Below are 55218 nucleotides of genomic sequence, written 5' to 3'. Positions count from 1 at the left end.
AAACAAAGCGTTGCTGACCATGACCATTGGCCAGGCACTCGATCAGACCGTAGCGCAATTCCCCGGCGGCGAAGCGCTGGTGGTTCGCCATCAGCAGTTACGTTATACCTGGCAGCAATTGGGCGACGCAGTAGACCTTTACGCCAGAGCACTGCTGGCCCTGGGTTTGAAAACCGGCGACCGGCTCGGCGTTTGGGCGCCCAATTGCGCGCAGTGGTGCATTGCGCAATTCGCCACGGCGAAGATCGGCGTGGTGCTGGTCTGTATCAACCCCGCCTACCGAACTACCGAACTCGAATACGCACTCAAGCTGTCCGGTTGCCAGTGGTTGTTGTGCGCCGGTGCGTTCAAGACCTCCGACTACCATGCAATGCTGCAAAGCTTGCTGCCTGAGTTAGCGGCACAACCGACCGGCCAACTACGAAGTGAACGCCTACCGGAGTTGCGCGGCTTAATTAGCCTGCAAGCCCAGCCCCCGGCGGGCTTCCTATCGTGGTCGAAACTGGGGGAGTTGGCAGCCAGCGTGCCGAGCGAACAACTGAGCGAGCGTCAGAACAGCCTGCACTTCGATCAAGCGGTCAATATCCAGTTCACCTCCGGAACGACCGGGTTCCCCAAGGGCGCCACCCTCAGCCATTACAACATTCTGAACAACGGCTACATGGTTGGCGAAAGCCTGGGGCTGGCCGCAGAGGACCGTTTGGTGATCCCGGTGCCCCTTTATCACTGCTTTGGCATGGTGGTTGGCAACCTCGCCTGCCTGACCCATGGCACCACCATGATTTATCCCAGTGACGGCTTCGACCCACTCATCACACTCACCACGGTCGCCGAAGAAAAGGCCACGGCCCTGTACGGTGTGCCGACCATGTTTATCGCCATGCTCGATCAGCCGGGCCGCGCTGAGCTCGATCTGTCGAGCCTGCGCACCGGCATCATGGCCGGGGCGATTTGCCCGATTGAAATCATGCGCCGGGTCATCGACGAGATGCACATGCACGAAGTACAGATTGCCTATGGCATGACCGAAACCAGCCCGGTGTCGCTTCAGACAGGGCCGCACGACAATCTGGACATGCGCGTCACCACCGTGGGCAGAACCCAGCCGCACCTCGAAAGCAAGATCATCGACGACGCCGGCAACCTGGTGCCGCGCGGCACCATTGGTGAGCTGTGCACCCGCGGTTATAGCGTGATGGTTGGTTACTGGCACAACCCGCAGGGCACCGCAGAAGCCATTGACCGTGCTGGCTGGATGCACACCGGTGACTTGGCAAGCATGGATGACGAGGGCTATGTGCGCATCGCCGGGCGCAACAAGGACATGATCATCCGAGGAGGTGAGAATGTTTACCCCCGTGAGTTGGAGGAATTCTTTATCACCCACCCTGCGGTTGCAGACGTGCAGGTGATTGGCATTCCCTGCACCCGATTCGGCGAAAAAATCGTCGCGTGGATCAAGCTCCACCCCGGTCACAGCGCCACCGAGCAGGAGCTGCAAGCCTGGTGCAAGGAGCGCATCGCAAACTTCAAGACCCCTCGGCATTTCAAGTTCGTCGACGAGTTTCCGATGACCGTGACCGGCAAGGTCCAGAAATTCATCATGCGTGATATCAGCATTGCGCAGATGGGTAACGAGCCGTAAGAATTGGGATTAGCCGCGATGGCTGATAGGCGATAAACGCGCATCTGCCATCGCAAACAATCTATGTTGCGCTGGGACGCCCGAGGCTTACGGCTTTGCGATCAGACGCGATTCACGCGCGTTGCGAAAGGTCAGGCTGGCGATGCCCTGACAGGCGTGTTATTTCCCCAACCATTCATGCAAGCTTTCGGGCGCTCTTCGTAATAGTCCGGCGTTACAAAGATCAGCTTGCAGGGATGGCCTTGGGCTTCGAGTTTGGCGCGGTAGTCGTCGGTGATGCGCTCGTCGCGCACCGGTTGCGTTTTGATCGCTGACAGGCCGACGCGATTTAGCTCGGCCCAGCCGTAGAACTGGCAGGTGGCAAGCTCTACGAAGTCGGCTTCCAGGGCGACGCACAGTCCGATGATGCGGTCGATGTTGTACCGATGGGGAGGAAGTTCAGCACCATCGGGTAGCCTTGGGCTTTCACCGCGCGGGCCATCGCTAATTTCTGGGCAAAAGCCTTCTTGGAGCCGGCCAGCATTGCGGTGCGCTTGGCCCAGGCGTTGGCGGAAATAGGCGCAGCCGGCGAGGTCGATCCAAGGGTAGTGCTGCGGCCAACTGTCCAGGCGTGATTGATGAGTCCAGTGCACACCATCGTCGGAAAGCGCGATGCAAGACTGGGGACGTGGCTGCGCGTGCAAGGTGCCCTCGCGCACGCCGCGGCAATGGCGGCAGTTGCAGCTCCACTAAGGACAGCCGCCGCCTGCGGCTGAGCCAAGAATCCGGATGAACATGGTCGGTTCCTGTAGGCAACCCTCGCTGGCGCGCGACCGGGGCAAAAAAAAGCCCGTGTTAACGGGCCAAAAATAACGTGGCGCGTCGCTCGAGGAAGCGTAGCGCCACGCGGAGCGTCAACGGTTGGCGAAGTACATGGTGACTTCAAAGCCGATACGCAGATCGGTGTAAGCAGGTTTGGTCCACATGATTGAGTTCCTTATTACGTTGGAGTGACTAGCTTCAAATGTTTAGTGCACATTCTTACCGTACATGACGGCGAGTCTCGGTCATGCTAACTCGCCGTCAACGCGTTACCGTTCCGTCATTACGGTGTGGCTTTGGCCGCTGCTGGTTCTTGCGACTTCAGGTACGCGGCGTATTCCTGGCTAATGACGTAGTCCTTGATCTTTTGGACATCTGCCGGTTTCAGGCTGTCCTTGAAGGAGGGCATGCCCAGAGGACGCAGCACGCCATCGAGGACGATCTGCTGGAACATGGCGCGGCGCGCGTCGTCCGACTTGCGCAGGTCCGGTATCAAACCGCCGCTGACCACGCCCACACCGTGGCATACGGTGCAGTAAGTGCCGTATAGCTGCTTGCCGGCGGTGATATCCGCAGCAGACGCTTGGACCGGTCCGGGTATGCGTGTTACCGCAGTTGCCACTTTCTCTGGCAGCGGTGGGAGGGCGGCCTTGCCGTTGAGTTTGAAGACCAACAGACGGCTGATGTTGCCGACCCCGGGTGCCAAGGAAGCATCGCCACCGATAAGCGGGGCTACACCACCCCAGCCAGCCATCAATGCGACGTACTGTTCACCTTCAAGGCTGTAGGTCATTGGCGCGGCGACGATGCCGGTCTGTGCGGCGAACGACCAGAGCCTCTTCCCTTTGTCAGCAGAGTAAGCAATGAGGTCACCGTCCGCGGTGCCCTGAAACACCAGGTTGCCGGCAGTGGTCAGGGTGCCGCCATTCCAATAGTGGGTGTACGGAACGCGCCAGGCTTCTTTCTGTTTGACGGGGTCCCACGCCACCAGCGCACCGGAGACGGCCTCGCGAGGAATCTCCGTGGTGTCATAGAACGCAGCGCCGGTGTTGAAGGCGTTGCGCTTGACGAAGTTTTTGCCTTCGTTGCGATAGACGCCGGGAATCTCCTGGTAAGGGAAATAGACCAAACCGGTTTGCGGGTTGAACGACATTGAGTGCCAGTTGTGTGCGCCAAAGGGGCTCGGCCACATCACAATTGTCTCTTTCTCGTAACGCGAACCGGGTACCTCTACCGGCTTGCCGCTGGCCAGATCGACTTTCTCGGCCCAGGTGACCTTGCCGAACTTCTCGGCAGAGAGCAGTTCGCCGGTCTGGCGGTCGAGCACATAGAAGAACCCGTTTTTTGGCGCCTGCATGAGTACCTTGCGCGGTTTACCGGCAATTTCCAGGGTTGCCAAGGTGATCTGCTGCGTGGCAGTGAAGTCCCAGGAGTCGCCCGGTGTCACTTGATAGTGCCACGCCAGTCGCCCGGTCTCCGGGTTGATGGCGAGGATCGAGGACAGGTACAGGTTGTCGCCGCCGCCCGGGCTGCGCAGCTCGCGGTTCCACGGAGAGCCGTTACCGGTACCGACGTACAGCAGGTTCATTTCCGGGTCGTAGGCCATGCTGTCCCACGCGGTACCGCCGCCGCCGAACTTCCAGTACTGGTCGCCCTTCCAGGTCTTAGCGGCTTCAACCAACTCCGGGTTTTCGTATGGCTTGCTTGGGTCGCCGGGCACCGTGTAGAAGCGCCAAGCCATTTTGCCGGTCTCGGCGTCGTAGGCGGAGAAGTAGCCGCGCACGCCGTACTCGGCGCCGCCGTTACCAATGATCACCTTGCCTTTCACCACGCGCGGCGCGCCGGTGATGGTGTATGGCTTGCTGATGTCAGTGGTCTGCTGACTCCAGACTTGCTTGCCGGTTTTGGCGTCAAGGGCGATGAGTCGGCCGTCCAGCGTGCCTATAAACACCTTGCCGTTCCACAACGCCACGCCGCGGTTTACCGCGTCGCAGCAAGCATCACGGGCCTTGTCGCGGGCAACCTGCGGGTCGAAGCTCCAGAGTGTTTTGCCGGTGCGCGCATCGACGGCAATCGCGCGGCTCCATGACAGCGAGGCGAAGAGCACGCCGTCGACGAACAGCGGCGTTGCCTCCAGACCACGGTGGTTATCAAGGTCCAGAGACCAGGCCAGACCGAGCTTGTCGGCGTTTTGTTCAGTGATCTGGTCCAGTGGGCTGAAGCGTTGTTCTTCATAGGTTCGGCCATTGCTGAGCCATTGGCTGCCGTCTTTCTTGCTGGCGATAATGGCGGCCTCGTCGACCTGGGTCGCGACGGCCAATGGCATCATCAGGGCGAGAGCTAAGCCCGCGAATAGTTGCGATGCAGACTGCGTATTCATAAACGCAGGACTCCTGTCTTGTAATTGGAATGAGACCTTTGCTGGCAAGTAGCACTAGAATATTTGAAGGATCCGCAAGTTGATGCGGCTGTCCTCCTTGAAGCCGTTTTCAACTGCCATGTCACGGCCGTAATTGACCATCAGTTGGGTGCTAGGGGTAACGAAGTACGCCGCGCCTACTGTGTATTTGCTGGTATTAGGTTTGTCGTGCATGTCCTGGCTGTCGATATTGCTTTCACCGCCCCAAAACTTCGATACCCCAACACGCACATCAAACTTGTCGGTGAAGTTGTAGCGAAGGAATGCTTGGCCTTGATACAGGGCGTTCTGTTTCTGCGTGACGCTCTGGGCGCCGTAGTCATTGTTGTTGCCGAAGAGCGTCACGTCGCCGATCAGGTCGAGGGTCAGCTTGTCGCTCAGCCCGGTGATGTATCCAGCCTGCAGGGCGAACTTCCAGCGGTTCTCACCGAGGTTGATCGCGTGGTTGTTGTCATAGCTGCCGATGGGTATATATAGGAACGGCGTGATGCCGAAGTAACGCCGCTTGTCAGGTTCATTTATCAGCCAGACGGTGGCGGCCAGGGTCAAGTCGCCGGTGCCGCTGGCGCTGCCCAAATCTTTGACATCGTCCTTAGCTTGCACGTTGCCGAATGGGAGGAGGAACTGTGGGTCGACGATGTAATCGCCAATCTTGGTGAAGTGCACGCCACGCACAATGCCGATATTGGAGTTCAGACCAGCGTCGATTGGCGCTTTGTGGCCGTTTGCATACAGTGAGTTGCGTTCGGCATGTTGGCCGTAGAGCATGCCCAGGTTGGTGCCTTCGGGAAATGCGGTGTAATCGCCGGCATCCACGTCCACAGCTGAAGCGCCGTAGGATAGGCTACCTAGCAAGCCGAACAACGCAGCTTGCAACAGATGCACCATGCCGCGTCGGGTTGACGGGCAGATGGGACGGCGCAGAGCCAGCTCTGAGCTCATTTTCATAACATCACCTTTATTGTTTTTGTTTATGTTAGAACGTAGTGACGGGTGCTTATCCGACCTCACAGCAAGTCATTAAGCAGAGCCTGTGCCACTTTTGAGTTCTAAAAAAATATCTGTAGGTGGATGATTATTATATGGATAATATTTTTCGAGGAAAGCGTATGACTGCCCCACCTGTACGACTGACTCAAATTGAGACATCGCAACAGGGGCGGACTGGCCTATTTTGAGACATTAGCTTGCGAGGCGCATTTCATGCATAACGTCACCGACTCCGCAGTCCCCCCCGCGCGCAAGTATTTCGTCGACTCGTTGATGGTCGAGAGGTCCTGGGAACGTTCGCAAAGCTACGGTCTGAGTCATCGCGACCGTCTGAATGCGCCTGTAGTCGCCAGCCGTGCCCAAATTATCGAAAGCAATCGCCTGTTGCTGACCTGTGCCACGCCCGAGATGGAGCAACTACACGCCTCCCTGTCACGCAAGGACTGGGTGCTAGTCTGCCTCGACTTGCAAGGTGTGGTGCTCAACAGCCTGGGCAGCCGCAGCTCAGACAACCAGGAGTTGAATCAGGTGTTTCGGGTTGGCGCGCAGATTTCCGAGCAAAACGTCGGTACCACCGCGCCGAGTTGCGCTCTGACCGAGCGTGACTCCGTGCTCTTCGTGGGCGGGGAACACTACCTGGAGGAAGCGCGCGACTTTTGCTGTTTTGCCACGCCGATTTTCGGCCCGGACGGCGCCATCGTCGGGGTGCTGGACGCGAGCAGCAAACACCGCGCGCCCTTGATTAACGCGCGGGAGTCCTTGTTGCTAACCGCCAGTGCGATTGAAAATCGTATGTTTAGCCAGCTCAGTGACTTACTGCTGGTGCACCTGCACCTGCGGATAGATATTCTCGGCACCCCGTTGGAAGGCCTTATGGGTTTCGACCAGGCCGGTAAGCTGCGCTGCGCTAACCGCGCTGCTGGTCAGCTGTTGCAGTTAAGCGAGGTTCCGGTCGGTCTGGATTTTGCTGAGCTGTTCGACATGCCCTTCGCTCACGCCGCCTGCTACCGCCGCCACGATCTCAGTGCACCGCTGCGGCTGCGCACGCATCACGGTGGCGAACTGCACGCGTGCATTACCCTAGGCCCCGTTCTTAAAACGGAGCGGGCGTTGAGGCAGGAACCTTTGCCTGCGCCTATCGCCAAACCGCCGCTACTGCCGCAAGCGGCGCCGTATTTGCAGGACCCAGCGCTGCAGAGTGCCCTTGCCCGCGCTCGCCAGGCCTTCGCCCGGGATATTCCCGTGCTGATCAACGGCGAGACCGGCACGGGTAAAGAGGTTTTCGCCCGCCTGTTGCACGAAGGTAGCAGCCGCGCCGGAGAAGCCTTCGTGGCTATCAACTGCTCGTCTATTCCGGCCAGCCTGATCGAGTCGGAACTGTTCGGCCACGTCGAAGGTGCCTTTACCGGCAGCCGCAAAGGTGGCGCGATCGGCAAAGTTGAACAGGCGCACAAAGGCACCCTCTTCCTCGACGAGATCGGCGACATGCCGATGGAGCTGCAAGGTCGTCTGCTGCGGGTGTTGCAGGAGCGCAGCTTTACCCGCTTGGGCAGCAGCCAAGTGATTCACGTGGATTGCGCGCTTATCTGCGCCACTCACCGAGACCTCAAGCAGCTCAGCGCCAGCCACGGCTTTCGCGAAGACCTCTACTACCGTATAAACGGCCTGCGTGTGACGCTACCGGCGCTGCGCGAGCGTCAGGACTTGGTGGAGCTGATTCAGCATCTGCTGCGCGCCGAAAGCGCCACGCGCCAGCCGCTCACGCTGAGTGACGCGGCGCTGCAAGCGCTGTTGAATTACCGCTGGCCGGGCAATGTCCGTCAGCTCTACCAGACGCTCCGCCTGGCTGTCGTGTTGGCCGAGGATGGCGGTGAGATCGGCCTGGAGCATCTGTCGGAAGACGTTCTTGAAATCATTGAAAAGGTCGCCGACTCAGCCTCAATGACAGACTCGGCGCAACAGGCAGCACATACACTGCAGGCCGCAAAACTGCTTGCAATCAAGACGGCCGTGGCAGCGAGCGGTGGCAACCTTTCGGCGGCTGCGCGCAGCCTGGGGATCGGGCGAGCAACCCTCTACCGGAAGTTAAAGGGACTTGAGGAAAACTGAGGACGCTGCGTTGCACCGCCGTAGGTTTTCCTCTCATACCTTACCGCTGTTGAAGCAACTCGAAAGCGCTTGTCAGCCAGTTGGTCGTTGGGCAGGGTTGAATCGCCCCGGATTCTCTAAATACCTTGCAAGCTCAAGGCGCGCGGCATCGTCGAACAGCAGGGTTAAACCAAGGTGCTGGCGTCGATCTGATCGATTGAGGTGACGCCGGTCAAGGTCATGGCCACGCGCATTTCCTTAGCGAAAATATCCAGCAGGTTCTCCACCCCGCGCTGGCCATCGGCAGCCAGTGCATAGGCGTTGGCGCGGCCCAGCAGGCAGCCCTTGGCACCCAGGGCAAGCATGCGCACCACGTCGAGCCCGGAGCGAATGCCGGAGTCCACCAGCACCGTGAGGTCATCGCCCACCACCTCGGCAATCGGTGGCAGCGCTTTGGCGGTGGACAGCACGCCGTCCAACTGACGGCCGCCGTGGTTGGAGACGACGATACCGTCGGCGCCGAAACTCACGGCATCCTTTGCGTCCTGGGGGTCGAGTATGCCTTTGATGATCATCGGGCCTTTCCAGAACTCGCGGATCCACTCCAGGTCTTTCCAGCTGATCGAGGGGTCGAAATTGTTCGCCAGCCAGCCGATGTAATCTTCCAGGTGGGTCGGCTTGCCGAGGTATTTGGAGATATTGCCCAAGTCGTGCGGGCGGCCCATCAACCCTACATCGAAGGCCCATTGCGGCTTGGTGATGGCCTGCAGCATGCGTCGCGAAGCCGCGAACGGCCCGGACATGCCCGAGTGCGCATCGCGGTAACGCGCACCCGGCGTGGGCATGTCGACGGTGAACACCAGCGTGGTCACCCCGGCGGCCTGTGCCCGCTCCAGGGCGTTGCGCATAAAACCGCGGTCCTTGAGCACATACAGCTGGAACCAGATCGACTGCGGGCTTTGCGACGCCACTTCTTCAATCGAACACACCGACACCGTCGACAGACAGAACGGGATGCCCTTGTTCGCCGCGGCCTTGGCCGCCTGCACTTCACCGCGCCGCGCGTACATGCCGGTCAGGCCGACCGGGCTGAGGATCACCGGCATGGCCAACTCCTGGCCGAACAGGGTGGTTTTCAGGCTCAGGTTGTCGACATTGCGCAGGACGCGCTGGCGCAGGCTGATCTCGGCCAGGTCCGAACTGTTGGCACGCAGCGTGTGCTCGGCGTACGCGCCACCGTCGATGTAATCGAACAGAAAGCGCGGCAGCTTGCGCTTGGCGGCGGCACGGTAGTCGGAGGCGGACGAGATGATCATGAACGGGTTCTCCACAGAGCAAGGTTGCTCCACGATAAGCAAAAAGCTGGCATGATAAAAACAACTTTTATTACTAGCATCCAGTCGCTAAGGGAATACCGATGAACCTGCGAACATTGCGTGCCTTTGTTGAGGTGGTGCGCCAGGGCGGCTTCTCCCAAGCGGCTGACGTAGTGGCGTTGACCCAATCCACGGTGAGCAAGGCGGTCAAGACGCTGGAAGATGAATTGGGCACGCCGCTGCTCAATCGCCTCGGCCACAAGAATGAACTGACCGCCGCCGGCGAAATTGCCTACCGCCGCGCACTGGTGTTGCTCGCCGAGCACAACGACCTGGTGGCCGAGATCAACGACCTGCGCGGCCTCAAGCGCGGCGTGCTGCGCATCGGCTTGCCACCGGTCGGCTGCGGCGTATTGTTTGCGGCGATGTTCGCCGCCTATCGCACGCGCTACCCCAACATCGACATCGAACTCACCGAATACGGCAGCAAACGCCTGCGCGAATGCCTCGAGGCCGGGGAGGTCGACCTGGCGGCCTTGCTACTGCCAGCGGACGAAGGCTTCGACTACCAACCCGTGCGCAATGAACCGCTGATGGCCGTGTTGCCCATGAGCCACCCACTGGCCCGACGCAAACGCATCGACTTCACTGACCTGGCCGATTCACCGTTCATCTTGTTCGAAGCCGGTTTTGCCCTGAACGCCAAAATCCTCGCCGCCTGCGAGCGCAAAGGCGTCACGCCACGGGTCACCGCCCGCAGTGGGCAAATCGACTTTATCGTCGACCTGGTTTCCGCAGGATTGGGCGTCGCCTTCCTGCCACGCATGCTCGCGCACAAACACCAACACCCCGGCATCGCCCTGATCCCCTTGGACGAACCCCACACCGATTGGCACATCGCCCTGGTCTGGCGCGCCAGCGCCCACCTGCCGCCGGCGGCCCGCGCCTGGCTGGATCTGGCCAAGGAAATGGCCAGCCCGGTGTAGAAGGTTGCAGCGGTCATTTGTAGGAATTCTTCCAAATGCACCTCAGTGCTTGACTTCTTCTTTTTAATCAGTAACATACGGCGCATTCCGCGATAGCTCAGTTGGTAGAGCAAATGACTGTTAATCATTGGGTCCCTGGTTCGAGTCCAGGTCGTGGAGCCAGATAGAGAAAAGCCTGCAGAGATGCAGGCTTTTTTTTGCCTTGGATTTGGCCCATGGCAGCGATCCCAGCCCCTATACAACGCCCACCATAAAGCCATAAAATGAGAAGCATTATCATTTAATGCGGATCTGACATGCACGACGACAGCATCGCCTCGCCGGTCGCCCAGTTGTATGCGAATCACCATGGCTGGCTTCGGGGCTGGCTGCATCGGCGTTTGGGGCACAGTGCCGATGCCGAAGACCTGGCACACGACACCTTTATCCGCGTGTTGCGCTCCAAGGAAGATGTACACGAGCTGCGCCAGCCCATGGCGTTTCTGGCCACCATCGCCAATGGTTTGCTGATCAATCGCTGGCGTCGCCAGGCGATCGAGCGGGCGTATCTGGAAGCGTTGGCGGCGCGGCCGGTGGGCGAGGAGCCGTCGCCGGAGGAGCGGCACTTGATGATCGAGACGTTGTTGCAGCTCGATTCGCTGCTGGTCGGGTTGTCGGCGCGGGTGCGGCAGATTTTCTTTTTGTCCCAGCTCGATGGCCTGACCTATCCGCAGATCGCCGCGCAGTTGAGCCTGACGGTGGCGCAGGTGCAGCGCGCCATGGGCAAGGCGTTCAGTGTTTGCTACGCGAGCCGGTTCGAATGAGTGGCGCCGCGGTTGATCCTCGCGTGCGCGACATTGCCATTGATTGGCTGGTGCAGCTGCAGTCCGGCTTGATGAGTGCCAGTGATCACGAGGCCTTGCAGGTGTGGCGCCAGGCCAGTGCCGAGCATGAGTACGCGTGGCAGCGGGTCAGTGGCTTGCCTCTGTTGCTTCAGCCGGGCGCCAACTTGTTAGCCGATGCTACGGCGCGTCGGGCGTTGCAGTTGGCGGGGGCCGATCCACAGCGCCGTCGTCAGGTGCTCAAGTGCCTGCTGGCGTTGGGGCTGCTCGGTGGAATGTCCTGGCAAGCGGCGGATTCCACGTTGGTACGTTCGGCATTGGCCAGCTATCGCACCCGTGTGGGTGAGCGGCGGCGCTGGGCCTTGGCCGATGGCTATTCGCTGTGGCTGAACACCGCCAGTGCGGTAAACCTGGACTTGAGCGCCGGGCGGCGCAGTGTGCAGTTGGTCGAGGGCGAGTTGGCCCTGGATACCCCGGCAGGTTCCGCGTCGCTGGAACTGCTGACCCCCAACGCGGTGCTCTACAGCCATGGCGCCCACCTGTTGGTGCGCCATGATCACCAAGGCACGCAGGTCACGGTTTTGCGCGGGCTGGCGCAGGTGAGCACGCGGCATCAGCCGACACCGGTGCCGTTGCAGGCGGGCTGGCAACTCAAGGTTGATGAGCGTGGAGCAGGGCGCCCGAGCCCTATCGATGTGTTGCTGGCCCAGGCCTGGATGCGCGGCATCCTGCCCGCCGAACGCATGCGCCTGGACCAATTGCTGGCCGAACTTTCGCGCTATCGCCAAGGCTTCTTGCGTTGCAGCGAAGCGGTGGCGGGCCTGCGCATCACCGGCAGTTTCCAGCTGGACGATACCGATGCAGCGCTGGCGTTGGTCGCCAATACCTTGCCGGTGCGTATCGAACAAAGAACGCGTTATTGGGTGACCGTGGTGCCCGCGTGAAATTTTTTTTCGGCGACGCGATAGTTTTTTCGATCTGGCTTGGCCTTTAGGTATTACCCACCGGCACAGGTGGGTGTCGACCCTTAGGAGCCTTGTATGATTTCCCCCGCTCGTGTCTTGCGTACCCATACATTCAGCTTGTTGTTTCTCAGCCTCCAGCCGCTCTACGGCGAGTTGGTTTTTGCGGCCGGCGAGCGCGCCTTTAGCATCAGTGCCGGCCCGTTGGACAAAGTGCTCTCGCGCTTTGGTGCCGAGGCCGGGATCAGCATGGCGGGCAGTTCGCTGCTTACCGCCGGCAAGACCAGTCAGGGCCTGCAGGGCGATTTCAATACCGAGGCGGGTTTGACTCAGCTGCTGTCGGGCACTGGCCTGGGCTATCAGCGCCAGGCGGACGGTGGCTATGTTTTGCGCCCACACCAACAGGCAATTTCCCTGCCGACGCAAAAGGTGATTGGCGAAAATCTCGATGAGGAGGAGGTCTACCGGGCGCCGCGCTCATCGGTGTATATCTCCGGCGAAGACATGCAGCGCTTTGGTGTGGTCTCGGTGGGCGATGTGCTCAAGGGCCAGCCTGGTGTGCAGGTCGGCGACAGCCGTAATGGCGGCGGCCTGGATGTGAATATCCGTGGCATCCAGGGCCAGAGCCGGGTGGCTGTCACGGTGGACGGTTCGCAGCAGGCATTGGATGTCTATCGCGGTTACGCCGGTACCCAGCAGCGCAGTTACATCGACCCGGACATGATCAGCGACATCACGATCGACAAGGGCCCCAGCCTGACCTCCAGCGCTATCGGCGGCACGGTGAAGATGCGCACGCTCACCGTCGACGACATCATCAAGGACGGCCAGAGCATCGGCCTGCGCCTCAAAGGCGACCTGTGGAACAACGGCGTCGCCCCAGCCTCCCGTGACCCGCATTCCAAGACCGAGGCCCTGTACTCTGAGCCACATCAGAGCCGCGGTGGGCTGTTCGGCTCAGAGGCGCAGGCTGGCAGTGCCGCGTTTGCCTATACCCATGAGTTTTTCGACGTGGTGGCGGCCTATGCCAAGCGCGATCAAGGCAACTATTTTGCCGGCAAGAAGGGGCAGGATCGCTATCGTACTTACAACCGCTGGGGTGATGAAGAAACCAGCGTGGCCACCACCTACAACGCCGGCGAAGAAGTGCTGAATTCCTCGTCGAGCACCGAATCGTTCCTGCTCAAGACCACCTTGCGCCCGGCGGACGGGCATACCTTCGACCTGGGTTATCGCCGCTACGACGGGCGCATCGGCGAGATCATGCCTTCGGATATCTTCCGCTTCGGCACCGGCGGCATCTATCAGTACCCGCTGGGTCACACCAAGATCGACACCTACACGGCGCGTTACAACTACTTGCCTTCGGGTAACCCGTTGGTGGACCTGACTGCCGACTTGTGGCTGACCGATGCGCAAACCAGCCAGCTCACCTCGGTGGCGGCGCCAGCGTCCCAGGCGTATCGCTCGGACCGCGCCTGGAGCCGACAAGCTGACCAGCGCATTGGCGGCGGCTTGGCCAATACCTCGCGCTGGGCGACCGACTACGGCGACTTGAAGCTGGACCTGGGCGGCTCGTTCCAGCTCGAAGAACTGCGCCCGCAAAAAGGCGTGGTCACCAACCAGGACGATATCAACGCCAACCGTATGTTGCGCGAAGGGTCGCGGCAGGAGTTCAGCTTCAATGGCAAGTTGGAATACAAGCCAGTGGACAGCCTCACGTTATGGGGCGGCGGGCGTTACACCCACTATCGCAGCAAAGACCACATCGCCAATGCCACGGCACGGCGTGAGGAACGTGACCTGCGCTACCTGCGCGTCTACAACGGCGACAATTCCGGCAACATGATGTGGTTCCCTGACCAGAATGGCGATTACACCGACGCCACCGATCCACGCCTGAACAATGGCATTGTCTTCCAGAACACTAACTTTCCTTTCGAGGGCGTTCGGTACAACACCTTTGGCGCGGTTGATTCCACGGTCTATCCGTCCCAGGTCGGGGAAGTGGTTACCGGTTATGACTATTCCGCCAAGGCGAGCAACAGCGGCGGCGCCTTTGCCCCAGCGGTGGGCATCAATATCGAGGTGCTGCCGGACACCTTCGTGTATGCCTCTTACACCCAAGGCTTTCGTATGCCTTCGCTGTTTGAAACCAGCCAGGGTGTGTTGCAGACCATGCCCGGTAAAGGCCTGAAGCCCGAGCGTTCGAGCAATTGGGAGATCGGCGCCAGCACGCTGCACAAGGGGTTGTTGTTCGATGGCGACTCGGCGGCGATCAAGCTGGCCTACTTCAACAACACCATCAAAAACTACATCACCCGCTACTACGACCCCAGCCCTGGCCTGTGGGGCTTGATGCGCTTCAGCAATACCGACAGCTACAAAACCAGCGGCCTGGAGTTCCAAACCCGCTACGATGCCGGGCGCGTCTTTGCCGACCTGTCGTCCACCTACTACCTGAAGACCGAAACCTGCGATTCAGCCTTCGCCGCCACACTGCGCGCCACCAGCAACCGTTATCAGCAAACCAGTAATACGCCGAACTGCACGCCGGGCAGCTTCATGGGTTCCTACACCAACACCCAGAACCCACCACGGTTCGCGGGCAATCTGACCACAGGCCTGCGCTTTTTCGACCAGAGCCTTACGCTCGGCACACGCATCACCTACACCTCAGGCCCCACCGTCACCGCCGATAAACCCTGGCAGACCGGCGCCACCACGCCGCAATTGAATTACCGCGAGGTGGCCTTGGTCGATCTGTTCCTTAACTACAAGTTGCAGGAAGATGCCAGCCTCAACGTGTCGCTGCAGAACCTGACCGATCGCTACTACTTGGATCCGCTGGCGCAGAGTTTCATGCCTGCGCCGGGGCGCACGCTGCGGGTGGGAGTGCAGGCTAAGTTCTAAAGGGGAAGGTGGTGATCCTCGCGCGGCGGTGCAACCGCCCGTCACGCGAGAATCGGCAAGGCGGGGTTACAGCGTCTGCACAATAATCTGGCTTTTCAGATCGTTGACCATACCTTCAATCGCCGGCTTCATCGCGACGAAATCTTGCGGGCTGCACACCACGTCAGGGTGGTTAAACGCGTAGCTGCGAGTAATCAGTACGCTATTGCCTTTCTTGACGTAAGTGGTCTGGTAGGTGAAACCGCCGATGTTCAGGGCTACGGCCTTGGGCACCGCCAGGATGTTCACTTCTTTGGGGAAATCGAAGCGTGCCTTTTCTTTGATCGTGCCGGAAGTACAGGTGAAGTTCTGAGTACGGTCCTGTTCCGACAGGAAGCTGAACACGTTCTGGCCGATACCGCCCGCCAGGCTGCTCAGCGCAGGCACGCCGGTAGGGCCGGGCAGGTTGACCAGGTTGTCGGTGCGCCCCTTGGCCGTGGACTTGAAGGTGACGGCGTTGCTTTCCAATGGGTCGGTTTCGATCTTGCCGCTGCCGGTTTGCCCATACATGTTGAGGATCTGTTGGGTCAGTTGATCGCGGTCAGCAGGCATCATGGACTTGAACAGGAAACGGGTGAGTTCCGTGCCCCAGCCTTCCACCGTGGTGCCGTTAGTGAAGTCCGCCGCGCCGCTCTGCTCGATCTTGAAATGCAGCGTGCTGTCTACCTTGCCCAACTGGCTTGTGGGCGTACGCGCCAGTTCGCCGCTCTGGGTCAACAACGCGGTTTTGCCCAATTCCGGAAGCGGCAAGTAGCCGGCGGCGATGGGGGTGGCGGTGGAGTCCAGATAAAGATCGAGGGCCGGGATGTAAGTGATCGCATGGTTAAGCAAACCCAAGGTCGGCACCTTTGGCAGTACGTAGGCGTCGCCCAGGTTGATCAGTGCGGGTGAGCTTTCAATGGCCACGGCCTTGAGCAGTGCTTCAAGCAAGGCCGCATGGTCCTTGCAGTCGCCATAACGGTTATCCAGCACGGCCTGCGCCGAGTGCGGCACCACGCCGCCATTGCCGATGTAAACCGCGACGTAGCGAATGTTCTTGCGCACCCAGTCACTCAATACCAACGCTTTGCTGCGTGGTGTGTCCAGGTTGGCGGTGAGTTTCTTGGCCAGTTGGGTAATGGCCGGTGTTACCTCGACCTGCGCCCTGGCAGCGTACGCCTGGGCAAACTGTTTGTAGTCGGTGAACGTCGACACCGCCAGACGCTGACCGTAATCCGTGTAGGCAACAGAGCCGACTTCAACGCGATTTTTCTCGGTGGGCTCCAGGTCCCAACGGTAGATTTTGCGCCCGTTGGCGATGGTCGGTTCGGTGGCTTTGAAGCCCCTCACGTCAGCGAACAAGGGCATGTCAGCCGGCATGTCGTAGGTCAAGTGGCTCTGCTGGTTCTCGTAGAAGTCCGGTGCATATAGGTCTTCGAATTGCCCAGGGAACATCGGTTTGGTGCGCTGGCGCTGGTAGTGCAACACCATGCGGTCACCCACAGCCACATCCGGAAAGATCACCACTTTGATCCGCGAGTCCTGGAACATCGGCGCTTCGGCGGAGGCTTGCTCCTGCTGCTCCTTGATCTGATCAGCAGCGACCGGCACTTTGCGCCCATCGGCTTTCAGCGTGTAGGCGTCCACGATGTCCACGGTTTCCAGCGTGCGGTTAAAACTTACCGAGCGCTCGGCGTTAGGCTTGATCGCGCGCTCTTCATTGATGCGCCGGACCAGCTCGACGTCGAGCACAAAACTGCCGTCGGCCTTCACTATGTAGGACTGGTTATTTTTTTCGACAGTCAGCGAGCGGTCGGTGTAATCGGCACTTGCCTGCGCGCTGAACAGCCCGCAGATGACCACCGCCAGTGCACCGAACAGGCGCGTCGGGGAGAGAGTAACGCTTTGCATAGAGATCCTTCTAAACGATGACGCGCACCGTCTGGAGGAGGGCGCGCGTTCCTTGGTAAACCGATAAATGCGAAGCATTACTATATATAGGTGGCAATGAGCCTGCAGCTTTTTGTTGCTTAAAACCGTGTGGGAAGGTTCTGTGTGTCCGCCTCTAACGCAGTCTCGCCTCACGCCGCTCCCACTTCGCAATCCTTAGACGTGGAGATTTTCGACCGCCGCACGGTGCTGGCCCAGGGCGCGTTGCGTGCGCTGATGACGCAACCGGAACAGCCGAGCGTGCGGTATGTGGCGCGGCACCGGGTGGGTCGCCAGTTTGGCTTGAACCAGGACATGGCGCAGGCGTGCTGTGACTTCTCGACGTTGTTGCTTTAAGCCGAACCTGAAGCGTGCAGGATCTTCTGTGAAGAGTAGGCTTGTGTGGCAAGCCCACTCGCCACAACCACCGTCAACGCCATAGCCACAAGCGGATGCCTATTCAGTGCGCAACAGCAGCGCTGAGGTGAGCGCGATGAAGTCGTCGTAGGGTTCCTGCGAGCGGTCGACCTTGCCGCGCAGCACTGTGCCTTGCAGTGCGTTGATCAGGAAGCGTGCCGTGGAATCCGGCGCCAGCCCTGCGCGGAACTCACCACTCGCCACGCCTTCGCGCACCACGTGCGCAAACGGCACGGCCCATTCCAGCAACAGCTGGGCGATGGTGTCGCGCACCTCGTCATGGCGTAACGTCATTTCGGCCGCCAGGTTGCCGATCAGGCAGCCATAGTGAAACGTATCGGCACTCGCCGGCGTGGAAATCTTGACCAAGCCTTGCAGTTTCTCCAGGGCCGTGAACGCTGGGTTGGCAACGATGGCCTGTGCGTTCTGCGTCCAACCCTTGAAATAACCCTGCAGCGCTGCGCTGGCAAACGCTTCTTTAGAGCCGAAATGCCCGAAGAACGAGCCCTTCTGCATGCCCGCGTGTTCGACGATGGCATCCACCGAAGAACCTGCGTAACCGTGGCGATGCAGCACGTTGATGCCCGCTGCCAGCAGCTCTTCCTTGCGTGAAGGGCGCCCCATGGTGTGTCTCCGGTTTTGCAAATATTTGAAACAAGCTTAAGTCTAATGCTTGACATCAGTCAAACCGACTGGTCAGTATATAAACTCATTCAAACCTCACGAGCATCAGCACATGACCAGCACAGTAGTGGTGTATTTTTCCGGTTACGGCCATACCCGTCGCGTCGCGCACACTGTGGCGGAAGGGGCGCAGGCGCAGTTGGTGGAAGTGAGTGAAAACGGCGAGGTGTCCGAAGCAGGCTGGGCACTCCTGAATGCAGCCGATGGCATTATCTTCGGCACGCCAACCTACATGGGCTCCAGCGCTTGGCAGTTCAAGAGATTCTCTGATGCCACTGCGAAGTACTGGTTTAGCCGTGGCTGGCAGGACAAGGTGTTCGGTGGCTTTACCGTCAGCGCCAGCTTCAGCGGCGACAAACAAGTCACCTTGATCGGCCTGCAAACACTGGCCTCCCAACACGGTGGCATCTGGGTCAGCCTGGGCCTGCTACCGGCCAGCACCCTGGCGGCGACACGCAACGATATCAACAACCTGGGCGGGTCGGTGGGCCTGATCGTACAGGCGCCTTCGGATGCTGACGCGTCTGCAATCCCTGCCGGCGATATCAAGACGGCGTTGCTCTATGGGGAGCGCGTGGCCAAGATTGCAGCGCGGCTGAAAGCCACAAGCTGATAGCGCTGTAGTTGTACGCCAGGTATTGATAAACAGAGCGTGTTCTCTATTTATCGATACCCGGTGTAATCAGTCATGAAGCGCCATTTCGAAGATGTGCAACTGGGCAGCATCGAGCTGTTCTGCCTCGCCGCCGAGGCCAGTAGCTTCACCGCCGCCGCCCAGGTCGCCGGCGTGACCCCGGCCGCGGTGAGCCGCAGCATTTCGCGTCTGGAAGAGCGCCTGGGGTCGCGTTTGTTCGTGCGCACCACCCGCAGCATTCGCCTCACCGACAGCGGCCGTAGCTACTTCGAGCAATGCCGCCAGGCCCTGACCCAACTGGTGGAGGCGCAGCAGGAAGTCATGGGCGCGCAGCGGGTGCCGTCCGGCCAGTTGCGCATCAGCGTCCCGACCACGTATGCCCATCATCGGCTGTTGCCGCTGCTGCCCAAATTCCGCGCGCTGTACCCGCACGTGAGCGTGGACATCCATATCAGCAACCGCAATATCGACTTCGTTGCCGAAGGCTATGACCTGGCCATTCGCGTGCGCGCCCAACCGGGCTCCTCGCTGATCGCCCGGCTGCTGGAAGACGCCGAGTTGGTGGTGGTCGCCGCACCGGCCTACCTGCAACGCGCCGGCACGCCACAGACGTTGCAGGAGTTGGCGTTGCACGAGTGCATTCAGTTTGAATTGCCGAGCAATGGCCGGCGCATCCCCTGGTTGTTCCAGGTGCAGGGCCAGGAGCAGGCGTTCGCGGGGGAGGCGGGGTACAGCATTTCGCAGGATGTGTTGGGCGGCGTGACCTTGGCCAAGCACGGGGCGGGGCTGTTTCAAACCTACAAGTTCATCGTCGAGCAAGAATTGGCTGACGGCACACTCGTGGAAGTGCTGAAACCCTTTGGTGGGCGCTCGCGACCGTTTACCTTGCTGTACCCCCATGGGCGCTATGTGCCGCATCGGGTGCGGGCGTTTGTGGATTTTTTACTGGCGTGTCGTGACGAATGGGCGGCGCCGTAGACGCGGCGATATCCCACGTCAGCAAAATTTGGCTGATCGCCGCGTCGATCACTGTGTAGGGCACATCATCGCGCGCCAGGATCGAAACGCCCTGCAGGAAGCTGTCAAACACGGTCGCCATTGCCGGTGCATGAAGCGTGTCCGGCAGTTGACCGGCACGGATGCCTCGCTCAACACACGCCACAATCCCCGCCCGCGTTCGCGCGCGCGATTGCGTCAATGCCTGCGTCACCCGCGCGTTCTCCGGGCTGGGTGCGCTCATCACGCCCAGCGCCACCATGCAGCCCTTGGGATGCCCATCGTCACACTGCATGCGCGCCGATTGGCGCAGCGCGGTTTCGAGGGCCTTACGCGGCAGCAAGGTGTCGTCCCACAGGCATTCGGTGACCCGGGCGTAGGTCGCCAAATAGCGTTGCACACACTCATCGAACAGCGCCTCTTTGGAGCCGAAGGCTGCATAAAAACTCGGTGCGGAGATACCGCCACCCAGGCCGGCCTTGAGCTGGGCGAGTGAGGTGGCGTCGTAACCGTGCTGCCAGAACAGGTGCAGGGCCTGTTCCACGGCCTGGTCGCGGTCGAAATTACGCGGGCGGCCCATTTGTGCCATGTCCAGTCTCCTGTTCAGAACGAGATAAATACTAGTCGATACATAAGTCGTTGACAATATGTCGATGTTGCTTCCAATATTTGTATCGATCAGTATTTAAGTCGCCTCAAGGAGTTACCCATGACCCCCTCACTCAGCTTATCCGCGTCGTCCGAGCGCTTGCCCATCGGCGCCTTGCTCGCCCTGGCCATGACCGGTTTCATCTGCATCGTCACCGAAACCCTGCCCGCCGGCCTGTTGCCGTTGATCAGCGACGGCCTGGCGATTTCGCCGTCGATGGCCGGGCAGATGGTCACCGCCTACGCGCTGGGTTCAGTGCTGGCGGTAATTCCCATGACCATCGCCACCCGTGGCTGGCGTCGGCGCAATGTGCTGTTGCTGACCATCGTCGGTTTTCTGCTGTTCAATTCCATCACGGCGCTGTCGTCCCATTACGGTTTGACCCTGGTGGCGCGGTTCTTCGCCGGGGTCGCGGCGGGGCTGGCCTGGAGCCTGCTGGCCGGTTACGCCCGGCGCATGGTCGCGCCGCATCAACAGGGCAGGGCGCTGGCGTTGGCGATGGTCGGCACACCGATTGCGCTGTCACTGGGCGTGCCGCTCGGTACTTGGCTGGGTGGCCTGGTGGGCTGGCGCACCACGTTCGGCCTCATGTCGGCGCTGACACTGGTGTTGATCGTGTGGGTGCTGGTGAAAGTCCCGGACTACGCGCCGCAGGCTGCGCATCAGCGTGTGTCGTTGGCCAAAGTGCTGACCACGCCTGGCGTGCGGCCGGTGCTGGCGGTGGTGATCAGCTGGATGCTGGCGCACAACATTCTGTACACCTACATCGCCCCGTTTTTGCTGCCGGCAGGCCTGACGACTCGCGTGGATCTGGTGCTGTTGGTGTTCGGCATCGCGGCGTTGGCCGGGATCTGGCTGACGGCCAGGTTGGTTGAGGCGATGTTGCGCAAAACCGTTCTGGTGAGCCTGGCGAGCTTTGCATTGGTGTCTGTGGTGTTCGGTGTGGCGGGCAGCGTGCCTTGGGTGGTTTACCTTGGCGTGGCCGTGTGGGGGCTGAGCTTCGGCGGCGCTGCCACGCTGCTGCAAACCGCCCTGGCGGATGCCGCTGGCGACGGTGCGGATGTGGCGCTGTCGCTGAACGTGGTGGCGTGGAACAGCGCGATTGCCGGCAGCGGCGTGGTCGGCGGCGTGTTGCTCGACACATGGGGCGTCGCGTCGTTTCCTTGGGCGATGGCACTGTTGATCGCCGTGGCGTTTGCGATTGCCTGGGGCGCTCATGCCCATGGATTCAAGTCGGGCGCACGTGGCACAGAAAAACCCTTCGTGGCCGGGCACTAATAGGCCTTGGTCAGGTCAATAACCCCTGCAATATCATCCACTTGGCTCCGTTTTTCGGAGCCTGACGCCTTACTCCCTTTCAAAGAAGTCATGCATGCACCTGCGCAAAATTGCACTCGGGCTATCAGCTCTCGTTCTGCTCTCCACCGGGGCAGATGCCCGGGGGTTGCTGGACTTTATCAAGCCCCCCGCACAGGAACACACCTCCCGCTCAAGCTCGATCAGCCAGCGCGCGGCGCTCGGCCTCTATTCCAGCCAACAACAGCAACCCTCGTTTGCCAGCTGCGCCGATCTGTTCCCTGGCGCCAGGCCAATCAACACCGCCACCGTGCCCACTTCGATGAAACCCATGGCGTTGTGTTCGGACAATTTTGCGGTGCTTTACTCGCAGACCAGCAAGACACCACTGGTGGTGGTCGAACGCTTGAATGCGGCCCAACTGAAAAACGCCAAGGGTGAAGAGCGCACCAACCAGTTCTACCCGGACCCGCGCATCCCTAAAGGCGCTCGCGCCGAGTTGAGCGACTACCGCAGCCAACACCCGGCCGTGGACCGTGGCCATCAGTCCCCGGCTGCCGACGCCCCGAGCGCGAATGCCATGGCGCAATCCTTCGCGCTGTCGAACATGGTGCCGCAAGACCCCACCAACAACCGCAAGATCTGGAGCAAGGTCGAGGCGGACGTGCGCAAGTTCGCCGTGCGTGCCGGCGGCAATGTGTTTGTGTTCACCGGCCCATTGTTTGATGCGGGTTACAGCACCGTCGGTAACAACAAGGTCTGGGTGCCCACGCGTCTGTTCAAGCTGGTCTACGACGCCTCGTCGAAACGCGCCTGGGCCTATGTGCTGCCCAACGCTGAAACGCGCATCCAGAAGCCGATGGACTACGACAGCTTTGTGAAGAGTACCGGGCTTAAGCTGCTGGGTGATTTGCCGGTTACCGGCTCGATGGGGCGCACCTGATGTGAGCCCCGAAGGCTGGCGGCAGCGCCAGCCCTATTGGGTCTTTTTCAACGCTTTTAACCGCAACGTCGCGCGCTGCACGGCGGCCATCTTTTCCGGACGCTTCATGCGTTTCCATTTGCGAATGTCGTCCTTGCTCCGCCCGCAACTGACGCATAGATCGCCGCTGAGTTGGCAGGTGGAGATGCACGGGTTTTCGATATCTTTAGCCAAGGTCTCACCTGGGTTTGAGCAAGGGCGCGCAGCTAGGCCGCACGAAATTCAACGGTGAGGTGGCTCACTTCATGGACCGGTTTGAGGCGCTCGCGAATGCTCTCGGCGTCTATGGTCGAGCGGCCAACGACGCTGACGATGGCGGCATGTGCGTCCGGGCCCACGCGCCACACGTGCAGATCGGTAATCGTCGCATCGCCAGGTTGTTCGACGAGTTCGCGGATCTCGGCGGCGACGTGTTCATCGGTTTGGTCCAGTAACACGCCGGCGGTGGTGCGCATCAAGCTCCAGGACCATCGCGCAATCACCACGGCGCCGACGATGCCCATCGCCGGGTCCAGCCACACCCAGCCCAGATAACGCCCAGCCAGTAACGCGGCGATGGCGAGCACGGAGGTCAGCGCATCGGCGAGCACATGCACGTAGGCTGAGCGCATGTTGTTGTCGTGGCCATGATGGTCGTGATCATGATCGTGCCCATGGCTGTGACCGTGGCCCAGCAACAGCGCGCTGGCGATGTTCACCGCCAACCCCACCACCGCAATCAGCGTGGCGGTACCGAACTGTACTTCGGTAGGCTGCAGCAAGCGCATCACCGACTCGACACCGATACCCAGCGACACCAGCGCCAGGATAAGCGCCGAGGCGAACCCGCCCAGGTCGCCGACTTTGCCGGTGCCGAAGCTGTAGCGTGAGTTGCTCGCATTGCGTTTGGCGTAGGCGTAGGCCGCAGCGGCAATGCCCAACGCGCCCGCGTGGGTGGCCATGTGAAAGCCGTCCGCCAGCAACGCCATGGAACCGGTCAAGGCCCCGGCGGCAATTTCCGCGACCATCATCACCACCGTCAACATCACGACCCACAGGGTGCGTTTGGCGTTTTCGTCGTGGGCCGAGCCGAGGAACACATGTTCGTGGGTGTGAGCGCTATGGGCGGCGTTCATTTGGAATACCGCCGAATGGCTTCCAGCAGCTCTTCGACGCCACGGGCGCGGGCTTCCTCGCTGAGGGCGGGGTCGGCCACATGGGCTCTGGCGTGGTCTTCGATGATTTCTTCCATCAAACCATTGATGGCGCCGCGTGTGGCGGCCACCAGGTGCAGGGTTTTGGCGCAGTCGAGGTCCGACTCCAAGGCTTTTTCAACCGCCTGTAGCTGCCCGGCGATGCGTTTGACGCGCTTGATCAGGCTGTCTTTGTTTGCGGCAATATGGCCCACGATATACCCCCCCTACCTATGATGGGGCGCATCATTGCATACCCCACCCCCCTATACAAGGTGGCGTGTGCAGGCGCTATTTGGGCCGGTCCAGCTCACGCTTCAGGGTGTAGAGCGCCACGCCAACTGCCAGGATGCCCGACACCGCGCCGACCACCAGCGCCCAGCGCGGGCCGAGGTGGTCGGCCACCCAGCCGACGATGGGCGCACCAATCGGCGTGCCACCGAGGGCGACGGCGACGCGCAGAGCGATCACGCGTCCGCGCATGGCGGGCTCGGTGGTGAGTTGCATCAGGCTGTTGGTGGTGTTGCTGAAGGTCATGGCACCCACGCCGATGATCACCAGCGCAATCGCGAACATCCAGTAGTTCGGTGCCGACGCTGCGAGTATGCAACCAAAGCCAAACACCGCCGCGCCGGTCAGCAGTGACTTGAACTGCGGTCGCTCACTGCCGGCGGCAATCAGCGCGCCGGCGATGGTGCCGATGGCCAGGGTCGAGGTCAGCAGGCCGTAGCCACGCGCATCGGCATGGAATTCGGTGACGGCCATGGTCGAGATGAAAATCGGGAAGTTCATGCCGAAGGTGCCGATTAGAAACAGCATCAGCAAGATCGCCTTCAGGTCCGGCCGCGCCCACACATAGCGCATGCCCTCGGTGAGGCTGCCTTTGGTCCGCAGTGCGCGCACCTTGATGTGTTGGCTGGACACGCGCAGGAAAAACAGCGACGCCAGCACCGCAAAAAAGCTCGAGCCATTAAGCAGGAACGCCCAGCCGGTGCCGACTGAGGCGATGGTCACGCCCGCCACGGCCGGGCCGATCATGCGCGCCATGTTGAACGAGGTGGAGTTGAGCGCGATGGCGTTGGACAAATCTTTCTCGCCCACCAGTTCGGCCACGAAAATCTGCCGCACCGGCGCATCGAATGCCGAGGCACAGCCGGATAAAAACGCAAACACGTACACGTGCCAGAGCTGCACGAAGCCTGTGATGGTGAATACCCCCAGCGTCAGCGCCAGCAGGCCCATGACCGCCTGGGTGGCGATCAGCAGCTTGCGCTGGTCGTAGTGGTCGGCGGCAAACCCGGTCCACGGCAGCAACAACAACTGCGGCCCGAACTGCAGTGCCATGACGATCCCCACGGCGGCGGCGTTGTGCGGAGTGAGTTGGGTGAGCACCAGCCAATCCTGGGCGGTGCGTTGCATCCAGGTGCCGACGTTGGACACCAGCGCACCGGCGGCCCAGATGCGGTAGTTGGGGCTGCGCAGGGAACGGAACGTGCCGAGGACACTCATGAGGGCGTTAGTTCCTCCGGTTGTCGGGCCACTCGATGATGGCCGGTTCGCTAAAAGATCACTTGATTTCAAACAGCCGCAAAATCGCGGCCTTCGCTTTCTCTCCATCGCTGCCATGGAGTGCGCAAATGGACGCCTGATCGTTGAGTTTGTGCAGTTGGAAATGGTTGTAGAACGCTTGGCCAAGCCGCTGTTGCTCGAACGCTCCCTGGTTCCAACGGTTTAGAAAGTCGTCGTAAGCGGTACGCTCGATTTCCAGTTTCGGTGTATTGCCCATGTGAACTCGTTCTATTCATTCAGAAAACACGCAAGACTCCCACACTCGACCCGTTGGCCTTTGCGTCCGGATTCCATGCCATCATACCTACCCCATTCAAACACACCGAGACTCCCCATGAGCACCTCCCTTTCCCTGCCCCGCGCGCGCAAGCCCATCGCGCCACTGCTGGCGTTTATCATCCTGGTGGTGGGCGCCGTGTTCCTGCAGAACAGCGTCGGCTCGCGCCAGGTGCTGTTGCTGGTGGTCGGCGCGGCGCTGGGCTTGACCCTGTACCACGCCGCCTTCGGCTTCACGTCGGCCTGGCGTGTATTCATCAATGATCGGCGCGGCGCTGGTTTGCGCGCACAGATGGTGATGCTGGCGGTGGCGGTCGTGCTGTTTTTCCCAGCGCTAGGGGCGGGTACATTGCTTGGCCAGCCGGTGGTCGGGCTGGTGGCGCCGGCCGGGGTATCGGTGGTGTTTGGTGCGTTTATTTTCGGCATCGGCATGCAGTTGGGCGGCGGTTGCGCCTCGGGCACTTTGTTCACCGTGGGTGGCGGCAATGCGCGCATGTTGGTGACGTTATTCTTCTTTATCTGCGGCTCGTTGATTGCGACCCACCATGTCGAATGGTGGTTCGCATTGCCGTCGTTCCCAGCGGTTTCCATCGTCAAAAGCTTCGGCGTAGTGCCGGCATTGCTCTTGAGCTTGGCCGTGTTCGCGATCATCGCAGCGGTCAGCGTGCGCCTCGAGAAGGGTCGTCATGGCCAGCTTGAAGCGCGCGTCACCAGCGAACACACAGGCTGGCGCCGTTTCTTGCGCGGGCCCTGGCCGTTGGTGTGGGGCGCGATTGGCCTGGCGCTGCTCAACTACGCGACCCTGGCACTGGCCGGGCGGCCGTGGGGCATCACCTCGGCGTTCGCGCTGTGGGGCGCCAAAGTCGCCAGCGGTCTGGGTGTGGATGTGGCCAACTGGGCGTTCTGGCAAATGCCGGGCAATGCCAAGGCCCTGGCCGCGCCGGTGTGGGAAGACATCACCAGCGTCATGGACATCGGCATCGTCCTCGGTGCGCTGTTGGCGGCAGGCCTGGCCGGGCGTTTTGCGCCGAGCCTGAACATCCCGGCGCGTTCACTGGTGGCGGCGGTGATCGGTGGCTTGTTGCTGGGCTACGGCTCGCGCTTGGCGTACGGTTGCAATATCGGCGCGTACTTCAGTGGCATCGCCTCGGGCAGCCTGCATGGCTGGGTGTGGTTGGTGGCGGCGTTTATCGGTAACAGCGTGGGCGTGCGGCTGCGTCCGTTGTTCTTTGCGGGCGAGCGCCCGCAGGTGGCGTTGAACGGCTGCTGAGTGAACCAGTGAGGTAACCGGCATGATCAGAGAGTTGAGAACCTTCGTGAGCGCGGCGCGGCGCGGCACCTTTGCCGCCGCCGGCCAGCAGGTGGGGCTGACGCAATCGGCCGTGAGCGCACAAATCAAACACCTTGAAGACGCGCTCGGGGTAAAGCTGTTCGACCGTACCGGCCGCTCCGCCACCCTCAACTCAGCGGGGCAGCGCGCGGTGCCGCTGGCGGAGGAAATCCTCGATATCTTCTCGCGCATGGGTACCCCCGACAGCGCCAACGACTTCCACGGTTCGTTGCGCATCGGCGCCATCGGCAGTGTGCAAACCGGCCTTCTGCCCCAGGCGCTGGTGGCGCTTAAGCGCCGCGCGCCGTTCATCGAGGTCAACCTGGTGCCGGGGGTTTCGCTGAACCTGCTCAGCCAGGTCGATGCCGGCGAGCTGGACCTGGCGATCATGATCCACCCGCCGTTCAACCTGCCCAAGGACCTGAATATCGAGGTCATCGCCCGCGAGCCTTTTGTACTGATCACCGCCAAAGACGTACCGGGCGATGACCCGTTGCAGATCCTGCGTGAGCAGCCCTTTGTACGTTACGACCGCGGTTCATTCGGCGGGCGCCAGGTCACGCAGTTTCTCAAGGAACACAAGATCCAGACGCAACAGGCACTGGAACTCGACGAGCTGGACGCCATCGTCAAGATGGTCCAAAGCGGCCTCGGCGTGTCCCTGGTACCGATGGCCGGCTTGTGGTTGGAACACGGCAGCGACGTGCGGGTTTTGCGATTGGACACGCTCACGTTCTATCGTGAAATCGTGCTGCTGACCAAGTACACCCAGCGCCAACTGCCGCTCTTCGCGTTATTCAGGGCGTGCGTCATAGAAGTGCTGGGGGCGCCGAAGTAGGGCGCGAGCATCAAAAAAATTGAGGCTCAGGGCGAAAGATATGCGCTTTATCGCAGGGGCTTTCTGGTGAAGAATCGCGTTCTGAATAACAGAACCTGCAGGTAGCCACCGTGAGCCTTTCGCCCTTTCATTTAGCTATTCCCGTCTACGACCTCGCTGCCGCTCGCCACTTCTATGGCGAGGTGTTTGGGCTCTCCGAGGGCCGCTCCAGCGCGCAATGGGTCGATTTCGACTTTTACGGCCACCAGCTCGTCATCCATCAACACCCCAAGACTGACACTCAGGAATCGGTGCACTCAAACCCCGTCGATGGTCACGATGTACCGGTCCCGCATTTCGGCATCATCCTGCAATGGGAGCAGTGGGAAGCCTTGGCCGATCGGCTCAGGGCACGTGAAACCCAGTTTGTGATCGAACCCTACATCCGCTTCCAAGGCCAGGTCGGCGAGCAAGCCACGATGTTTCTGTTTGACCCGTGCGGCAACGCGCTGGAGTTCAAAGCGTTCAAGGACATGAGCCAGCTGTTCGCCAAGTGATTGCACCCTGTGCCTGGCCACGCTGAAACGCATGTCCGAATCCGTCCTGAAGTGGTCCGGCATGCGCCTGTTGCTCACCTGTCTGAGTGCTTAGTATGGCTTGCATCATTCACTGATCAGCCAGCCAGAAGGCTCCCTCATGAACCGCAAAGCCCTTATCGTTATCGATGCCCAGCATTCGTTCCGCCATTCAACCTACTGGTCCGAAAATGACCTGCCGGCTTACCTGGAAAAACAACAGGCGCTCATCGATGGGTGTGTTCAACACGGCATCCCGGTGATACAAGTCTTGCATGTCGAGGACCAAGGGCATTTTTCCCTGGCCTCCGGCAACGTGCGGGCGTTGAGCGAATTGTCGATCAACCCCGACTTGATCATTCACAAGCGCTACCACAGCGCTTTTGCCGGCACGCCCCTGGCTGCGCGGCTCACGGAGATGGGCGTGACGACGGTGATCATCAGTGGCATTCGCACCGAACAGTGCTGTGAAACCACCACACGGCAGGCCTCGGACAGCGGCCTCAATGTGGATTTTGTCAGCGAGGCGACCATGACCTTCCCGATGACCCACGCACGCAGTGGCCGGGTCTACACCGCAGCCGAGATTCGCGAGCGTACGGAGTTGGTGCTGGAAGGGCGTTTCGCGCGCATTGCCAGCGTGGCCCAGGCACTGGAAGGTTGAACCTATGAGCGTGCCGGTGCTGTTCGTGCTGTTGCCCAACGTGCTGATGCTCGACCTGGCCGGCCCCGCCGAAGTGCTGCGCCTGGCGGCTCAAGCCGAAGACCCGGCGGCCATCGACTTCGACTTGCAGTACGTCAGCCCGGTGGAGTCGCTGCAAACCTCTATCGGCTTGCCCCTGAGCGGGTTGGCGCCATTGCCGCCAAGCCTGGCGCCCGGCACGTTGGTGGTGTTGGTGGGCTCCACCTCGAAGGTCACCCGGGCACGTCAGCAGGTGTTCGAGTCGGCCAGCAATAAACTGACCCAGTGGCTGCAAACCGTGTTCGCGCCCTCCGGCGAACGGCTGGTGTGCGTGTGTGCCGGTGCCTTGAGCGCCGCCCGTGCAGGGTTGCTCGACGGGCGCCAGTGCACCACTCACCACGCGCTGTGCCCTATTTTGCAAACCATGGCGCCAAAGGCCCGGGTATTGGAAAACCGCCTGTACGTCACCGATGGCAATATCAGTTGCAGCGCTGGCGTTACAGCGGGCATCGACTTGATGCTGCATTTGGTCGCCGAACTGGCCGGGCCACGGCTGGCCTGCGCGGTGGCGCGGGACATGGTGGTGTACATGCGCCGCAGCGGCGCCGACCCGCAGTTGTCGCCATGGCTGGCCGGGCGCAACCACCTGCATCCCGCCGTGCATCGGGTGCAGGACGCCATCGCCGCATCCCCGTGTGAGCCGTGGACCGTCACACGCATGGCCGGCCTGGCCTACACCAGCAGCCGCCACCTGGCGCGGTTATTTCACGAGCACGTCGGCATCAGCCCGCTGGATTACCTGCACCAACTGCGGTTGACCGTGGCGCGTGAATTACTGGTTGAATCGACCCTGGACATTGAAACCGTTGCCGAGCGCGCCGGCTTTGGTTCGGCGCGGCATCTGCGGCGTATCTGGGGCAAATATGAAGCGGGGACGCCTTCAGCTGGACGTGTCAGCAGCGCTGGTTGAGGCTTGATCGGCCTCAGCTTCGAGTTTGGCGCGGTCGGCTTTGCTGATGTAGATGTCTTTGCTTTTCGGCGCCAATTTGGCACTGGCTTTTTTCGCTTTGGCCTTGAAGAGCTGCTTGAGTTTTTTCTGGCGGTTCATTTCTTTTTGCCTGATCGGTGAAGGTTTGGATGATACCAGTTTAAAAACCTGGGTCGCTTTTTAGCGCCGATCTGTGCATTGAATCGCCGTGCGTTCTGCCAATAATCGGGCCGGGTATTCAGCGCAAACGGAAGACCCTCGATGAGCATCCACACCCGCACTAAACGCATCACTGTCCCGCAATTGGTCGCGATGAAGGGCCAACAGAAAATCGTCGCCCTGACCGCGTATTCCAGCGCCATCGCCAAGCTGATCGACCCGTTGGTCGACTTCATTCTGGTCGGTGACTCCACGGCCATGGTCGGCTATGGCCGCCCCTCGACCTTGAGCATGCAGCTCGAAGAAATCATCGGCCACACCCGCGCGGTGGTCGACAGCACGCGCCTGGCCTGCGTCATCGCCGACATGCCGTTCGGCAGTTATCAGGAATCCCATGAGCAAGCGTTTCGCAACTGCGCCCAGGTGTTGGCGCGTACCGGTTGCGATGCCGTCAAGCTGGAGGCCAACCAGGCGTTAGCGGGCACCGTTGAGTTTCTGGTAGCGCGCGGCATTCCAGTGATGGCTCATGTGGGGTTGATGCCGCAGTTCGTCAATGTGATGGGCGGGTTCAAGGCCCAGGGCCTCACGGCTGAAACGGGGGCGGTGATTGCCGCTGATGCCCGCGCCAATCTGCAAGCGGGCGCTTTCAGTCTGTTGCTGGAAGGGGTGGCCGAAGGCGTGGCCCGGCAGATCACCTTGGACTCGAACATGCCCACTATCGGCATCGGTGCTTCGCCGGCGTGCGACGGCCAGGTGCTGGTCACCGAAGACGTGTTGGGCCTGGGCGGTGAGCACCTGCCGCGCTTCGTTAAACAGTACGCCGATGTTGGCGCGGTGATTCGCGATGCCTGCGAGCGCTTTGCCGACGACGTGCGCCACGGCCGTTTCCCCGAAGCGCGGCATTGCTACGGGCTTTGACGCACCGCCTGGGCCAGTTGCTGCACGGCCTGGGCGATATCTTTGCTCCAGTCGAGGGTGAAGCTCAGGCGCAGGTGCTGCGGCCACGCGCCTTGTTGGCTGAACAGCTCGCCGGGGGCGATGACGATGCGCTGGGCGAGCAAGCGCTCGAACACCTGGCGCAGGTTGGCTGAGTGCGGAGCCTTAAGCCAGAAACTCGCGCCGCCTCGGGGCACGAGCGCCGGCCATTGAGCCTCGTCCAGCAGGGCTTTCATGCCTGTCATCCGCTCCAGCAACAAAGCCCGCAGCGTCTTCAAATGGGGGTCGATACGCTTGGAGGTGAACAGTTTGGCGATCGCCTTCTGGCGGATCGGTGAGAGGCGAAAGCCCCGCTCCAGGAACACGCGCTGCAACTGCGGCCCCTGCCCGCGACACAGCACATACCCATACGGCGCTTCGGAACCGATGACTTTATCGAAGGTCGAGAACACCAGCAGTTTTTGCGGGTCGGCAAAGTCGCGATAGCGCGCCGGCTGCGGCTCAAAATACAACTCGCCATAGGTGTCGTTTTCAAATAGCCAGATATCTTGCTGCGCCAGCCAGCGGCAAATCTGCTGCTTGTCCTGCGCCGGCACCACACCGCCCTGCGGAATATTCACCGTCGAGGACAGCACCGCGAATCGAATCGGCTCCTGCGTCAGCAAGCCTTCCAGCGCAGCCAGGTCGAAACGCCCGTGCGTATCAAGGCGCAACTCGATCACGCGGACCTTCGCCGCCTGCAACTGACGCAAAATCGCCCACGAACACGGCGACTCCACCAAGGCCACCGTACCGGCCAGGTCCAGGGCGTTGAGCGCGGCATCCAGCACACTGTGCAGGTCCGAGCCGATAAACACATGGTCGGCTTGCCAGTAATTGTCGGCCGATTGGGTGTAGCGCTCGGCCAGTGCGGCGCGCAACTCGGGCTCGCCGAACGGCAGGTACAGCGGCGTGAGGGCGCGCGGGTGTTGGCGCGTCAGCTCACGTTCGAGCATCAGCAGCGGGTTTTCCAGCGACAGCAGCATCGCCGGTGCATCGCTGCTCAACGCCAGCATTCCCGGCTGGCGGGCATGGGCGAACACTTGGTCGAGCAGGCTGGGCGAGCCTTGCGTCAACAACGGCGCGGGCAGCGACCGGGTGAAGTAGCCGAACTTGGGTTTGGCGTAGATCCGCCCTTCATCTTCGAGCAGCGCGTAGGCGTACTTGGTGGTCGACACCGACACGCCCAGGCGCGTGGCCAGCTGGCGCAGGGACGGCAGTTTGCGCTCGCCCTGCGTAGGGCCGGCGTCGATCAACTCGACCAGGTAGCGGTACACCGCCTGATAGGCGAAATCGCTGTGTTTCGTTTTATCCATGACCACTCGCGCCACTCGACCTGATTACACGGGGAACACCTAGGGGTTGGGGCCGGCCGAGTATTACTCAAGGCGCGGTAATACCCAAACCCAACGAGGCAACCCCATTCCCTACTGAGCCGCCGGCACCTCGTCCAACCGGTGAAACACCGCCAGCCCATGTTGGCGAACCAGTTCCAGCATCAGGCCCGCGCCCTCGGAAGGGCCACCGATGCGCTTGAGCAGGGTTTTTACGTATGCATAAAATCAGGCGAGGTAGGGCTTGCGGACTAGCTGCGCTTTAGTTTCCTGAAGGCCAGTGGTTCCCAGACGCGCAGTGCCAGCAAGAGCGCCGTTCCGCGTTTCTCTGACAACGGGGCGGCCAGCGATTCGTTGTGAAGCGCTGCCAGCTTGCTGCGCAGTCTGTGCATTTCGACTTGCAACTGAGCGTAAGCAGGCTGCGTCAACATGCCATGCGCAAAATCCAGGGTCTCGTCGGGCGCCTCGAACTGGCTGCCCATAAAATCGGGTAGACCCTGGCGCAGAAAAAATTGGCGGATAGGGCCGTTCGGCAACCAATCAAAGTCTCGTGCTACGCGCAGCCTGATCCGGTTACCCGGTTTCAGGTCCGCCAGGCCCATCCGCTCTAACACCAGCAGGTGCTTGATGCACTCGGCTTTCGACAGGCAATAGGCCGACAGCATGTCTTCCAGCGACCAGTGATTCAGCGCACACACGGCCACCAGCAACAACGTTTGGTCTGATACCAGTTGCGCTTCCTGATCCCGCTCCAGCATCTGCAGGCGCGGTGCCGATAACTCCGCCTCCTGAAGTAATTCCGCCATCGTCAAACCCAGCAAATCACTGAACTGGGCGAGGCGCTCCACCGTCAGACGCCCACTGGCCAGCAGGCGTTTTACGCTGGGCTCTGATAGGTCAAGCGCCAGCGCAACGTCGCGATAGGTCATTCCCGCTGACTTGAGGCGCTGCTTGATTGTGGTGATGAGCCGGCTAATTTGAGTCATAAGTATTGGAATTCGATACTGGGGGTAGCAGTGTAAGAAAATATTTAGGGTAAAGGTGTGAAATATGCATCCTCCTCGCATACTGGCCCATCACAAAAAGGAGGTCAGCATGCCCGTAGACAATGGAGTGATCACACCGGCCAGCACGCCCGTGGGTAATTTGCAGATTGGAGACCTGGTTTTCATCCGCGTAACCGCCCGACCGTTCCTGGAAGTCGCCAGCGCCACGAACTCATGGACTAACCACGTGGGCATCGTCGTCGACAACCGTGGCGACGATCCATTGATTGCGGAAAGTACGTTTCCCTTCGCGCGAACCACGCCACTGACACGCTTCCTGCAACGCTCCGAGCACGGCCGTTATGCCGTTGCGCGGCTGACCGCGGCGCTCAGCAACCAGCATCGCAGTGCGCTGGTCAGCGCAGCGCTTCGGCGCATGGGCACGTTCTACGACACCGGCTTCAACATCAGCTCGCGACGCCAGTTCTGTTCGCGCTTCGTTCGTGACGTTATTTATGAAGCGACCGACATTCAGGTGGGAGAGGTGGAGACGTTCGCGACGTTGCTGCAACAAAATCCCGACCCGAGGCTGGTCTTCTGGCGTTTCTGGTACCTGGGCCGCATTCCGTGGCAGCGGCGTACCGTGACGCCGGCGAGCGTGCTGCGCAGTTCGCAGGTGCACGTCATTGTTGACGCACCCGGGCATGCTCACGCAGCGGCGCAACCTGAGGCGAAGCGGTGGGCCCGGTGAAGTGCACACGGCGCGAGCTGCTTCACGCCGGCATGGTCGGTATCGCAGCCAGTGCGCTATCACCCTGGGCGATAGCGGCCACATCTTCAGGTGAGCTGATTAACGATGTGACGCTGCTTAACCCGATATGGGTTAACGGTGTGCTCACCCCGCGTACGACGCAGGAGATTCGCCAGGCGCTTGCCGAAGGGGCAGGGCCCGTCAGTATGGGCGGTGGGCGCTACAGCATGGGCGGACAGATTGCCACCGAGGGCTGCCTGCACCTCGATATGCGAAGGTTCAATCGGGTGGTCCGGTTCTCGCCTGGGAACAAGGTGATACGGGTGCAAGCAGGCATGCGCTGGCGCGATTTACAGTCGGTCATCGACCCGCATGATCTCTCGGTAAAAATAATGCAGAGCTATGCCAACTTCACCGTCGGCGGGTCGTTGTCTGTCAATGCGCATGGGCGTTATGTCGGCGCCGGCCCGCTGATCAATTCGGTACGTTGCCTGCAACTGGTGCTGGCGGACGGCTCGGTAATCGAAGCTTCCCGCAGCACCAGCGCCGACGTGTTCTACGCCGCGATCGGTGGCTACGGCGCGTTGGGCGTGATCACCGAAGTCGAATTGGACCTTGTACCCAACGTCGCCATGGAGCGTCAGGTGCGCCGACTGCCAATTGCCGATTACCCGACGTTTTTCAATGACCACGTCCGTGGTAACGCCCAGGCTATTTTGCACAACGCCGATTTGGCGCCGCCTTTCTTTGACCGGGCCACTTGCGTCACCTGGTGCGCCACCGACAAAGCGCCGACAGTCGCAGACCGGTTAGTCGCGCCGGGGCAATCGTACAAGTTTGATGAGGCCGTGATGTGGAGTGTGGCAAAGCTTCCCGGCGGCCCATTGATCCGCAAGGACGTGGTCGATCCCCTGCGCTATCTCAGCCATCCGGTGGTACGGCGCAATTATGAGGCCAGTGCGGACGTCGCCTCACTGGGGCCTATCGCAACCCGCACCAGCACCTATGCGTTGCAGGAGTATTTTGTTCCCGTTGCCCAACTCCAGGCGTTCGTACCGTTGATGGCTGGCATCCTGCGGGCGCACGCCGTGAATGCCGTCAATATCTCCATCCGGCACGCGCCGAGTGATACGCAATCGTGTCTGTCTTGGGCGCGTGAAGAGGTGTTTTCGTTCGTACTCTATTACTGGCAACGCGTTGGCGTGGCAGACCGCGAGGAAGTCGGCGTGTGGACACGTGAGCTTATCGACGCCGCGCTGTCGCTAGGCGGAACCTACTATCTGCCGTACCAGCTGCATGCGACGCCGGAGCAATTCTCACGCGCCTACCCGAACGCCCGGCGCCTGTTCGCACTCAAGGCGCAATTGGACCCAGGCAAACGATTTCGAAACAAGCTCTGGGATAAATATTCCTAGGCTCCCGCCACGTGCTTCGCTACGTCCATAAACGCCCGTGCAGCCGCAGACTGATAAACCCCTTTGCGCTGCATCAACACCGCAGTGCGCTCTAACCGCTGCGGCCCCAACTCAACGGCCACCAACTCTGGATGCGCCCGCGCAATGGCGGCAGGAAGTAAGGTCGACAGCGTGGTCCTGCGCACCACCTCAATCAACGCACTGATCACATTGGCCTCCATCACCACGCGCGGGCGGATGCCGTGTTGGTTGCAGTAGCGGTCGATTTGCTCGCGGGTGGCGAATTCCTTGCTCAGTAAAATCAATGATTCGCCATTCAGCGCCTCCAGCCCAATGGCCCGCTCCCCCGCCAGTGGGTGCTGTTGACCGACTACCAGCGCAAGGGTTTCGACCAGCAGGGGAAAGGTCTCGATGTCTTGCGCATGCACCTCATCAAACGCAATACCCACGTCCAGTTCGTCGGCCAGCAGTTGGTTCTCCATCTGCTCCTGGGCGACCTCACGCACGTTCAGCGTGATGTTCGGGTAGCGCTGGTGAAAGGCTTCCACCAGCGGCCCAACCAGATAAGTGGTGAAGGTCGGCGTCACTGCAATCCGCAGCGTTCCCCGGCTCAAATCGCCCACGTCATGGATCGCACGCTTGCCTTCCTGCAGTTCCTGCGCCGCCCGCAGCGCATAGCGTAGGTAAACCTCCCCGGCATCGGTCAGGCGCGTCTTGCGTCCTGAGCGATCAAACAACTGTGCGCCGAGGCTCTCTTCCAGCTGCCGCACTTGCTGCGACAGCGCCGGCTGCGAGACATGCAGGGCCGTCGCCGCCTTGGTGAAGCCCTGATGTTCCGCGACCGCAAGGAAGTATTGGATATGTCGTGCCAGCATGGTTGAACCCATAAGATTATCTAATGCTATTGATCATATATGAGACTTTTACCTTATTGCACCAGCTCCGTAACCTTTGCTTCATCGCATCGCGAACCAATGGAGTCACCCATGCAAGACATCATCGACGGTTTCCTGAAATTTCAACGCAGCGCCTTCCCCGAGCGTGCCGGCCTGTTTAAAGACCTGGCCAACCAGCAGAGCCCACGGGCGCTGTTCATTTCTTGCTCCGACAGCCGGCTGGTGCCAGAGCTGGTCACGCAGCGCGAGCCGGGCGACCTGTTCGTCATTCGCAACGCCGGCAACATCGTGCCGTCCTACGGCCCTGAGCCGGGCGGCGTGTCGGCCTCGGTGGAATACGCCGTCGCCGCTTTGCAAGTCAGTGACATCGTGATCTGCGGGCATTCCGACTGCGGCGCCATGACTGCCATCGCCACCTGCAAATGCCTGGACCACATGCCCGCCGTGGCCGGCTGGTTGCGCTACGCCGATTCTGGCCGGGTAGTTAATGAGGCCCGCAAGCATGTTGACCAGCCCGCCAAGGTCGCCTCGATGGTGCGCGAAAACGTCATCGCTCAGTTGGCCAATATCCAAACGCACCCCTCAGTGCGCCTTGCACTCGAAGAAAAGCGCGTAACGCTGCATGGCTGGGTTTACGACATCGAAAGCGGCTGCATCCAGGCCTTCGATGGCCGCACCGGCAAGTTCGTGCCGCTGGCCGACAACCCAACTGTACGCGCTGTTTCGCACTAACCCTTATTTTTACCCACGGAGATACCACCATGATCCAGTCACAAATCAGCCAAAACACTCGCCTTGCCCTGGCCGACGTCATCCTCCTGGCCAAGGCCCGCAAAGACCTGTCGTTCGCCCAGATCGCCGAAGGCACCGGCCTGCACGAAGCTTTCGTCACCGCCGCCTTGCTTGGCCAGCACCCACTGCCGGCCAACGCCGCCCAAGTGGTTGCCGACACCCTGGGCCTCGACGCTGATGCCGTGCTCCTGCTGCAAAGCATTCCGGTGCGCGGCAGCATCGGCAACGGTATCCCGACCGACCCGACCATCTACCGTTTCTACGAAATGATTCAGGTCTACGGCACCACGCTCAAGGCCCTGGTTCACGAGAAATTTGGCGACGGCATCATCAGCGCCATCAACTTCAAACTGGACATCAAGAAGGTCGATGACCCGGACGGCGGCTCCCGCGCAGTGATCACCCTGGATGGCAAGTACCTGCCGACCAAACCGTTCTGATCACGCTACTAATGGGCCCGGCGCTGCACAGCTGCCGGGTTCCACTTTCCTGCAGATTTGGAAGAGGTCATCTGAACATGAAAGGGTTACTTGTACTGATATTCGGCGTGTTTTCCGCTGCGGCGATGGCCGACGAGCCACTGCCGGTCGAGCAATACAGCTATGCCCAGCACCTGGACATCGCCCACGTCATTTCCACCAGCGACGTTGCGGACGTCTGCGCCGTGGTGCCCGTGCGTATGACCTACGAAGACTCCAAGGGCCAGCGGCACATTCTTGAGTACCACGTGATGGGTAACGGCTGCTCCAACGGTTGAGCCACCCATTGTTGTTTTCTACCGTTGCGCCCGCTGTGCCTGAGGGCAGCAACATTGAGGGCCATCGTCATGGATTTAATCTTTCGTAACGTACGCATCGACGACGCACAACCACTGATGGATGTGGCGGTGCACAGCGGCAAAATCATCGAGATTGCGCCGCACATTTCAGCGCACGCCCAGCAGGAAATTCAAGGCCACGGCAACGTGCTGATCCCGGGGTTTGTCGAAGGGCACCTGCACCTGGAAAAAGCCAATGTTATGCACCGCAAGGCCAATCGTTCCGGCACATTAAAGGAGGCGATAGCGGTCACCGCCGAACTCAAACCCACACTGACCCGTGAAGACATTCTTGAGCGTTCCACCCAAGTACTGCGTGCACTGGTGCAGTCCGGCACCACCCACGTACGCGCTCATGCCGAGTTTGACCCGGTGCAAGGCTTCACCGGCTTTGATGTGGTGCTGGAACTGCGCGACAGGTTGCGCGACGTCATCGACATCCAGGTGGTCGCCTTCCCACAGGAAGGGATCCTGAAACTGCCGGGCATGCAGGCAATGATGGTCGAGGCCATGGAAAAAGGCGCCGATGTAGTGGGCGGCATTCCCTACAACGATAACTCAGCGCATGAACACATCGACTACGTATTTAACCTGGCCAAGCGCTACGGCAAGGACATCGACTTCCATCAGGACTTCGCCGACAACGCCGACCACATGAGCATTGAATACCTCGCGCGCAAGACCCTCGAGGAAGGCTATCAAGGGCGCGTGTGTGTCGGCCACCTGACCAGCCTGGGCGCCGTGCCGCCGCACAAACAGCGCGAGATTATTGCCCTGATTCGCGAGGCCGGAATCAGCGTCATGTGCCTGCCCGCCACCGACTTGCACCTCGGTGCGCGCGGCGACGACCATAACGTGCGCCGCACCCTGACGCCGGTGCGAGCACTGCGCGATGGCGGCGTGAATGTGTGCCTGGCCACCAACAACATCCGCAACGCGTTTACCCCGTTTGGCACCGGCGATTTGCTCAACATTGCGCAACTGGCAATTCCTGCCTGCCACCTGGGCGGGGCGGATGACCAGGCCACGGTGTTGTCGATGCTCACCACGAGTCCGGCGAAAGCGCTGGGGCTGCAGGATTATGGGTTGGCGCCGGGTAAGGCTGCTGATTTGGTGTTGCTGGATACGCGCTCGGTGGGTGATGTGATTCTCGACTTGCCGGCGCGGTTGATGGTGCTTAAACGTGGGAAGGTTGTGGCGACGTCGGTTTGTCAGCGTTCGGTGGTGTTCTGACGATGTGGCAGGCAAATCACTCCGGCTCAATACTCCTCGCCAGTCCAGCGGCCCAAGCAGCGAGCATTTTTTCTCCCACTGCCTCAAACGCCGGATGGGTACTTCCATAATCCGAAAGCTCCACCATCGCGCGGTTCATGCCACTGTGCACTCGGTGGAGCAACTCAGTGCAGCGGGCTTCGGTTAAATTGCACGCGCTGCGCCCGAACTGCACCAGCATCTTGCGTTTTGGCCAAGCCTTCGAGCCGCCGAGCAACAGACCCATAATGTCGTTGACCTGGTACACAGTAGTCGTCACTAGGTCGTAAGCTGGTGCGAGCCAAACATCTGCGTCTTCGGCACAATTCTCATACAGCAGGCCGAAATTCTTAAGGTGTCCGTCACCATTTTGGATGCCTGCAGACAGTGCCACCATCATGAAGAAGTCCTCTAACGCCTTGGTCACCCGCGAAGGGGAGACATAAGCCTTGATCAGTTTCGCGCAGCCCTGATAGCTACCGTCGTACTTCTTACTCGTTCCCCATCCCGATAGCACGCACATGTCTTCGAACCCGAGGTAGGCGGTATCACTGATGTCGAACCGTTTCACCACCAAAAATTTACCGTGCTGACTAAGCTGGCATTCAGGCACTTCAAGGCCTGTGTGAAGTGCCGCGCGCATACAAAAAAACTCATTGGCTGCCAGTTGCGCAAAGTCTGAATCATTGAACGCTTTCACTAGATGCGTAGCGCCACGGTGGGGGAGGCGGGCAACGTCGGGATCCGCATCGTCAACGTCGCGCACCAGTACCTTCGGTTGAACCCCTGAAACACCGGAGTAGGCGGCGTAAGTTTTCATCAGGTCGTCGAACAGATCCTTTGCTCCGTCAAAGACCAAGAGTTCAGAGAGCTTGATCTCGGGCAGCGATTTGTTACCGGCAACATAGGTAACGCTGATACGACCCAACTGGTGTGGACCGACGATACCCAGTAAGGCGAAGTCGTCAAAGCCACGCACTGATTTGCTGAAACGCCGCACAAGCTCGGCCTTGAGGTGCCCCTCGGGAATGTGCATCTCAAACAGGGGATGGATTCCATACGCCCAGTTGTAGCTCTCCAAGCGCACGGGCATTGTCAAAGAGACCGCGTCCTTTTCGGCTACGGTCTCGTTGTACGAGAACACCGAATCGCGCGGTTTTTCTTCGTTGCGCCCGAGTGTTCCAGCTGCCACGCCACCAGCGCCAATATAGAGCCGGTCACTTTGCCTAATCATGGACGCTTCCTACTTTCAGTTCGTCGAGCGTTTTACGTCGACGCTTAGGGATCGCGGTCAGCTCGTAACCTAAACCCTCGAGAATCGCAGCCACCTTGCGAATGCCCACTTCAGGAATGGTGTTGTTCTCGATTCCTGAGATGGTAGAGCGACTCATACCGTGCCGTTGCGCGAGCTGGCTTTGTGAAAGGCCAGCCGCCTTGCGTAGGTTTTTGATCAGGAGACCTAAGTCGTCCATATCATTTTGCATCCTATACAGTGCATTTTTAAGTTTTAAGCTATTTCTGCGTCGTATACGATACGTTTTGTCTTGAGTAGCCCTTTCTTTTACTTAGGTGCTGTCCGCCCCAGAAACCCAGTAATCAGCTCCACCACCTGCTGCTGAATCACCGCCCGTGGCCGAGCCCCTTCACCATCCCGGCAAATCATGCCATCGCCGGGCGAGCTCTCTTCAATCAACGCCATACTTCCCGGCTTGCAGATCGACATAAAGCTGAAGTGCGTGGCGTCGCCTATCTCCACGTACTGCGTCGAAGCTTTTGGCAGCCGCTTGACCATGTCGGCGGACTCCAATTCCGGTGACATATCCTCCGTTGGCACACCCCCCGCGATCACCAGCGCCGGCACTGGCAGTACGCCCAGGCTGGCGCTAGTGAAGCCGCGCGACAGGCCCAGGTCCAGTGACACAACTGCGGTGACGCGCTTATCGCGCAAGTCAGCGGCCAGTTGGGCCTTGCCAGCTGGCGTGCCGGCGGGGTTCATCTTCTGGTAGCCAATGCAGCCGCCCAACTTCGGGTGTTTGGCGCAGTCCTTGCTGAACAGGTCAGGGTCGAAACGCGCCCCGGCGATTTCCATCACGGTCCAGCCACCCAGGGAGTGGCCCACGGCAGCAATCTGGTGGTTCGCGACCGCGCCAAACTGCTTCGGCTGAGCCAGTACCGCGTCGATAGCGCGGCTCAGGTCGGCCGGGCGTTGCCATAACTGTGCGGCAGCGTGCGGGCTGCGGTCTTTGGTGGTGGTGCCAGGGTGGTTGACCGCCGCCACGATGTAACCCTTGTGCGCCAATGCGCTGGCCAGCCACACCTGTTTACCCCAATTGCCGCCGTGGCCGTGGGACAGCACCACCAGCGGATGCTCACCGGCAGCTGGCGCAGCATCGGGCACGCCGAGGGCGCCGATGAACACCGTGTTGTCGGCGATCAGCTCGGGTTTGGCAGTGGTGGTGGCGGGGTACCAGACGACCAGCTCCAGAGGGCGGTGGTTCTGGGCATCGGGCAGCGTGGCGGTTTTGAACCCGACCAGGCTTTCGGCGGCGAAGGCGGGCGTGGAAAGGCAGAGCAGGAACAGGGCGCGGGAAGCGGTTTTCATTGTTGTTATCTTCCTTGAATTTGGTGGCGCATCATTACCTAAAATCCTATCGGCGGCTGATAAGCTGGCAAAATCGACCAATCAGACGTTCATGTCGATCAGTCCGCTAGTCCCTCTCATGCTCGGCCAGCCGGCATGAATGTCCCGCAAGTGGGGCAGTCAACGCCGTCGCTCGCCATTTGCATAACCCCCTCGCCGAACGTTGGGCAAACCTGCGCCGCCATCTCGCATGGAGATCCGAGAATGAGCTCGCCCCCCATAACCGGGAGCCATTTCTCGCAGCAACGCGGCTCGCGATGAAACGGCAACTGCCACTAGCGCAGCGCATGCTCACAATTAGCGCGCCCTAGCTCACCCCCCTACAAAATACCTGTACAGAAATAGCGCTACGCATTTTTACAGCGTTCGCAGGATTCTATCGGCCCCAAGATGGCCTTGGGCTGTATCGCCGCCAAACAGTCGTCAGCCCGATAGCCAGGCCTCTATTTCTGGCGCTTGCCAGAAATCGGAGGTTACTGACCGTTCATCGGGATTGAGTGATGTCATAAAGACATCGCATCAATATAGTTGTACAAGACTTGTACAAGAATAAATGCTTGTACAAGTTTCGGCTAGCCAGGACATAACGTCGCTACTCGTTGCTGTCGAACAAAGAATACCTGCGCAGGATGCGGACCAAGGGCGAATACATACCCTTGCAGGTGTCCCTAAATTGTTCCTCCCATTACGCAGGTACACCATGCCATCGCACACTCCCCGGCTCTCTACACGCACCACTCTCTATGCCGGCTATGCCAGCCTGCTCGCGTTTATGTTGCTGATCGCCGCTATCTCGCTGTACGCCCTGGCTAACAGCAATAAGGACTTTTCTCGCTACGTTAATGGCATTGATGCACGCACCCGCCTGGCCAACACACTAAACGACGCCGCCGCCCAGCGCGCGATTGCCCTGCGTAACATCGCCTTGAACAGCAATGTCACCGCGAGAGGACAGCAGCGGGGTGCGATTGCCGTCAACGAACAAATGGTGGCCAGCAGCCTCGCCGCGCTACGCCAGGCAATTGATAGCCATGATGATGTGTCGCCCAAATCACGTGAACTGTTCTCAACCATCGAGCAGGTCGAGAGCCGCTACGAACCGGTAGCGCACACCATTGCCGAACACCTGTTCAAGGGTGAAAACGACGAGGCCCTGCGCATGGTTAGCGAGCAGTGCACACCATTACTGGCCGAGCTGACCCAGGCAATTGGCGAATACCTGCGCTACACCAACCAGAAGGCAGACCTGCAGGTCAGCGAAAATGACGCGCACTATCTATCACAACGCAACCTGCTGCTCGCCATTACTGCGCTAGCCGTCTTACTAGCAGCGGTACTGGGCTACCTCATCAGCCGCAACCTGCTGCGCGCGCTGGGTGCCGAACCGAGTGAGCTCAACCAGCTCGCCCAACGGGTTGCCCAGGGCGATCTGCGCGTTAGCGAGCGCACGATTGAGCCACCACAAGCCAGCATCATGGCCGCCCTGCTGAGCATGCAGGAGAACCTGCGGGACATGACCAAGGGCATAAACCTGTCCTCACAGACCGTGGCCGATTCCAGCCAGGAGCTTAGCCAATCGAGCCTGAGAAACGCCGAAAGCGTGGCCATGGCACAGTGCGAGGTCGAGCAGATCGTCACCGCCGTTCACCAAATGGCCGCCACCGTGCAGGATGTCGCGCGCAATGCCGAATCCGCCGCCAGTGCCGCCAGCGAGGCCGATAGCGCGGCCCTGCACAGCCAGCAGAAGGCCAAAGATGCCGTCAACATGATCGGCGAGCTGGCCGAGACAATCGAACAGTCCAACATGGCCATGGTCCGGTTGAAGGATGAAACCGGCAATATCGGCGGCGTACTTGAAGTGATCAAGTCGGTGGCCGACCAGACCAACCTGCTGGCCCTCAATGCAGCCATCGAAGCTGCCCGTGCTGGCGAGGCCGGACGCGGCTTCGCGGTGGTAGCCGACGAGGTGCGCAGCCTGGCAAAGCGTACCCAGAAGGCCACCTCAGAGATTGAGGGACTGATCGCCAGTCTGCAGAAAATTGCCGACGAGACCTCGCAGCATATGCAACGCTGCAAGCGCTCCAGTGCGCAGTCGGTGTCCGGCGTTTCCGAGGCCGGTGACGCGGTAAGCACGATCGTCACCATGATCGAGCGGATCAACGGCATGAACCACCAAATCGCCGCTGCCGCCGAGCAGCAGAGTACCGTTGCCGAGCAGATCAGCCGGGGCATCGTGACCGTCAGCGAAAGCGCCGAGCAATCCGCTGCAGCCTTCCGCAGCGCTCAGCAGGAAAGCGAAGGGCTGGCACGCACCAGCGTGACATTGCGAGAGAACATTTCGCGCTTTCAGCTCTAGGGGCTGTTGCCGTTTCATCGCGAGCCGCGTTGCTGCGAGAAATGGCCCCCGGTTAGGCGCAGGACGCAGGTAATGGTCCGAGTCCTGCAACAACAGCGAGTGAAACGGCAACAGACCTTACTACTAGCAGGCCGTAGGTATTGGGGGGTAGACCACGATTAACAGGATGTCTAGCCCGCTTCTGGCCGATTCCTGCCCCTCACGAAGGAAAGCAAACGGCCCAGCGAATCCGCACCAACGCGACATCGAAATGCCTTTGCCATCAGGCCCGAATGAGTCGTCGCATAACTCAGGAGTAAGGCGACAGATAAGGCTTGGTGCGACGTGTAGGTCGGGCCCAAAGCAGACGGTGGGCAGTCTACTAATGCATCAGTAATGATGCGCCCAGCCTGTCGCGCTCTTACGCTGTATTGTCGCGCTTACAAAATCACCTTTTATGATGAACAACAGGTTATGTGTAGCGATGGAAAGTCATACAACATACACTCAGCAATTTCGCGACAGAACCGTCGCCTAATAAATATTCAGGAGCAATTATGAAACTTTTCGCGGTATTCACAATTTTGTTATTTGTATTAGTAGGATGCGCTACAATTGGGAGTCAATCGCCACAGCAAGCTGCACAATCTGCGGCAATTTTATTTGAGCAACAAAAATTCAATTTAGTTTGGGTTCCCGCAGCGAATAACGGCATTTCCGGAGCTATGGCATCCGCGCTTATCGGAAGTGCAGGTTTAGAATCTCCAATTGTTTCAAACATCCACCAAATAATTGCCCCTGCAAGCAAAGCTGATGTTCGTGTCGCCATCTCAGGAACCAATAGTTCTTTTGCAGCCAACTCAGCTATTGCAGCCTTAAGTAACACATCAAGCATGCTCCCTAAGTTGCAACTTGCATTTATCGGCTCGACATCAGATGCTGCGGCAGTTCGCTCGGCAGTTGAAGCTAAAGGCGGTAAATTCTTACACGCCACACCAAATGGCTCCTAACTAGCGGTTTCTGCCTGTCATGATAGACGTCTGTCGGCCAATAGCTGCCGATCATGAAAAGCTGCTTTCGACCCAAAGCTGCCGATCAGCACAGGTAGTAAACAGCCAAAAGCGGCCAGTCATCAAAGCCCCAAAAATGTCCCGAGGCGAGTATCTAGTCACGCCAATCGGGCCCGTCATTGTGAGCAAGGCTAGAGGTTTCAACCATTTGCTAGCTGGAGGTAATCGCAAATAGATTTTTGCACAAATAGGCATCCTCTCTTGGGATGAAATCTTCGGGGCTTTCATTGCAGGAAAAAGCTTCGAAAACGTGGTTGATAATTTTTTTTGCTTGGTCCGTAGTAAGGGCACGAATGTCTATCAGGTCAAGAAGGGCATCGGCTATCTCGTTTAAACTAATGCAGTATTCTTCAGCGGCAACCCTAAGCAGCGCTCGCATCTCCCTATATTTACTATCTGAATCTACATTGTTTTTCAGAAATTCAAGTGGCTCTTCCAGAATTTCAAAAGGATAAATCTTTTGATACCTGTCGCAGTATTCTATAAGGATCCGCCTAACCTTCACGCCATCAAATTTTTGAGAGCTAGCCCCTAACAGTGCATTAATTTTCGTATTAGCTATCCAGCTTTTCATCGCGAAATTTACCTTGCTTAGCGCTTATTTAAGGGACGTCGACTGGCGGATCTTGGCCGAAGGCTGTCTTTCATGAACGGCGGTCGACGACCAAATGCGGTCAATCGACAGACCAGAACAACTCCAGCCTTGAATAGTCATTTCGTGATCTGCTTGCCATCTCGAATGTAGCTGTCATGTCGTAGTCACCGTCCTCCATAACAAACTCAACCAAGTCGTGCTGTAGGTCTTCCTTCAAATAATCGATCAAATTACAGGCGGCTAGGACAGTGCAGTCTGTCGGTGTGTCCTTAGTGTAAACTCCAAGAGCACGCTGAAAAAAACGAGCCAAGTCGTTCGCTGCCTGTTCAGTTATTTCGGAATACTTATTCAGACCAACGTTATACAAAGCATTCCGCATGTCCCCGTTCAGGCAGCAATGCGCTCGCTTGTACGCATATTGGTAGCTGAACAACAAACCTCCTTCAGGATAAACGAGGTGCGATGAGTCCGCCTGCTCGTCAAGGAAGGCTACCGTCCGATGTGAGAGCATTTTTTCCACCTTGAAACTTTGACTGTCCGGATTGCTGAACGCACATAAGCACGGCCTGACGAGCAGGATACACTGCCAACCAGAATGGACGATGGCGAGAGGCAGCAATTGGCCGATGTCTGCCTGTGCTGACAGGCACCTCTGGGTCGTTTTCTGTCTCTCGCGAAAAGCCGAAACAGGCCAAAAGCAGCCGCTCGAAGGTATCGACGAAAACTCGGGCGACTCAGCCTTTGTTGACTGACGCGCTGTCTTAATAAAGCCGCATAAAATAAGCCCAGGCGTTCGCCAAGGCTTTTGCGTTTTTCGTGAGTAAGGTCAGAACACTACCTTGGGGCTGGCATACCAGTCCCGTCCCGCACCTGCATCAGCGCAAACCCCAGCAGATTCAAGCCTTTCCACAGATTCGGATTGTTCGCATCTGCGTTGTCCTGTGCGAGCCCTATACCCCAGATGCTATCAATCGGGCTGGCTTCGACAATAACGCGCGAACCGGTTTGTAGAAGGTATTCGTTCAACTGCGGATTCTGAGAGAACTTGGCCTGGTTCGCTCGAACGACGATGTCGTATCGGTGTTGCAGCCAAACCTTATCATTGAATCCGCGCACGTTGCGGCCAAGTGCTTTGGCGGCATTAGGCGTAGGGGCGTGGAGCACCTGCGCACGAATTTCCTGATCGTCGAACAAGGCGGCCTTCTCGGCCATCATGAAGTGTTCGGCTGTCGGGTAATGTTGCCCTTCGACAATAAACCCGGCCTCGAACCATTGGCTGAAGCACGACGCGGTGACGACATTTTTGCTGCGCTGGTGCCCCCAGAAAAACGTAAAACTCAGATCTTCTCCAGAGTTGAAGCGGGCGCACAGTTCTTTCAGATGGTCAGAGTCGTTCAATGAGAAATCCTCGCTAACTGAAGATCGAAGTTACAGCTACTGTGCTGACCAAGGCAACCACGAAGCTTGGTAGATCGAACGTCCACAGATTGACGCATCCGCGCAACTCTTCGCAAACACACCCTTAGCGACACCATCGCGTAAACCTTAGTAGGTCTTCGGCTGACAAATTCAGTCTCGGGTTCTCGCATGTAAATTAAACAGCGATATGTTTGACCTATTCTGGCCGGAAGCAGCCACCCACGGTGGCTGCTATCCCCCAAACCTGATCAGTGGCTGATGAGCTTCAGCTCAGTGATGGCCAGAAAAATAGTTGGCCCATCAGGTGGCGTAGGCGCGCGATAGCAACCCAGTGCGTTCAGGTTGTGAACCGCGAAAGCGGCCAGTTCCCAGGCCATGGCCTCATCGTCGAGGGGGATCGCCTCTTCCGCGCCAAAGCATTCGGCCCCCGGGAGTGTTTGCAGTTGCTTGAGCGGCAAGGCTTTTTCACGAAGCGCAGTGGGCACCGTGGGGTTGCTCCAGGCCCACATCCAGCTGGAGTTTCTGGATGCAAAGGAGCCGATGTTGATGATCTGCGCTTCGACGGCCAACCGGTTGCCTTCATCGAAGAATTGGACAGTCGCGGTTTCCTGATCCAGCCACCAGCGAGCCATGTCGCCGAGCCCATAATCGCGATGGAGCTGCTCCTGCTTGATCATCAACGCCGCCATGGCTGTTTCCCGCAAGCTTTCAAAAGTGTGTTCTGACATCGGTTCCTCCTTGGGTATCCATTCAGACTTTAAGCGTGTGGTTTGTCAGGGCCTGGGTCAATAGCAGGCCGTGGACACGCACCGAGTGCACGGTTAGTGTGCATCAATCGCTGCCATTTTCTTGCGTACCGGTGTCGTGTTTGCAGGCTCGCCTTTTCGGCTGATTGAAAACGTAGGGGTGTCGATGGAAGCTAGGCCACAGCGATGTCGGTTAATTAATAGTTAGGGAAAACTCAAGATGCGTCGTGTAAGTGCTTTTGGTTTGGCTGTCTTCAGCAGTGTCATTGTCTGTTCTGGCTGTACGTCATACGCGTCCAAGCCGATTATCAGCGAGCATGTTGAATCCGCAAAAAAGGAAATGATCTCCAGCTTCACTTATGAAGTGGATACCCCCTGGAAAAACAGTCGCTTTGGAAAGGGCGCTTACGAAGTGACGCAAGCAATTATCCCAACGGCAAAAGACAACAGCACGAGCGTGGTAGCAGCGAAGCTCCCTGCACTGCAAATAAAAATCTCGGAGTTTTCATCCGGCGGTGCGTGTGGGCAAGAGTACTTGACCGGACTAAGTCTCGGCCTGATTCCCAGTTGGTGTACACGACCCAAACTGTTTAAGTTTGACTTCACGCTTATTAACAATCAGGGCGTTTGCAGGCAAAAAACCTATTCAATCAGCTCGACGACATTTTCACATATCACTATGATTCCATTTGCGATGCTCAACACCGACAATCAACCCTTAACTATTTATCAGGCCGCGCTAAAGGATTTCCTTCAAGAAGGTCAATGCGCAGCCCATTAATAGGGGGTTCAAATCGCTCGCTTCGCCCGCACGGCCGGTATCAAATCGGCCTGTCCACAACCCGTGCATTCCAGACGTCCCGATACCGCTCGCGCCAACCCGGGCTGCCTTGATCCAGCCACGCCAATGTCGCCTCAATCGTATCCGCGCTGATGACGAAGTGATTGATATGTTCCGCGATCCGTTCCTGCGACAGGTGCAGCGCGTCCAGATAGGCATTGAAGGTATCCGCCAACACCACGTATTCATCGCCTTGCTGGCGGCGCCCCGTCCATGCGGGTAACCCCGCGACCATCGCGCCTACGTCCTGGCGACCGTCGCGCAGGTCAAGCAGCAAGATGCTCGCACCGCCATCGCGGCCGATTGGCAGCAACCCCGTAGCCGGGAAACCAGGTTGCTTGCGCAGTTGCTCCAGTTCAAAAGGGTTGGATTCATACGTTTCGCCGGGCTGCAGCCCATACAGCGAAAAACTCAGCAACTCCTCTTCGCCATTGCTCATAGTGGCGAGCACATCGTAATCCACGGTGCCGCCGTTGCAGACCTTGAGAAACTGCCGGTAATCGTCCGGCAGGCGGGCACCGAGTTGGGCCTCCAGTTGCGAGATGGCAGGGTCGGATGCGCCCTCTCGAGTGTCGTCAAAGATCAATCCACGGTAGTCAGTCATTGAGGGCTCGCAAAACCTTAGTAAAAATCATCGGGAAATAAATACCGTCAGCATAAGAACCCCTTCCAGCAGGGGCTGTTGAAGGGCAGGGCGGGGCGGGCGATGCTTGATATGTTGAATGTCCTTGGCGATGTAAATCTTCCTTTTGCTACCCACGTTACAGGCCGCAGATTAGCAGTCGTTCGCGACTGGCAGCTTACGGCCCAGAGTGTGTAAAAACGCTTTCGCGAACCCTTGCTATGATTTTTGAGGATTTCATCGCAAGGATCGCCCATGAAGCGCTTTATCCAAGGAGAGCATCGAGGCCAAAGCACCTTCCTTCCAGAGAGCCTCGACGATTACGTCACGGATACCAATCCGGTGCGCGTAGTCGACGTTTTTGTCGATGAACTTGACCTGGTCAAACTGGGTTTTGAAGGCGCCATACCGGTAGATACTGGCAGGCCAGCTTACCATCCCGCTATTCTGCTGAAGATCTATAGCTACGGCTATCTGAACCGCATTCAGTCGAGCCGGCGCCTGGAACGAGAAGCCCAACGCAACGTCGAGTTGATGTGGCTGACCGGGCGTTTGATACCCGATTTCAAGACCATCGCCAACTTCCGAAAAGACAACAGCAAGGCCATCCGCGGCGTCTGTCGCCAGTTCGTTGTGCTGTGTCAGCAGTTGGGATTGTTTGGAGAAAACAGGATTTAATGATTTGGATGTGTGTAGTAAATCTTGCTAACCACAGTCCACTTGCCATTGACCTTCAGCAGATGAAAAAAGTCTGTGAAGGAAATACCTGACATGTCGTTGGCGTCGATGCGAGCACTCGCCGCGGTACCGACGATATTGATGCTGGTGATAGCGGCCTGTGCGTTAGGAGAGGGTCGGAAATCCTTGTCGATCCCATCGAAGAGGCTTTGAATCGAGCCGTCTACCAGTTGCCCATCGGCGCCGACGCTGTACATCGTTGCATTCTTGCTGAATGCGGGCTTCATGATGCTGCTCTTGGCTTGCTTGCAGCCCTCGATGTACTTGCTTAGCACTTCGGTGATGGCTTGGTATTCTTGTACATAGGTAGGGTTGCTCATGGCTTTACTACTGATAGCGTGGTGATCGCGCGGTAGTTCTTCTGCTTGAGCCGTCGCGCTTAGGCCCGTAACCATTGCCATGAAAAATAACGCCTTGAGAACAGTTGTTTTCATTTAGTTGCTCCTAACTAAGCGTTGCATATGTTGATTAATGTTCAGCTGCAAAAAAAACGCAGCGACATCGCCAGACACTCTGTGCCGCTGTTGCTTCGCGATGAAATGAGTGGCGTGCTTTTTGTCATGAATGCCGCAGCGTTGCCGTGACCTGCGGGTTCATTGGTTTTGCAGTGACTGGCTTAGGTTCGTTTTGAGTTCTTGCGATGCTTGCGCGATCGCGCTTTGCACTGCCGGCAGATGGTTGAACGCGTTCGATAGCCCAAAATCGTGAGTCATGCCGTTGTAGCGCACCGACTTCACCTGCACACCCGCAGCGTCGAGCTTGCGGCCGTAAGCTTCGGCTTCATCGCGCAGGACATCGAATTCAGCAGTCTGGATCAACGTCGGCGGCAAGCCTTTCAACTGCTCGGGCGTCGCCTGCAGCGGCGATGCGTAAATCTGCTTGCGTGCCTCGGCGTCGGTTGTGTAGTTGTCCCAGAACCACACCATGAGGTCTTTGGTCAGGAAGTAGCCGTTGGCAAACTCCTTGTACGACGGCGTATCGAAGTTTGCATCCGTTACCGGGCACAGCAATAGCTGCGAACGCAGTGCAGGTGAGCCTTTTTCGTTCGCCATCAGGGCAACAGCTGCGGCCAGGTTGCCACCTGCGCTGTTACCCGCTACGGCCAGGCGCTTGCCGTCGACGTTGATCGCCTGGCCATGCTCGGCCACCCATTTGGTTGCGGCATAGGCTTGCTCGATGGCAACGCCGTATCCCGCCTCAGGCGACAGGCTGTAGTTAACGAACACCGCCACTGCGCCAGAGCCCGCCACCAGGTCACGCACCAGCCGTTCGTGTGTTGGGAAGTCGCCCAGCACCCAGCCGCCGCCGTGGAAGTACATGAACGCGGGCAGGGTCTTCTGTTGGCTGCCGGCCGGGCGCACGATGGTCAGTTTCAGGTCGCTGTCATTGACACGAATTGTCTTCTCGCTGACCTCAGCTGCCGGCAAGGCCACGTTGGAGGCGGCCTGGGCACCCGCCAGCGCGGCGCGGGCATCGGTCGGCGACATGCTGTCGAGCGTCTGGCCGCCCTCAAGGGACTGCAAGAATTTTGCTACGTTGTGTTCGACGCCGGGCCGTTCGGCCGCAGAGGCGCTACCAAGCGACAGGGCCACGACGGAAAGGCCGAAAGCGGAGGTGAGAGGTTTCATGATGTTTCCTTTTTATCGCCTGAGTGTGTGCGTCATTAAATAGCGGCCTGTTTTATTACGTTGTTACGCCTGGGGTCAGGCGATCGAAGTCAGCGGATTTCAGGCGGTGTGCCGGACGCACAGTTGCAGCGCCGCTCGGCTGCAAAGAAAAACACGACAGATAGGGTTCAAAGCCTCATCTGCCGCGTGCTCAAGGAAGGTAGATATTCAAGGCGCGACGTGGGTGTGGAAGATCTTGCTGACGACCGTCCACTTGCCATCGACTTTCAGCAGGTTGAAGAAATCTGTAAAGCAAAAGCCCGATACGTCATTGGTGTCGATGCGCGCGCTGGCAGCGGTGCCTACGATGTCGATGTTGACGATTACACCTTGAGCTTCAGGAGACGGGCGGAACGTGCTGTCAATGCCATCGAACAATGTCTGAATCGGGCCGCCGGTCAGCTTACCGTCGCCATCGACGCTAAACATCGTTGCTTGCTCACTGAAAGCTGGCTTCATGATGCTGCTTTTGGCCTGCTTGCAGCCTTCGTTGTATTTGTTCAGTACCTCGACGATGGCTTGATATTCCGGCACATAAGTAGGTTTGTTCATGTTTGTATTCCTGGTTGTTAATTCGAGTCATGTTAAAAAACGGCCACGTTTGGCTGGCATTCAGATCAACCCCTGCGACCCTTCGCAGCGGCGTCCACCGCTGGGGCCCAAGGTCTCACTTTTGAAGTGTTGCCCAGTTGGCTTATCCAGCAAGCGTAGGCCAGTCGGTGTAACCCTTTGCGCCGTTACCGTAATAGGTTTCGCGTGGCGCAACAGCGAGTTCTGCACCTTCTTTTAATCGACGCACCAAATCCGGATTAGCAATAAACGGGCGACCAAAAGCCACTGCATCGACCTTGTCTTCAGCACGGCGGGTAACGGCCAGTTCGATGTCGTAATTGTTGTTGCCGATGTAGGGGCCTTTGAACCGTGCACGTAACGCATCGAGATCTACGTTTTCGGGAACAGTGCGTGACGTAGCGGTAGCGCCCTCGACAAAATGCATATAGGCGAGCTGGAAGCGATTCAGTTGCTCAATCAGATAGCCATAGGTTTGCATTACCTGGCTGTCCAAGGGCGTGTTGCCGGCATCTGGCGTCACGGGAGAGAGGCGAATGCCAACGCGGGCATGACCCCAGATCTCGACGACTGCGGCGGTTACTTCCAACGTGAGTCGTGCGCGATTCTCAATCGAACCACCATATTGGTCGGTTCGCTGATTGGTAGAGTCGCGCAGGAACTGATCGAGCAAATAGCTATTGGCAGAGTGCACTTCAACACCATCAAAGCCGGCGCGTTTTGCGCATGCGGCGGCGTGTCGGTACTGCTCGATAATGCCTGGGATCTCGGATGTTTCCAGCGCTCGCGGCATGGAGACGTCCATCATTCCCTTTTCAGTGAAGGTCTGGCCTTCGGCTTTAATCGCCGAGGGCGCTACCGGTGCCGTGCCATCGGGCTGCAGGTCCACATGCGAGAAGCGCCCCACATGCCACAGTTGGCAAACAATAAGTCCGCCAGCGGCATGCACTGCATCTGTTACCAGTTTCCAGCCTGCTACGTGCTCTTCAGTCCAGATGCCTGGCGTCAATGCATACCCCCGCGCTTGCGCAGAAATATTGGTCGCTTCACTAATGATCAGACCGGCGCTGGCACGTTGTGCGTAGTAGCGAGCGTGCATTTCGTTGGGTACGCCTTCTGGCCCCATGCGGCTGCGCGTTAACGGGGCCATGACAATGCGGTTAGCCAGAGATAAGGCACCTAAAGTCATTGGCGTGAAAAGATCCGTTGATGGGCTGTTGAGTGCCATTGTGATTCCTCGTGATAACTGTTCTGCCGGATGAAACTCCTTGCTGTATCAACTATGGAGGTCAATGATAGTGACGTAAATAGTCATAGGCGTGGATACAGTATGAGCAAAAAAGTCATAATGCAGCGCCCGACGCGCGCTGAGGGCATAGAGGGTTCACTTCCTTTACCGCCGGTGCATTTTCCCGGTCTTTTAACCTTCGAGGCTGCCGCCAGACATTTGAACTTCGCTCGCGCCGCCGCAGAAATCGGTGTCACGCCAACTGCGGTATCACGCACGATCAAAAGTGTGGAAGCGCAACTCAATGTACGGCTATTCAATCGAACAACACGCAGTGTCAGCCTGACCGAGGCCGGCGCGTCATTGAACGCAGCATTAGCACCTGCGCTTGCTTTGATCAGAGACTCCTTGTCACAAGTCTTGCTCGCGACGGATCAACCCTCTGGCACAGTGCGCCTCAACTCTTCGTACGTTGCATACCGCATCTTGATCGAACCGCATCTAACCGCCTTCATGGAAAAATTCCCGCTGATTAATGTCGAGGTATCACTGGATAACCACCTTGGCGATATCGTTAATGCCGGTTTCGATATCGGCATGCGCATGGGGAAAAGAGTGCAAAACGACATGGTCGCGGTACCGTTGGGAGCGGCACAAAAAAGAATTGTGGTGGCGGCGCCGGATTACTTCAGCACGCGGGTTGAGCCTCAGACGCTGGAGCAACTGCTGAAGCACAACTGCATTCGCCAGCGGTATTCAGTTGGCGGAAAATTCTTTGAATGGAAGTTCGAAGATGGCGGGCAAATGGTTCAAATCGATGTTCAAGGGCGTTTTATTTTTGACGAAATGAGATCCGTCCTTGATGCGGCAATACAAGGCCAAGGCATTGGTTTCGTTTTCGAGGACTTCGCGAAGCAAGCGTTAGAAAACGGTACGCTTAGCCAGATATTGAAGCCGCACAGCGGCATGGACGATGCGTTTCATCTTTACTACCCCCATCGTAAACACATGCCAGGCAAGCTGCGTGCGTTTGTTGATTTCATGCGCAGTGCTAATGAGGTGGGAAAGTTATGATTTAACATCCACTGCAGCATGTTTAGAAATATTGAGTAATTAGCACGCATAAAGTTAGAACATGTTTTTTGAAATTCCAAGACTATGAATAGTCAGTAATGTCCACTTTTGGCCCAGCGTGTGTAAAAGCGCGCTGATGCACTGTCGGCGCGTAGCGCAGAAGGCTGTTAGCTGAGTAATTGCTCGCAAAAAGTCCTGCGGGTCATCACTAGGGCCTGGGAGCCCCAGCGTCACTTCTACCGTGCTGGGTGGCCAAAATAAAGACCTCTTCAGGCCGACAGCGCCTTCATTAAACAGCGGGTGCCGAGAGTTTTCATGACCCGCTTCAGGTAGGCGAGTAC

57 protein-coding genes, 1 tRNA gene and 2 pseudogenes (1 of these 60 only partly in view) are annotated in these 55218 nt (G+C 59.0%); 30 read left to right on the top strand and 30 right to left on the bottom strand.

The features are described from left to right. Positions 1-1645, top strand: the 3' portion of a protein-coding gene (locus tag ACI77I_RS09765) for an AMP-binding protein (protein ID WP_083357603.1). 50 nt of this gene lie to the left of the window's left edge; the window shows 1645 of its 1695 coding nt (coding positions 51-1695); the start codon falls outside the window, past its left edge; its stop codon occupies positions 1643-1645. A 161-nt stretch (positions 1646-1806) separates the two neighbouring features. Here ACI77I_RS09765 and ACI77I_RS09760 read toward each other — a convergent pair. The 4 genes and pseudogenes from ACI77I_RS09760 to ACI77I_RS09745 all read right to left on the bottom strand — a co-directional run. Then, positions 1807-2168: pseudogene (locus tag ACI77I_RS09760) on the bottom strand (pyrroloquinoline quinone biosynthesis protein PqqE); the annotation flags it as partial. Positions 2169-2538: 370 nt separating this feature from the next. After that, complete coding sequence (pqqA, locus tag ACI77I_RS09755; RefSeq protein ID WP_003243383.1) at positions 2539-2610, bottom strand: pyrroloquinoline quinone precursor peptide PqqA; 72 nt, start codon at positions 2608-2610, stop codon at positions 2539-2541. Between the two features lie 119 nt (positions 2611-2729). Continuing rightward, a complete protein-coding gene (locus tag ACI77I_RS09750) occupies positions 2730-4826 on the bottom strand; it encodes a PQQ-dependent dehydrogenase, methanol/ethanol family (protein ID WP_406997403.1) in 2097 nt (698 codons plus the stop codon). 54 nt (positions 4827-4880) lie between these two features. Further along, a complete protein-coding gene (locus ACI77I_RS09745; RefSeq protein WP_083357605.1) occupies positions 4881-5813 on the bottom strand; it encodes a transporter in 933 nt (310 codons plus the stop codon). Between the two features lie 255 nt (positions 5814-6068). Here ACI77I_RS09745 and ACI77I_RS09740 point away from each other — a divergent pair, with 255 nt between their 5' ends. Further along, on the top strand, positions 6069-7964 hold the full coding sequence (locus tag ACI77I_RS09740) for a sigma-54-dependent Fis family transcriptional regulator (RefSeq protein WP_406997402.1): 1896 nt from the start codon (positions 6069-6071) through the stop codon (positions 7962-7964). A 164-nt stretch (positions 7965-8128) separates the two neighbouring features. Here ACI77I_RS09740 and lldD read toward each other — a convergent pair whose 3' ends face one another. Further along, a complete protein-coding gene (gene lldD, locus ACI77I_RS09735; RefSeq protein ID WP_406997401.1) occupies positions 8129-9259 on the bottom strand; it encodes an FMN-dependent L-lactate dehydrogenase LldD in 1131 nt (376 codons plus the stop codon). A 101-nt stretch (positions 9260-9360) separates the two neighbouring features. Here lldD and ACI77I_RS09730 point away from each other — a divergent pair, with 101 nt between their 5' ends. The 5 genes from ACI77I_RS09730 to ACI77I_RS09710 all read left to right on the top strand — a co-directional run bounded on the left by ACI77I_RS09730 (position 9361) and on the right by ACI77I_RS09710 (position 14941). Next, the gene (locus ACI77I_RS09730) at positions 9361-10245 is read left to right on the top strand and encodes a LysR family transcriptional regulator (RefSeq protein ID WP_406997400.1); all 885 of its coding nucleotides are present in this window, start codon (positions 9361-9363) and stop codon (positions 10243-10245) included. An 86-nt stretch (positions 10246-10331) separates the two neighbouring features. Then, positions 10332-10407, top strand: a tRNA-Asn gene (locus ACI77I_RS09725). 134 nt (positions 10408-10541) lie between these two features. Continuing rightward, positions 10542-11048, top strand: a complete 507-nt coding sequence (locus ACI77I_RS09720) for a sigma-70 family RNA polymerase sigma factor (RefSeq protein ID WP_083357615.1) — start codon at positions 10542-10544, stop codon at positions 11046-11048. Beyond that, positions 11045-12010: a FecR domain-containing protein gene (locus ACI77I_RS09715; RefSeq protein ID WP_406997399.1), complete on the top strand. Its 966-nt coding sequence runs from the start codon at positions 11045-11047 to the stop codon at positions 12008-12010. Before ACI77I_RS09720 ends, ACI77I_RS09715 begins: the two co-directional genes overlap by 4 nt. 96 nt (positions 12011-12106) lie before the next feature. After that, positions 12107-14941: a TonB-dependent receptor domain-containing protein gene (locus ACI77I_RS09710; RefSeq protein WP_406997398.1), complete on the top strand. Its 2835-nt coding sequence runs from the start codon at positions 12107-12109 to the stop codon at positions 14939-14941. A gap of 66 nt (positions 14942-15007) precedes the next feature. Here ACI77I_RS09710 and ACI77I_RS09705 read toward each other — a convergent pair whose 3' ends face one another. After that, positions 15008-16870, bottom strand: a complete 1863-nt coding sequence (locus ACI77I_RS09705) for a DUF3857 domain-containing transglutaminase family protein (RefSeq protein ID WP_406997397.1) — start codon at positions 16868-16870, stop codon at positions 15008-15010. Between the two features lie 144 nt (positions 16871-17014). Here ACI77I_RS09705 and ACI77I_RS09700 point away from each other — a divergent pair, with 144 nt between their 5' ends. Next, the gene (locus ACI77I_RS09700) at positions 17015-17245 is read left to right on the top strand and encodes a hypothetical protein (protein WP_406997396.1); all 231 of its coding nucleotides are present in this window, start codon (positions 17015-17017) and stop codon (positions 17243-17245) included. Positions 17246-17344: 99 nt separating this feature from the next. On the opposite strand, the gene ACI77I_RS09695 is transcribed toward ACI77I_RS09700, so the two are convergent. After that, the gene (locus tag ACI77I_RS09695) at positions 17345-17929 is read right to left on the bottom strand and encodes a TetR/AcrR family transcriptional regulator (RefSeq protein WP_083357619.1); all 585 of its coding nucleotides are present in this window, start codon (positions 17927-17929) and stop codon (positions 17345-17347) included. A 112-nt stretch (positions 17930-18041) separates the two neighbouring features. Between ACI77I_RS09695 and ACI77I_RS09690 the strand changes: the two genes are divergently transcribed. Both ACI77I_RS09690 and ACI77I_RS09685 read left to right on the top strand, forming a co-directional pair. After that, positions 18042-18602 carry a flavodoxin family protein gene (locus ACI77I_RS09690; protein ID WP_083357620.1) on the top strand — a complete coding sequence of 187 codons (561 nt, stop codon included), beginning with the start codon at positions 18042-18044 and terminating at the stop codon, positions 18600-18602. A gap of 75 nt (positions 18603-18677) precedes the next feature. After that, positions 18678-19601 (top strand): LysR substrate-binding domain-containing protein, encoded by a 924-nt coding sequence (locus tag ACI77I_RS09685; RefSeq protein ID WP_406997395.1) that lies wholly within the window; start codon positions 18678-18680, stop codon positions 19599-19601. Here the strand turns inward: ACI77I_RS09685 and ACI77I_RS09680 are convergent. Further along, positions 19504-20208 (bottom strand): TetR/AcrR family transcriptional regulator, encoded by a 705-nt coding sequence (locus ACI77I_RS09680; RefSeq protein ID WP_242151463.1) that lies wholly within the window; start codon positions 20206-20208, stop codon positions 19504-19506. The genes ACI77I_RS09685 and ACI77I_RS09680 overlap by 98 nt on opposite strands. 120 nt (positions 20209-20328) lie before the next feature. Between ACI77I_RS09680 and ACI77I_RS09675 the strand changes: the two genes are divergently transcribed. Together ACI77I_RS09675 and ACI77I_RS09670 are read left to right on the top strand one after the other, a co-directional pair. Further along, complete coding sequence (locus ACI77I_RS09675) at positions 20329-21546, top strand: MFS transporter (protein WP_406997394.1); 1218 nt, start codon at positions 20329-20331, stop codon at positions 21544-21546. Between the two features lie 94 nt (positions 21547-21640). Then, positions 21641-22507 (top strand): DNA/RNA non-specific endonuclease, encoded by an 867-nt coding sequence (locus ACI77I_RS09670; RefSeq protein ID WP_406997393.1) that lies wholly within the window; start codon positions 21641-21643, stop codon positions 22505-22507. Between the two features lie 33 nt (positions 22508-22540). Here ACI77I_RS09670 and ACI77I_RS09665 read toward each other — a convergent pair whose 3' ends face one another. The 5 genes from ACI77I_RS09665 to ACI77I_RS09645 all read right to left on the bottom strand — a co-directional run bounded on the left by ACI77I_RS09665 (position 22541) and on the right by ACI77I_RS09645 (position 25504). Further along, positions 22541-22720, bottom strand: coding sequence for a DUF1289 domain-containing protein (locus ACI77I_RS09665; RefSeq protein ID WP_094949860.1), 180 nt, complete (start codon positions 22718-22720; stop codon positions 22541-22543). A gap of 32 nt (positions 22721-22752) precedes the next feature. Next, positions 22753-23661, bottom strand: coding sequence for a CDF family Co(II)/Ni(II) efflux transporter DmeF (gene dmeF, locus ACI77I_RS09660; protein ID WP_406997392.1), 909 nt, complete (start codon positions 23659-23661; stop codon positions 22753-22755). Then, the gene (locus ACI77I_RS09655; RefSeq protein WP_083357626.1) at positions 23658-23933 is read right to left on the bottom strand and encodes a metal/formaldehyde-sensitive transcriptional repressor; all 276 of its coding nucleotides are present in this window, start codon (positions 23931-23933) and stop codon (positions 23658-23660) included. The genes dmeF and ACI77I_RS09655 overlap by 4 nt, the downstream gene beginning before the upstream one ends. Before the next feature lie 76 nt (positions 23934-24009). After that, positions 24010-25227, bottom strand: coding sequence for an MFS transporter (locus ACI77I_RS09650; protein WP_406997391.1), 1218 nt, complete (start codon positions 25225-25227; stop codon positions 24010-24012). Between the two features lie 58 nt (positions 25228-25285). Continuing rightward, a complete protein-coding gene (locus ACI77I_RS09645; protein WP_094949857.1) occupies positions 25286-25504 on the bottom strand; it encodes a hypothetical protein in 219 nt (72 codons plus the stop codon). A gap of 117 nt (positions 25505-25621) precedes the next feature. Here ACI77I_RS09645 and ACI77I_RS09640 point away from each other — a divergent pair, with 117 nt between their 5' ends. The 5 genes from ACI77I_RS09640 to ACI77I_RS09620 all read left to right on the top strand — a co-directional run bounded on the left by ACI77I_RS09640 (position 25622) and on the right by ACI77I_RS09620 (position 29937). Continuing rightward, entirely contained in the window at positions 25622-26833 is a 1212-nt protein-coding gene (locus tag ACI77I_RS09640) for a YeeE/YedE family protein (protein ID WP_406997390.1), read from the top strand. A gap of 22 nt (positions 26834-26855) precedes the next feature. Further along, a complete protein-coding gene (locus tag ACI77I_RS09635) occupies positions 26856-27731 on the top strand; it encodes a LysR family transcriptional regulator (RefSeq protein WP_094949855.1) in 876 nt (291 codons plus the stop codon). Positions 27732-27841: 110 nt separating this feature from the next. Beyond that, the gene (locus ACI77I_RS09630) at positions 27842-28267 is read left to right on the top strand and encodes a VOC family protein (RefSeq protein WP_406997389.1); all 426 of its coding nucleotides are present in this window, start codon (positions 27842-27844) and stop codon (positions 28265-28267) included. A gap of 139 nt (positions 28268-28406) precedes the next feature. Then, positions 28407-28949: a cysteine hydrolase family protein gene (locus ACI77I_RS09625; protein WP_094949853.1), complete on the top strand. Its 543-nt coding sequence runs from the start codon at positions 28407-28409 to the stop codon at positions 28947-28949. 4 nt (positions 28950-28953) lie between these two features. After that, the gene (locus tag ACI77I_RS09620; RefSeq protein ID WP_406997388.1) at positions 28954-29937 is read left to right on the top strand and encodes a GlxA family transcriptional regulator; all 984 of its coding nucleotides are present in this window, start codon (positions 28954-28956) and stop codon (positions 29935-29937) included. Here ACI77I_RS09620 and ACI77I_RS09615 read toward each other — a convergent pair. Further along, positions 29908-30075 carry a DUF2986 domain-containing protein gene (locus ACI77I_RS09615; RefSeq protein WP_094949851.1) on the bottom strand — a complete coding sequence of 56 codons (168 nt, stop codon included), beginning with the start codon at positions 30073-30075 and terminating at the stop codon, positions 29908-29910. The two genes, ACI77I_RS09620 and ACI77I_RS09615, sit on opposite strands and share 30 nt — an antisense overlap. Positions 30076-30216: 141 nt before the next feature. On the opposite strand from ACI77I_RS09615, the gene panB reads away from it, so the two are divergent. Further along, a complete protein-coding gene (panB, locus tag ACI77I_RS09610) occupies positions 30217-31032 on the top strand; it encodes a 3-methyl-2-oxobutanoate hydroxymethyltransferase (protein WP_094949850.1) in 816 nt (271 codons plus the stop codon). On the opposite strand, the gene ACI77I_RS09605 is transcribed toward panB, so the two are convergent. Continuing rightward, on the bottom strand, positions 31020-32405 hold the full coding sequence (locus tag ACI77I_RS09605; RefSeq protein WP_406997387.1) for a PLP-dependent aminotransferase family protein: 1386 nt from the start codon (positions 32403-32405) through the stop codon (positions 31020-31022). The genes panB and ACI77I_RS09605 overlap by 13 nt on opposite strands. Positions 32406-32674: 269 nt before the next feature. Beyond that, positions 32675-33409: a helix-turn-helix domain-containing protein gene (locus ACI77I_RS09600; protein WP_242151456.1), complete on the bottom strand. Its 735-nt coding sequence runs from the start codon at positions 33407-33409 to the stop codon at positions 32675-32677. A 109-nt stretch (positions 33410-33518) separates the two neighbouring features. Between ACI77I_RS09600 and ACI77I_RS09595 the strand changes: the two genes are divergently transcribed. Together ACI77I_RS09595 and ACI77I_RS09590 are read left to right on the top strand one after the other, a co-directional pair. Next, positions 33519-34160 (top strand): YebB family permuted papain-like enzyme, encoded by a 642-nt coding sequence (locus tag ACI77I_RS09595; protein WP_406997386.1) that lies wholly within the window; start codon positions 33519-33521, stop codon positions 34158-34160. A 32-nt stretch (positions 34161-34192) separates the two neighbouring features. Next, a complete protein-coding gene (locus tag ACI77I_RS09590; RefSeq protein ID WP_406997423.1) occupies positions 34193-35575 on the top strand; it encodes an FAD-binding oxidoreductase in 1383 nt (460 codons plus the stop codon). On the opposite strand, the gene cynR is transcribed toward ACI77I_RS09590, so the two are convergent. After that, positions 35572-36450, bottom strand: coding sequence for a transcriptional regulator CynR (gene cynR, locus ACI77I_RS09585; protein WP_094949892.1), 879 nt, complete (start codon positions 36448-36450; stop codon positions 35572-35574). The genes ACI77I_RS09590 and cynR overlap by 4 nt on opposite strands. Positions 36451-36561: 111 nt before the next feature. On the opposite strand from cynR, the gene ACI77I_RS09580 reads away from it, so the two are divergent. The 4 genes from ACI77I_RS09580 to ACI77I_RS09565 all read left to right on the top strand — a co-directional run bounded on the left by ACI77I_RS09580 (position 36562) and on the right by ACI77I_RS09565 (position 39313). Further along, a complete protein-coding gene (locus ACI77I_RS09580; RefSeq protein ID WP_094949846.1) occupies positions 36562-37203 on the top strand; it encodes a carbonic anhydrase in 642 nt (213 codons plus the stop codon). A 29-nt stretch (positions 37204-37232) separates the two neighbouring features. Continuing rightward, positions 37233-37703: a cyanase gene (gene cynS, locus ACI77I_RS09575; protein WP_094949845.1), complete on the top strand. Its 471-nt coding sequence runs from the start codon at positions 37233-37235 to the stop codon at positions 37701-37703. Positions 37704-37780: 77 nt separating this feature from the next. Beyond that, positions 37781-38020 carry a DUF2790 domain-containing protein gene (locus tag ACI77I_RS09570; RefSeq protein ID WP_094949844.1) on the top strand — a complete coding sequence of 80 codons (240 nt, stop codon included), beginning with the start codon at positions 37781-37783 and terminating at the stop codon, positions 38018-38020. A gap of 69 nt (positions 38021-38089) precedes the next feature. Beyond that, the gene (locus ACI77I_RS09565; protein WP_406997385.1) at positions 38090-39313 is read left to right on the top strand and encodes an amidohydrolase family protein; all 1224 of its coding nucleotides are present in this window, start codon (positions 38090-38092) and stop codon (positions 39311-39313) included. A 16-nt stretch (positions 39314-39329) separates the two neighbouring features. On the opposite strand, the gene ACI77I_RS09560 is transcribed toward ACI77I_RS09565, so the two are convergent. The 3 genes from ACI77I_RS09560 to ACI77I_RS09550 form a co-directional block, all read right to left on the bottom strand. Next, on the bottom strand, positions 39330-40565 hold the full coding sequence (locus tag ACI77I_RS09560; RefSeq protein ID WP_406997384.1) for a type II toxin-antitoxin system HipA family toxin: 1236 nt from the start codon (positions 40563-40565) through the stop codon (positions 39330-39332). After that, the gene (locus ACI77I_RS09555; RefSeq protein WP_083357646.1) at positions 40558-40803 is read right to left on the bottom strand and encodes a helix-turn-helix transcriptional regulator; all 246 of its coding nucleotides are present in this window, start codon (positions 40801-40803) and stop codon (positions 40558-40560) included. The genes ACI77I_RS09560 and ACI77I_RS09555 overlap by 8 nt, the downstream gene beginning before the upstream one ends. Before the next feature lie 89 nt (positions 40804-40892). Then, positions 40893-41933, bottom strand: coding sequence for an alpha/beta hydrolase family protein (locus ACI77I_RS09550; protein WP_406997383.1), 1041 nt, complete (start codon positions 41931-41933; stop codon positions 40893-40895). 739 nt (positions 41934-42672) lie between these two features. Here ACI77I_RS09550 and ACI77I_RS09545 point away from each other — a divergent pair. Together ACI77I_RS09545 and ACI77I_RS09540 are read left to right on the top strand one after the other, a co-directional pair. After that, a complete protein-coding gene (locus ACI77I_RS09545; RefSeq protein WP_406997382.1) occupies positions 42673-44328 on the top strand; it encodes a methyl-accepting chemotaxis protein in 1656 nt (551 codons plus the stop codon). Positions 44329-44864: 536 nt separating this feature from the next. Then, positions 44865-45317, top strand: coding sequence for a hypothetical protein (locus ACI77I_RS09540; RefSeq protein WP_406979487.1), 453 nt, complete (start codon positions 44865-44867; stop codon positions 45315-45317). 211 nt (positions 45318-45528) lie between these two features. Here the strand turns inward: ACI77I_RS09540 and ACI77I_RS09535 are convergent, their stop codons facing one another. From ACI77I_RS09535 to ACI77I_RS09520, 4 genes are all read right to left on the bottom strand, one after another. Further along, positions 45529-45951 (bottom strand): hypothetical protein, encoded by a 423-nt coding sequence (locus ACI77I_RS09535; protein WP_406997381.1) that lies wholly within the window; start codon positions 45949-45951, stop codon positions 45529-45531. A gap of 100 nt (positions 45952-46051) precedes the next feature. Continuing rightward, positions 46052-46405 (bottom strand): hypothetical protein, encoded by a 354-nt coding sequence (locus tag ACI77I_RS09530; RefSeq protein ID WP_406997380.1) that lies wholly within the window; start codon positions 46403-46405, stop codon positions 46052-46054. 401 nt (positions 46406-46806) lie between these two features. Beyond that, positions 46807-47370 (bottom strand): NADAR family protein, encoded by a 564-nt coding sequence (locus ACI77I_RS09525; protein WP_406997379.1) that lies wholly within the window; start codon positions 47368-47370, stop codon positions 46807-46809. A gap of 269 nt (positions 47371-47639) precedes the next feature. Then, positions 47640-48119, bottom strand: coding sequence for a DUF6882 domain-containing protein (locus ACI77I_RS09520; RefSeq protein WP_406997378.1), 480 nt, complete (start codon positions 48117-48119; stop codon positions 47640-47642). Positions 48120-48357: 238 nt separating this feature from the next. On the opposite strand from ACI77I_RS09520, the gene ACI77I_RS09515 reads away from it, so the two are divergent. Beyond that, on the top strand, positions 48358-48918 hold the full coding sequence (locus ACI77I_RS09515; RefSeq protein WP_406997377.1) for a hypothetical protein: 561 nt from the start codon (positions 48358-48360) through the stop codon (positions 48916-48918). 40 nt (positions 48919-48958) lie between these two features. On the opposite strand, the gene ACI77I_RS09510 is transcribed toward ACI77I_RS09515, so the two are convergent. Beyond that, positions 48959-49582, bottom strand: coding sequence for an SMI1/KNR4 family protein (locus tag ACI77I_RS09510; RefSeq protein WP_263273644.1), 624 nt, complete (start codon positions 49580-49582; stop codon positions 48959-48961). A 273-nt stretch (positions 49583-49855) separates the two neighbouring features. Between ACI77I_RS09510 and ACI77I_RS09505 the strand changes: the two are divergent. Then, positions 49856-50266 (top strand): annotated as a pseudogene (locus ACI77I_RS09505) (transposase); the annotation flags it as partial. Between the two features lie 8 nt (positions 50267-50274). On the opposite strand, the gene ACI77I_RS09500 reads toward ACI77I_RS09505, so the two are convergent. Next, on the bottom strand, positions 50275-50658 hold the full coding sequence (locus ACI77I_RS09500; protein ID WP_406997422.1) for a nuclear transport factor 2 family protein: 384 nt from the start codon (positions 50656-50658) through the stop codon (positions 50275-50277). A gap of 141 nt (positions 50659-50799) precedes the next feature. Here ACI77I_RS09500 and ACI77I_RS09495 point away from each other — a divergent pair, with 141 nt between their 5' ends. Then, positions 50800-50922: a hypothetical protein gene (locus ACI77I_RS09495; protein WP_256589231.1), complete on the top strand. Its 123-nt coding sequence runs from the start codon at positions 50800-50802 to the stop codon at positions 50920-50922. 9 nt (positions 50923-50931) lie between these two features. On the opposite strand, the gene ACI77I_RS09490 is transcribed toward ACI77I_RS09495, so the two are convergent. The 3 genes from ACI77I_RS09490 to ACI77I_RS09480 all read right to left on the bottom strand — a co-directional run bounded on the left by ACI77I_RS09490 (position 50932) and on the right by ACI77I_RS09480 (position 53803). Then, a complete protein-coding gene (locus ACI77I_RS09490; protein WP_406997376.1) occupies positions 50932-51966 on the bottom strand; it encodes an alpha/beta hydrolase in 1035 nt (344 codons plus the stop codon). A gap of 207 nt (positions 51967-52173) precedes the next feature. After that, complete coding sequence (locus ACI77I_RS09485; protein WP_094949823.1) at positions 52174-52557, bottom strand: nuclear transport factor 2 family protein; 384 nt, start codon at positions 52555-52557, stop codon at positions 52174-52176. A gap of 142 nt (positions 52558-52699) precedes the next feature. Next, complete coding sequence (locus tag ACI77I_RS09480; RefSeq protein WP_406997375.1) at positions 52700-53803, bottom strand: alkene reductase; 1104 nt, start codon at positions 53801-53803, stop codon at positions 52700-52702. A gap of 102 nt (positions 53804-53905) precedes the next feature. Between ACI77I_RS09480 and ACI77I_RS09475 the strand changes: the two genes are divergently transcribed. After that, positions 53906-54877, top strand: a complete 972-nt coding sequence (locus tag ACI77I_RS09475) for a LysR family transcriptional regulator (protein ID WP_406997374.1) — start codon at positions 53906-53908, stop codon at positions 54875-54877. Between the two features lie 54 nt (positions 54878-54931). On the opposite strand, the gene ACI77I_RS09470 is transcribed toward ACI77I_RS09475, so the two are convergent. Then, a partial coding sequence (locus tag ACI77I_RS09470) for a hypothetical protein (protein ID WP_406997373.1) occupies positions 54932-55218 on the bottom strand: 287 nt, incomplete at its 5' end.

Origin of the sequence: Pseudomonas sp. D47 (assembly GCF_045447305.1) — a bacterium.
Lineage (GTDB): Bacteria > Pseudomonadota > Gammaproteobacteria > Pseudomonadales > Pseudomonadaceae > Aquipseudomonas.
The sequence above is the reverse complement of the archived record's forward strand: the minus strand, read 5'-3'. Positions and strand labels throughout refer to the sequence as shown.

What these genes read in the sequence shown, in the direction of transcription:
- ACI77I_RS09750 (WP_406997403.1), bottom strand. Translation starts at nt 4,826, where the DNA reads ATGAATACGCAGTCTGCATCGCAACTATTCGCGGGCTTAGCTCTCGCC.
- ACI77I_RS09745 (WP_083357605.1), bottom strand. Translation starts at nt 5,813, where the DNA reads ATGAAAATGAGCTCAGAGCTGGCTCTGCGCCGTCCCATCTGCCCGTCA.
- ACI77I_RS09740 (WP_406997402.1), top strand. Translation starts at nt 6,069, where the DNA reads ATGCATAACGTCACCGACTCCGCAGTCCCCCCCGCGCGCAAGTATTTC.
- lldD (WP_406997401.1), bottom strand. Translation starts at nt 9,259, where the DNA reads ATGATCATCTCGTCCGCCTCCGACTACCGTGCCGCCGCCAAGCGCAAG.
- ACI77I_RS09730 (WP_406997400.1), top strand. Translation starts at nt 9,361, where the DNA reads ATGAACCTGCGAACATTGCGTGCCTTTGTTGAGGTGGTGCGCCAGGGC.
- ACI77I_RS09720 (WP_083357615.1), top strand. Translation starts at nt 10,542, where the DNA reads ATGCACGACGACAGCATCGCCTCGCCGGTCGCCCAGTTGTATGCGAAT.
- ACI77I_RS09715 (WP_406997399.1), top strand. Translation starts at nt 11,045, where the DNA reads ATGAGTGGCGCCGCGGTTGATCCTCGCGTGCGCGACATTGCCATTGAT.
- ACI77I_RS09710 (WP_406997398.1), top strand. Translation starts at nt 12,107, where the DNA reads ATGATTTCCCCCGCTCGTGTCTTGCGTACCCATACATTCAGCTTGTTG.
- ACI77I_RS09705 (WP_406997397.1), bottom strand. Translation starts at nt 16,870, where the DNA reads ATGCAAAGCGTTACTCTCTCCCCGACGCGCCTGTTCGGTGCACTGGCG.
- ACI77I_RS09695 (WP_083357619.1), bottom strand. Translation starts at nt 17,929, where the DNA reads ATGGGGCGCCCTTCACGCAAGGAAGAGCTGCTGGCAGCGGGCATCAAC.
- ACI77I_RS09690 (WP_083357620.1), top strand. Translation starts at nt 18,042, where the DNA reads ATGACCAGCACAGTAGTGGTGTATTTTTCCGGTTACGGCCATACCCGT.
- ACI77I_RS09685 (WP_406997395.1), top strand. Translation starts at nt 18,678, where the DNA reads ATGAAGCGCCATTTCGAAGATGTGCAACTGGGCAGCATCGAGCTGTTC.
- ACI77I_RS09680 (WP_242151463.1), bottom strand. Translation starts at nt 20,208, where the DNA reads ATGGCACAAATGGGCCGCCCGCGTAATTTCGACCGCGACCAGGCCGTG.
- ACI77I_RS09675 (WP_406997394.1), top strand. Translation starts at nt 20,329, where the DNA reads ATGACCCCCTCACTCAGCTTATCCGCGTCGTCCGAGCGCTTGCCCATC.
- ACI77I_RS09670 (WP_406997393.1), top strand. Translation starts at nt 21,641, where the DNA reads ATGCACCTGCGCAAAATTGCACTCGGGCTATCAGCTCTCGTTCTGCTC.
- dmeF (WP_406997392.1), bottom strand. Translation starts at nt 23,661, where the DNA reads ATGAACGCCGCCCATAGCGCTCACACCCACGAACATGTGTTCCTCGGC.
- ACI77I_RS09650 (WP_406997391.1), bottom strand. Translation starts at nt 25,227, where the DNA reads ATGAGTGTCCTCGGCACGTTCCGTTCCCTGCGCAGCCCCAACTACCGC.
- ACI77I_RS09645 (WP_094949857.1), bottom strand. Translation starts at nt 25,504, where the DNA reads ATGGGCAATACACCGAAACTGGAAATCGAGCGTACCGCTTACGACGAC.
- ACI77I_RS09640 (WP_406997390.1), top strand. Translation starts at nt 25,622, where the DNA reads ATGAGCACCTCCCTTTCCCTGCCCCGCGCGCGCAAGCCCATCGCGCCA.
- ACI77I_RS09635 (WP_094949855.1), top strand. Translation starts at nt 26,856, where the DNA reads ATGATCAGAGAGTTGAGAACCTTCGTGAGCGCGGCGCGGCGCGGCACC.
- ACI77I_RS09625 (WP_094949853.1), top strand. Translation starts at nt 28,407, where the DNA reads ATGAACCGCAAAGCCCTTATCGTTATCGATGCCCAGCATTCGTTCCGC.
- ACI77I_RS09620 (WP_406997388.1), top strand. Translation starts at nt 28,954, where the DNA reads ATGAGCGTGCCGGTGCTGTTCGTGCTGTTGCCCAACGTGCTGATGCTC.
- ACI77I_RS09615 (WP_094949851.1), bottom strand. Translation starts at nt 30,075, where the DNA reads ATGAACCGCCAGAAAAAACTCAAGCAGCTCTTCAAGGCCAAAGCGAAA.
- panB (WP_094949850.1), top strand. Translation starts at nt 30,217, where the DNA reads ATGAGCATCCACACCCGCACTAAACGCATCACTGTCCCGCAATTGGTC.
- ACI77I_RS09605 (WP_406997387.1), bottom strand. Translation starts at nt 32,405, where the DNA reads ATGGATAAAACGAAACACAGCGATTTCGCCTATCAGGCGGTGTACCGC.
- ACI77I_RS09600 (WP_242151456.1), bottom strand. Translation starts at nt 33,409, where the DNA reads ATGACTCAAATTAGCCGGCTCATCACCACAATCAAGCAGCGCCTCAAG.
- ACI77I_RS09595 (WP_406997386.1), top strand. Translation starts at nt 33,519, where the DNA reads ATGCCCGTAGACAATGGAGTGATCACACCGGCCAGCACGCCCGTGGGT.
- ACI77I_RS09590 (WP_406997423.1), top strand. Translation starts at nt 34,193, where the DNA reads ATGGTCGGTATCGCAGCCAGTGCGCTATCACCCTGGGCGATAGCGGCC.
- cynR (WP_094949892.1), bottom strand. Translation starts at nt 36,450, where the DNA reads ATGCTGGCACGACATATCCAATACTTCCTTGCGGTCGCGGAACATCAG.
- ACI77I_RS09580 (WP_094949846.1), top strand. Translation starts at nt 36,562, where the DNA reads ATGCAAGACATCATCGACGGTTTCCTGAAATTTCAACGCAGCGCCTTC.
- cynS (WP_094949845.1), top strand. Translation starts at nt 37,233, where the DNA reads ATGATCCAGTCACAAATCAGCCAAAACACTCGCCTTGCCCTGGCCGAC.
- ACI77I_RS09570 (WP_094949844.1), top strand. Translation starts at nt 37,781, where the DNA reads ATGAAAGGGTTACTTGTACTGATATTCGGCGTGTTTTCCGCTGCGGCG.
- ACI77I_RS09565 (WP_406997385.1), top strand. Translation starts at nt 38,090, where the DNA reads ATGGATTTAATCTTTCGTAACGTACGCATCGACGACGCACAACCACTG.
- ACI77I_RS09560 (WP_406997384.1), bottom strand. Translation starts at nt 40,565, where the DNA reads ATGATTAGGCAAAGTGACCGGCTCTATATTGGCGCTGGTGGCGTGGCA.
- ACI77I_RS09555 (WP_083357646.1), bottom strand. Translation starts at nt 40,803, where the DNA reads ATGGACGACTTAGGTCTCCTGATCAAAAACCTACGCAAGGCGGCTGGC.
- ACI77I_RS09550 (WP_406997383.1), bottom strand. Translation starts at nt 41,933, where the DNA reads ATGAAAACCGCTTCCCGCGCCCTGTTCCTGCTCTGCCTTTCCACGCCC.
- ACI77I_RS09545 (WP_406997382.1), top strand. Translation starts at nt 42,673, where the DNA reads ATGCCATCGCACACTCCCCGGCTCTCTACACGCACCACTCTCTATGCC.
- ACI77I_RS09540 (WP_406979487.1), top strand. Translation starts at nt 44,865, where the DNA reads ATGAAACTTTTCGCGGTATTCACAATTTTGTTATTTGTATTAGTAGGA.
- ACI77I_RS09535 (WP_406997381.1), bottom strand. Translation starts at nt 45,951, where the DNA reads ATGAAAAGCTGGATAGCTAATACGAAAATTAATGCACTGTTAGGGGCT.
- ACI77I_RS09520 (WP_406997378.1), bottom strand. Translation starts at nt 48,119, where the DNA reads ATGTCAGAACACACTTTTGAAAGCTTGCGGGAAACAGCCATGGCGGCG.
- ACI77I_RS09515 (WP_406997377.1), top strand. Translation starts at nt 48,358, where the DNA reads ATGCGTCGTGTAAGTGCTTTTGGTTTGGCTGTCTTCAGCAGTGTCATT.
- ACI77I_RS09510 (WP_263273644.1), bottom strand. Translation starts at nt 49,582, where the DNA reads ATGACTGACTACCGTGGATTGATCTTTGACGACACTCGAGAGGGCGCA.
- ACI77I_RS09500 (WP_406997422.1), bottom strand. Translation starts at nt 50,658, where the DNA reads ATGAGCAACCCTACCTATGTACAAGAATACCAAGCCATCACCGAAGTG.
- ACI77I_RS09495 (WP_256589231.1), top strand. Translation starts at nt 50,800, where the DNA reads ATGTTGATTAATGTTCAGCTGCAAAAAAAACGCAGCGACATCGCCAGA.
- ACI77I_RS09490 (WP_406997376.1), bottom strand. Translation starts at nt 51,966, where the DNA reads ATGAAACCTCTCACCTCCGCTTTCGGCCTTTCCGTCGTGGCCCTGTCG.
- ACI77I_RS09485 (WP_094949823.1), bottom strand. Translation starts at nt 52,557, where the DNA reads ATGAACAAACCTACTTATGTGCCGGAATATCAAGCCATCGTCGAGGTA.
- ACI77I_RS09480 (WP_406997375.1), bottom strand. Translation starts at nt 53,803, where the DNA reads ATGGCACTCAACAGCCCATCAACGGATCTTTTCACGCCAATGACTTTA.
- ACI77I_RS09475 (WP_406997374.1), top strand. Translation starts at nt 53,906, where the DNA reads ATGAGCAAAAAAGTCATAATGCAGCGCCCGACGCGCGCTGAGGGCATA.